Source organism: Butyrivibrio sp. XB500-5, assembly GCF_003625505.1.
Taxonomy (GTDB): domain Bacteria; phylum Bacillota; class Clostridia; order Lachnospirales; family Lachnospiraceae; genus Butyrivibrio.
The window spans coordinates 57672-115342 of sequence record NZ_RAIS01000008.1 but is presented as its reverse complement, the minus strand read 5'-3'; the positions used below and the strand labels follow the sequence as shown (position 1 = coordinate 115342).

The 57671-nt window shown below is 45.3% G+C and carries 46 protein-coding genes and 1 riboswitch (1 of these 47 only partly in view); of the genes, 35 read left to right on the top strand and 11 right to left on the bottom strand.

From position 1 onward, the window contains the following. Positions 1–198 precede the first annotated feature (198 nt). A complete protein-coding gene (locus D6856_RS13765) occupies positions 199–1908 on the top strand; it encodes a methyl-accepting chemotaxis protein (protein ID WP_158588960.1) in 1710 nt (569 codons plus the stop codon). Positions 1909–1954: 46 nt separating this feature from the next. On the opposite strand, the gene D6856_RS13760 is transcribed toward D6856_RS13765, so the two are convergent. Together D6856_RS13760 and D6856_RS13755 are read right to left on the bottom strand one after the other, a co-directional pair. Beyond that, positions 1955–2938, bottom strand: coding sequence for a helix-turn-helix domain-containing protein (locus tag D6856_RS13760; RefSeq protein WP_120687367.1), 984 nt, complete (start codon positions 2936–2938; stop codon positions 1955–1957). A 54-nt stretch (positions 2939–2992) separates the two neighbouring features. After that, entirely contained in the window at positions 2993–4372 is a 1380-nt protein-coding gene (locus tag D6856_RS13755; RefSeq protein ID WP_120687366.1) for an MATE family efflux transporter, read from the bottom strand. 336 nt (positions 4373–4708) lie between these two features. On the opposite strand from D6856_RS13755, the gene mgtE reads away from it, so the two are divergent. The 17 genes from mgtE to D6856_RS13670 all read left to right on the top strand — a co-directional run bounded on the left by mgtE (position 4709) and on the right by D6856_RS13670 (position 22161). Further along, the gene (gene mgtE / locus D6856_RS13750) at positions 4709–6073 is read left to right on the top strand and encodes a magnesium transporter (RefSeq protein ID WP_092246464.1); all 1365 of its coding nucleotides are present in this window, start codon (positions 4709–4711) and stop codon (positions 6071–6073) included. A gap of 35 nt (positions 6074–6108) precedes the next feature. Further along, a complete protein-coding gene (locus D6856_RS13745; RefSeq protein WP_243114095.1) occupies positions 6109–7962 on the top strand; it encodes a 5'-nucleotidase C-terminal domain-containing protein in 1854 nt (617 codons plus the stop codon). Positions 7963–8257: 295 nt separating this feature from the next. After that, a complete protein-coding gene (locus D6856_RS13740; protein ID WP_120687365.1) occupies positions 8258–9112 on the top strand; it encodes a MerR family transcriptional regulator in 855 nt (284 codons plus the stop codon). Positions 9113–9439: 327 nt separating this feature from the next. Further along, the gene (locus D6856_RS13735; protein WP_120687364.1) at positions 9440–9859 is read left to right on the top strand and encodes a hypothetical protein; all 420 of its coding nucleotides are present in this window, start codon (positions 9440–9442) and stop codon (positions 9857–9859) included. Positions 9860–9984: 125 nt separating this feature from the next. After that, a complete protein-coding gene (locus D6856_RS15410) occupies positions 9985–10650 on the top strand; it encodes a hypothetical protein (protein ID WP_120687363.1) in 666 nt (221 codons plus the stop codon). Between the two features lie 135 nt (positions 10651–10785). Further along, on the top strand, positions 10786–12600 hold the full coding sequence (gene aspS / locus D6856_RS13725) for an aspartate--tRNA ligase (RefSeq protein WP_092246449.1): 1815 nt from the start codon (positions 10786–10788) through the stop codon (positions 12598–12600). A gap of 262 nt (positions 12601–12862) precedes the next feature. After that, positions 12863–13138, top strand: coding sequence for an AtpZ/AtpI family protein (locus D6856_RS15525; protein ID WP_334292991.1), 276 nt, complete (start codon positions 12863–12865; stop codon positions 13136–13138). Between the two features lie 37 nt (positions 13139–13175). Beyond that, a complete protein-coding gene (locus tag D6856_RS13715) occupies positions 13176–13586 on the top strand; it encodes an ATP synthase subunit I (RefSeq protein WP_120687362.1) in 411 nt (136 codons plus the stop codon). 10 nt (positions 13587–13596) lie between these two features. Next, the gene (locus tag D6856_RS13710; RefSeq protein ID WP_092246443.1) at positions 13597–14367 is read left to right on the top strand and encodes a F0F1 ATP synthase subunit A; all 771 of its coding nucleotides are present in this window, start codon (positions 13597–13599) and stop codon (positions 14365–14367) included. A 61-nt stretch (positions 14368–14428) separates the two neighbouring features. After that, positions 14429–14710 (top strand): ATP synthase F0 subunit C, encoded by a 282-nt coding sequence (atpE, locus tag D6856_RS13705; RefSeq protein WP_120657973.1) that lies wholly within the window; start codon positions 14429–14431, stop codon positions 14708–14710. Positions 14711–14745: 35 nt separating this feature from the next. Beyond that, positions 14746–15282, top strand: a complete 537-nt coding sequence (gene atpF, locus D6856_RS13700) for a F0F1 ATP synthase subunit B (RefSeq protein ID WP_242948124.1) — start codon at positions 14746–14748, stop codon at positions 15280–15282. Between the two features lie 19 nt (positions 15283–15301). Beyond that, entirely contained in the window at positions 15302–15841 is a 540-nt protein-coding gene (atpH, locus tag D6856_RS13695) for an ATP synthase F1 subunit delta (RefSeq protein WP_120687361.1), read from the top strand. Positions 15842–15866: 25 nt separating this feature from the next. Beyond that, entirely contained in the window at positions 15867–17399 is a 1533-nt protein-coding gene (gene atpA / locus D6856_RS13690) for a F0F1 ATP synthase subunit alpha (RefSeq protein WP_120687360.1), read from the top strand. A 14-nt stretch (positions 17400–17413) separates the two neighbouring features. Then, on the top strand, positions 17414–18274 hold the full coding sequence (gene atpG / locus D6856_RS13685) for an ATP synthase F1 subunit gamma (RefSeq protein WP_120687359.1): 861 nt from the start codon (positions 17414–17416) through the stop codon (positions 18272–18274). Between the two features lie 30 nt (positions 18275–18304). Continuing rightward, complete coding sequence (gene atpD / locus D6856_RS13680) at positions 18305–19699, top strand: F0F1 ATP synthase subunit beta (RefSeq protein ID WP_092246429.1); 1395 nt, start codon at positions 18305–18307, stop codon at positions 19697–19699. Between the two features lie 11 nt (positions 19700–19710). Next, positions 19711–20127, top strand: coding sequence for an ATP synthase F1 subunit epsilon (gene atpC / locus D6856_RS13675; protein ID WP_092246426.1), 417 nt, complete (start codon positions 19711–19713; stop codon positions 20125–20127). Positions 20128–20268: 141 nt separating this feature from the next. Continuing rightward, complete coding sequence (locus D6856_RS13670) at positions 20269–22161, top strand: sialate O-acetylesterase (RefSeq protein ID WP_120687358.1); 1893 nt, start codon at positions 20269–20271, stop codon at positions 22159–22161. A gap of 3 nt (positions 22162–22164) precedes the next feature. Here the strand turns inward: D6856_RS13670 and D6856_RS13665 are convergent, their stop codons facing one another. Continuing rightward, positions 22165–23058 (bottom strand): helix-turn-helix transcriptional regulator, encoded by an 894-nt coding sequence (locus D6856_RS13665; protein WP_120687357.1) that lies wholly within the window; start codon positions 23056–23058, stop codon positions 22165–22167. A gap of 117 nt (positions 23059–23175) precedes the next feature. Here D6856_RS13665 and D6856_RS13660 point away from each other — a divergent pair, with 117 nt between their 5' ends. The 3 genes from D6856_RS13660 to D6856_RS13650 all read left to right on the top strand — a co-directional run bounded on the left by D6856_RS13660 (position 23176) and on the right by D6856_RS13650 (position 29099). Continuing rightward, on the top strand, positions 23176–25179 hold the full coding sequence (locus D6856_RS13660) for an alpha-glucuronidase family glycosyl hydrolase (RefSeq protein WP_120687356.1): 2004 nt from the start codon (positions 23176–23178) through the stop codon (positions 25177–25179). Between the two features lie 162 nt (positions 25180–25341). Continuing rightward, entirely contained in the window at positions 25342–27462 is a 2121-nt protein-coding gene (locus D6856_RS13655; protein WP_120687355.1) for a glycoside hydrolase family 3 C-terminal domain-containing protein, read from the top strand. A gap of 155 nt (positions 27463–27617) precedes the next feature. After that, the gene (locus D6856_RS13650) at positions 27618–29099 is read left to right on the top strand and encodes an L-fucose/L-arabinose isomerase family protein (RefSeq protein ID WP_120687354.1); all 1482 of its coding nucleotides are present in this window, start codon (positions 27618–27620) and stop codon (positions 29097–29099) included. A gap of 140 nt (positions 29100–29239) precedes the next feature. On the opposite strand, the gene xylA is transcribed toward D6856_RS13650, so the two are convergent. Next, positions 29240–30562, bottom strand: coding sequence for a xylose isomerase (gene xylA / locus D6856_RS13645; protein WP_120687353.1), 1323 nt, complete (start codon positions 30560–30562; stop codon positions 29240–29242). Positions 30563–30751: 189 nt separating this feature from the next. Here xylA and D6856_RS13640 point away from each other — a divergent pair, with 189 nt between their 5' ends. From D6856_RS13640 to clpX, 6 genes are all read left to right on the top strand, one after another. Further along, on the top strand, positions 30752–32479 hold the full coding sequence (locus D6856_RS13640; protein ID WP_158588959.1) for a GH25 family lysozyme: 1728 nt from the start codon (positions 30752–30754) through the stop codon (positions 32477–32479). A gap of 149 nt (positions 32480–32628) precedes the next feature. Beyond that, positions 32629–33858, top strand: coding sequence for a UTP--glucose-1-phosphate uridylyltransferase (locus tag D6856_RS13635; protein WP_120687351.1), 1230 nt, complete (start codon positions 32629–32631; stop codon positions 33856–33858). A 43-nt stretch (positions 33859–33901) separates the two neighbouring features. Further along, positions 33902–34918 carry a UDP-glucose 4-epimerase GalE gene (gene galE, locus D6856_RS13630; protein WP_120687350.1) on the top strand — a complete coding sequence of 339 codons (1017 nt, stop codon included), beginning with the start codon at positions 33902–33904 and terminating at the stop codon, positions 34916–34918. Between the two features lie 35 nt (positions 34919–34953). Then, on the top strand, positions 34954–35223 hold the full coding sequence (locus tag D6856_RS13625) for a hypothetical protein (protein ID WP_092250586.1): 270 nt from the start codon (positions 34954–34956) through the stop codon (positions 35221–35223). 106 nt (positions 35224–35329) lie between these two features. Next, positions 35330–36862, top strand: a complete 1533-nt coding sequence (locus D6856_RS13620; protein ID WP_120687349.1) for a S1C family serine protease — start codon at positions 35330–35332, stop codon at positions 36860–36862. A 49-nt stretch (positions 36863–36911) separates the two neighbouring features. Then, complete coding sequence (clpX, locus tag D6856_RS13615; protein WP_120687348.1) at positions 36912–38516, top strand: ATP-dependent Clp protease ATP-binding subunit ClpX; 1605 nt, start codon at positions 36912–36914, stop codon at positions 38514–38516. Positions 38517–38587: 71 nt separating this feature from the next. Here the strand turns inward: clpX and arcC are convergent, their stop codons facing one another. From arcC to D6856_RS13590, 5 genes are all read right to left on the bottom strand, one after another. Beyond that, on the bottom strand, positions 38588–39526 hold the full coding sequence (gene arcC / locus D6856_RS13610; protein ID WP_120687347.1) for a carbamate kinase: 939 nt from the start codon (positions 39524–39526) through the stop codon (positions 38588–38590). Between the two features lie 64 nt (positions 39527–39590). Continuing rightward, positions 39591–41516 carry a glycoside hydrolase family 2 protein gene (locus D6856_RS13605; protein WP_120687346.1) on the bottom strand — a complete coding sequence of 642 codons (1926 nt, stop codon included), beginning with the start codon at positions 41514–41516 and terminating at the stop codon, positions 39591–39593. After that, the gene (locus D6856_RS13600; protein WP_120687421.1) at positions 41503–42246 is read right to left on the bottom strand and encodes a DUF975 family protein; all 744 of its coding nucleotides are present in this window, start codon (positions 42244–42246) and stop codon (positions 41503–41505) included. Before D6856_RS13600 ends, D6856_RS13605 begins: the two co-directional genes overlap by 14 nt. Before the next feature lie 15 nt (positions 42247–42261). Then, positions 42262–42789 carry a hypothetical protein gene (locus D6856_RS13595; RefSeq protein ID WP_092250570.1) on the bottom strand — a complete coding sequence of 176 codons (528 nt, stop codon included), beginning with the start codon at positions 42787–42789 and terminating at the stop codon, positions 42262–42264. A gap of 12 nt (positions 42790–42801) precedes the next feature. Then, positions 42802–43212: a hypothetical protein gene (locus tag D6856_RS13590; RefSeq protein ID WP_092250567.1), complete on the bottom strand. Its 411-nt coding sequence runs from the start codon at positions 43210–43212 to the stop codon at positions 42802–42804. A 221-nt stretch (positions 43213–43433) separates the two neighbouring features. On the opposite strand from D6856_RS13590, the gene D6856_RS13585 reads away from it, so the two are divergent. Beyond that, positions 43434–46238, top strand: coding sequence for a Tex family protein (locus D6856_RS13585; RefSeq protein WP_120687420.1), 2805 nt, complete (start codon positions 43434–43436; stop codon positions 46236–46238). Positions 46239–46377: 139 nt separating this feature from the next. Continuing rightward, on the top strand, positions 46378–47847 hold the full coding sequence (xylB, locus tag D6856_RS13580; protein ID WP_120657999.1) for a xylulokinase: 1470 nt from the start codon (positions 46378–46380) through the stop codon (positions 47845–47847). A gap of 157 nt (positions 47848–48004) precedes the next feature. On the opposite strand, the gene D6856_RS15225 is transcribed toward xylB, so the two are convergent. After that, entirely contained in the window at positions 48005–48175 is a 171-nt protein-coding gene (locus D6856_RS15225) for a hypothetical protein (RefSeq protein WP_158588958.1), read from the bottom strand. Here D6856_RS15225 and D6856_RS13575 point away from each other — a divergent pair. Together D6856_RS13575 and metK are read left to right on the top strand one after the other, a co-directional pair. Continuing rightward, positions 48174–49214: a CapA family protein gene (locus D6856_RS13575; protein WP_158588957.1), complete on the top strand. Its 1041-nt coding sequence runs from the start codon at positions 48174–48176 to the stop codon at positions 49212–49214. The two genes, D6856_RS15225 and D6856_RS13575, sit on opposite strands and share 2 nt — an antisense overlap. A 145-nt stretch (positions 49215–49359) precedes the next feature. Then, positions 49360–49475, top strand: a riboswitch (SAM riboswitch). Between the two features lie 85 nt (positions 49476–49560). After that, the gene (gene metK / locus D6856_RS13570) at positions 49561–50751 is read left to right on the top strand and encodes a methionine adenosyltransferase (RefSeq protein ID WP_092247959.1); all 1191 of its coding nucleotides are present in this window, start codon (positions 49561–49563) and stop codon (positions 50749–50751) included. Between the two features lie 234 nt (positions 50752–50985). Here the strand turns inward: metK and D6856_RS13565 are convergent, their stop codons facing one another. Beyond that, positions 50986–54525, bottom strand: a complete 3540-nt coding sequence (locus D6856_RS13565; RefSeq protein ID WP_120687344.1) for a DNA polymerase III subunit alpha — start codon at positions 54523–54525, stop codon at positions 50986–50988. A gap of 225 nt (positions 54526–54750) precedes the next feature. Between D6856_RS13565 and pfkA the strand changes: the two genes are divergently transcribed. The 4 genes from pfkA to D6856_RS13545 all read left to right on the top strand — a co-directional run. Next, positions 54751–55719 (top strand): 6-phosphofructokinase, encoded by a 969-nt coding sequence (gene pfkA / locus D6856_RS13560; RefSeq protein ID WP_120687343.1) that lies wholly within the window; start codon positions 54751–54753, stop codon positions 55717–55719. A gap of 191 nt (positions 55720–55910) precedes the next feature. After that, on the top strand, positions 55911–56714 hold the full coding sequence (locus tag D6856_RS13555) for a TrmH family RNA methyltransferase (protein WP_120687342.1): 804 nt from the start codon (positions 55911–55913) through the stop codon (positions 56712–56714). 5 nt (positions 56715–56719) lie between these two features. Then, on the top strand, positions 56720–57514 hold the full coding sequence (proC, locus tag D6856_RS13550) for a pyrroline-5-carboxylate reductase (protein WP_092248140.1): 795 nt from the start codon (positions 56720–56722) through the stop codon (positions 57512–57514). 136 nt (positions 57515–57650) lie between these two features. Continuing rightward, positions 57651–57671, top strand: the start of a protein-coding gene (locus D6856_RS13545) for a cell wall hydrolase (protein WP_120687341.1). The gene runs 1098 nt beyond the window's last position; the window shows 21 of its 1119 coding nt (coding positions 1–21); it begins with the start codon at positions 57651–57653; the stop codon falls past the right edge of the window.

Sequence of the window (57671 nt, the reverse complement as noted above, 5' to 3'; positions counted from 1 at the left end):
TACCAGTACTAATACACTATAACACCATGGAATTATCTTTGCAATACTAAAATCAAAAATTCTTTCAAAAAAATTAACTTTTTTGACGAGTACGATTTTATAGATATTTAATTCACTTAATACCGATTGTAAGGTATTATTTTTATAGACGTTCTTGTTATGTTTTTTGCCTGTTTTCTACGCAGAGAGGAGTCTCGCATGAAAGTACGTAAGATCAGTATAATCAAGAAAGTAATTGTTGGAGTTATAGCCCTTTTTATTGTAGCGGACATCATATTGGGAATTGTTATCTATAACAAAGCAAGTAATATTTTGAATCAGGAGATCAGAAAGAACACTGAAGCCATATCATCATCTGCCGCTGCACTTATCGACGGAAGCATAGTAGCATCGGTACAACCGGGAGAGGAGGAAACGGAAGACTATCTAAAAGTCAGCAATTTCCTAACTAAGATGCTTAACGCTTCGGGTGTTGAATATCTTTATACGGTAAGATACGCTGCCGATAAGTCTTTGGAATATGCTATCGATGCGCAGATTGAGGATATGTCCTATATCGGAGATGAGTTTACCGATGACGAGGTCATAGAAGCTCTCTCGGGGCAGGTCGTTTCAAGTGATGAGCCTTATACTGATGAGTGGGGCACACATATAACGTCCTACAGCCCCATCTATGTAGATGGAAAGGTTGTCGGCGCAGTCGGCGCAGATGTCAGCATGGTCTGGGTACAAGAACAGACGGGAGCGCTTGTAAAAGATATTATTATCACCTGCCTGATCGTACTTATAGCGGGCTGCATAATCCTTATCATTTTGAGCAGAGCACTGAGCAAAAAATTTGTGCTTTTAAATGATAAGATTGTCGAGCTTACCAAAGGTGACGGGGATCTCACCCAAAATATAGAACTTGATTCCGGAGATGAATTTGAAGTTATCGGCGGAAATATCAATAAGCTCATTTCGTTTATCAGAGAAATGCTTCTTTCCATAAATACAGATTCCGATCAGCTTAGTAAGGCGTCGGGCCACATCGCGGAAAATATCAAAGATGCAAGAAATAATTCCGAGGCGATATCTGCGACGATCACGGATATGAGCTCTGTTATGCAGAATACGTCGAGTTCGCTCAATGAGATGACCGAGCATATGAATGAAATTACGGATTCGTTTAAGGACATTGTTTCAGAAATAGAAGGCGGCCGTGACTTCTCCAAGGAAGTTAAGAACTCAGCTTCTGAAACGGGCAAAAGAGCTGAAGCTGAGCGAAGCAGCGCCGAAGAAAAAGTTTCGGATATGGCTGAGTCTGTTTCCGATAAGATTGAACGTTCAAAGGCTGTAAGCAGGATTGAAGATCTTACGGGAAATATCATCGCGATATCAAACCAGACCAATCTTCTTGCACTGAATGCTTCAATAGAGGCGGCAAGAGCGGGAGATGCAGGAAGAGGCTTTGCTGTTGTTGCTGCGGAGATTGGTGAACTTGCAAGCAATTCACAGAAGGCGGCAAGTGAGATTCAGGCAGTTTCATCCGAAGTTGTAACCGCGGTTAACGAACTTGCGACGGAGGCAAAAGATCTTTTGGATTTTGTAAAAGAAACTACTATAGACGGCTTTGATAAGCTCGTTAATATAAGTGATGATTACCTGAATTCGGCAGAGCGAATCGATGAGATGATGGAACGCTTTGCAGAAGCTTCCGAGCAGATACAGAGTAATGTAAATCTCATCCGGGAATCTACGGGATCGATAAACAGCGCTGTGGAAGATGCGACCAAGCATGTACAGAGCACTGCGGAGAAATCCGTTGAGATGAGCGAGAACATGCTCAAGATCGATGAGGATGCATCCGCCAGCAGCGAACTTTCCGGAAAGCTTAGGACCGAAGTCGGAAAATTTAAACTTGAGTAAAGCATATAAAAAAGGAGGCAATCAAACAGGTTGCTTCCTTTTTGTTTCAATAAGCTTTTTCCATTGCCGCTTTTTTCCATTTTCCGGGGAGCATTCCGACAGTGTCTTTAAATGCCACGGAAAATTTGCTGGCGTTGGTATAGCCGCATAAACCGGAGACCTCGGTCACGGATAATTCATTTTGGAGCAGCAAGTTTTTTGCCTCCTGCATGCGAACATGCTTCCTGTAATCGTGGATCGTGACTCCGTAGATTTCTTTGAAAATTTTTTGGAGCGTTGTGCGATTAAGTCCGACTTTCGCCGAAAGATCTTTTATGGAAATGTCCTTATCCAGATTTTTGCTTAATATCCTTCTGGCTTTATGGACTTTCTCACAGCTGTCTCCGCTAAAGTATATGTCGTTGTATTTTCTTTTGTTCTTAAGGTCGTTAAGCATTACTATAGCCTGAAGCGCCAGGAGCTTTCTGTGAATGGAACCGTGTTCGGCAGGGAGAGCCATCATATCTTTAAAGATATTTTCAAGTCGCTCGTTTGCCTGAACACATATACAGCTCCCGGCTTCTCTGGCTTCTTTGTAGAAATTGCTATTTGTAAACTCACCTGTTTCCAAGGCCTCGTTTAGATAATTGACCGCAAGATCTACAAATACGATCAGGCTTATGCATATCATTCCTTCCGAGCCGATGGTGCATTTTTTAACGCCAACGTTGCTGCTAAATACCACAACGTCGCCTTTATCTGCCGATGCACATCGTCTGTTTTCCATCTCAAAATCAGCGTGACCGTCAACCATATACATGATCTCAATGTAGTTCACAAGCTTCTTTTGTTCCTGCAATAATGGGGTGTAGGCCTCAATCTCGGAATAAACGTAATCTATTCCTTGGGTAATGGGGTATCTGTGCATGATTCCTTCGCCCATGGGGGTTTTCATTCTGTAGAGAACATCGGATTCCTGCTTGCTTATTAGGTGCATGTAGTTTTTAAAAAGATTTTCTGACTTAGCCTTTTTTGAAATGATTTTATTCATGTATGTTTCCTACCTTTTTAGCCCGGAAGTGATATGCGCTTAGCCTGATCATGTTCAAGCTGCTTTTGACAATTCTTTTTCTTCTTTCCTGATTCCCGCAAACTCTTTTGCCATAAGGATAAGCGATGCAACAAGAACAATGCTGTCCGTTACGAGTTGTGCGTAGAATACTCCGTCAACGTTTCTTGCAAAGAACCTTGGAAGTATAACTACAAGAGGAACGAAGAGCACCAGCTGTCTAAGGAGTGTGATAGCAGCTGCTGCGCCACCTTTTCCGATAGCCTGGAAAAATGTAATCGCAAGGATCATAACGCCGTAAGAGATATAGCTTATGAAAAGAACTCTCAGCATACTTGCACCTTGTGTAGATATTGCAGTTTCTTTGATGAACATAGAAAGCATTGCACCGGGGGCAAACATGATCGGAAGATAAAATACAAGTGCAAGAACGGTCGCTGCGATCATGAATACTTTGGTGAACTTTCTTACTCTGTCAAACTGCTTTGCACCGTAGTTTGTTCCTACAGCGGGCTGGAAGCCCTGCGCGATTCCCCAAAGAGGAATGAATGAAAAAGCCTGAAGGCTTAATGATGCGCCGAGAATTGTCTGCCATTCTCCGCCACCCCATTTAGCAGCTGTGTTGTACATAACTGTCTGCTGTACCATCGACATTACCTGCATGAGCATGGCTGATACGCCAACGCTGAGTACAGGACCGAGTACTGTCTTATCGATGCCGATTCTTCCAAGCTTTACGTTGTCGCTCTTTTTCCTGAAGTACCAAAGAGTGTATGTAGCCTGGCAGAACTGAGCGATAACAGTAGCAAGTGCTGCTCCGAGGACACCGTTTTCTTTTCCCATAACAGTGATGAGAATGGGATCCAATACGATGTTGAGGATCGCACCTGCGCCCATGATCGTCATCGCAACCTTGAGCTTACCTTCACCTCTCATTACCATATTGGCTGACTGAGAGAAATTAACGAATAACGATCCGCAGTAAACAAGTCTCAAATATCTTGTGGCTTCGGAGAGGATTTCGTCTGTAGCGCCTGAAAGGGTAAGTAGCTGAGGGGCGAAAGCGATTCCGAGAACCATCACAATGATAGAGAGCAAAAGAACTACTCCCATTAGGTTTCCCATGATCTTGTTTATGGTGTTTTGATCTTTTTTACCGATTGCTCTTGAGAGCACCGATGCCGAGCCTGTTCCGATGAGCGTTGCAATTCCGCTGTTGATGAGCGTAAAGGGGTACGACACCTTGACGGCGGTCATTGCCTGCGAAGTAACCATCTGCCCGACGAAAACGGCGTCCATGAAATTATAGAGACCGATAACGACCATTCCCAAGATGGCGGGAATACTTAGTGACAGCATGGTCTTAAATACATTTCCCGTAAGAAGCGTATTTGCTGTGTCATTTGAGTTTTTCATTTCCATGTTCCTTTCTATAATTTTACACCAAGTTAGTTATTGCTAACACGAGATAGTATAATTTTCTCTCTTTTTTGCGTCTACTCCATTTTGCAATTTTTATCCCAATCGGCAATCGGATTTTTTGCCTGTGTTTTCTTTTCGTAATCCCTACACAATTGGGGCATTTTGTGGTACAGTAAATGTGCTTGTTAATCTAAAGCAATTCGCATCCCTATTGGGAAATCTCCGAAGGAAAGGTGGTGGTTTTTATGAAGAAGGATTCACATAAATGTGGCAGCGATCCTGCTCCCGGTCGAAGTACCATAAAAACCGCACATAGAAAAGGAGATTACCATGGAATTACAAGAAGAGAAGACAATCGTTGAAATCTTAAAAGAGCTTCTTGAATCTAGGCAATACACCAAGCTTCGCCAGACAATCTCAGAGATGAATACAGTAGATATCGCTGCTGCAATGGGAGAGATGGAGGATGAGGACTCACTTAAAATGTTCAGAATCCTTCCCAAGGACATGGCTGCCGATGTATTTGCCGACCTGGAGCTGGATGATCAGCAATATATCATTCGTTCACTGTCAGATCGAGAGGCTTCCACAATCGTTGACAATCTAATGGCCGATGACGCTACCGACCTTTTGGAGGAGATGCCGGCCAATGTAGTTAAGCGCATACTTGCCAACGCAAGTCCCGAGACACGCGCTGATATCAATCACCTTCTGCAGTATCCTGAGGACTCTGCCGGAAGTATCATGACCGTGGAGTATGTTGATCTGCGAGAAGATATGTCCGTCACAGATGCGATCAACAGAATACGGCAAAAGGGCGTTGATTCCGAGACAATCAATATCTGCTACGTTGTTACCAAGCAAAAGATACTTGTCGGAACCGTAGCGCTCAGATATTTGCTCATCATGAAACCCGATGACGTGATCGGTGACATCATGAACACCAATGTCATCAGCATCAATACGATGACCGACCAGGAAGAAGCTGCGAGAATGTTCCAGAAATACGGCTTCACCGCCATGCCCGTTGTAGACAACGAATCACGTATGGTCGGAATCATCACTATCGATGACGTTGTGGACATCTTGGAAGAAGAGGCTACCGAGGATATCGAGAAGATGGCCGCTATCGTGCCGTCTGACAAGCCTTATCCCAAGGTTGGTATTTTTGAGACTTACAAGAGCAGAATGCCGTGGCTTCTGTTCCTCATGGTCAGCGCCACATTTACCGGCGCGATCATCACTAAGTTTGAAGATGCACTTTCCGCATACGTAATACTTACCGCATATATTCCCATGCTTATGGATACAGGAGGTAATGCGGGTTCGCAGGCAAGCGTTTCTATCATTCGTAGTCTTTCGTTAAAAGAGATTGAGTTTGCGAATCTTTTTAAGATCATATGGAAAGAAATAAGAGTTGCCGTACTTTGCGGACTTACGCTGGCAGCAGCTAATTTCCTGAAATTGATATTCCTTGACAGACTCACCGTTTCGGTTGCGGCAGTCATTTGTCTGACACTGCTTATGGTTGTTGTCATTGCTAAGCTCATAGGCTGTTGCTTGCCGATGATCACATCCAAGCTCGGCTTTGACCCTGCTGTTATGGCGAGTCCCATGATCACAACAATCGTTGATGCGCTTTCGCTCCTTGCGTATTTCAATATCGCAACGAGGTTGCTGCATCTGAATATATAAAACGCTTATTTTATAAAGGGAAGGAGAATATGAAAATGAAGAAATTTGCAACTGGTATAGTGGCGTTATGTACTGCGTTTGTTATGACTGTAGGTTGTGCGGCCGGCGGTAGTGCTCCGAAGGATGAGGATAACGGAGCGGCTAAACCTACCGAAAGCGCTTCTGTAGAAGCAAGCTTAGATCAGACGGGATTGGGCGCGGAGACCAAGACCCTCAGAATAATCGGAACAAGTGACCTTCACGGAAAGTTCCTGCCTTGGGATTATGCCCTTAACGCCGAAGATACTTCAGGTAGTGTAGCTCAGCTTTCTACAGCATTAAAAGAGTATCGTACGGATGACACCTTGCTTTTTGACGCAGGTGACACTATTCAGGACAATTATTCCGATATCTTTGTCGGAGAAGATGACGTACACCCTATGATACAGGCGATAAATGCCCTTAAATATGATGTCTGGACGGTCGGAAACCATGAGTTCAACTACGGCATGGACGTTGTAAAAAAGACCATCGGAGATCTGGAATGCGCTACGCTTGGCGGCAATGTTTATGATGAAAACGGAGAGCCGATTGCGGACGGATACACCATCATTGAGAAGAACGGAATAAGAGTAGCCGTAATCGGAATGGTTACTCCCAACATTACACGTTGGGACAGCGTCAACCTTGCTGATTGCATGGTTACCGATCCGCTTGAGGAGACACGCAAGATAATCGACAGTATTAAAGGACAGTATGATGTTCTTGTCGGCGTATATCATATGGGAATCGATGACGAGTACGATGTTCCCAATTCCGGAGTTGAGGATATTTTAAAGGAGTGTCCCGAATTTGATGTTATGCTTGCATCTCATGCACACGCATTGGTTGAAGGCGAGACGATAAACGGTACGCTCGTTGTTATGAACACAGAGATGGCCAAGACCTTTTCTGTAATCGATCTTACACTTGAGAAGGATGGCGACGGTTACAAGGTTGCCGATAAGACATCAAAGAGTGTTGAGACCAAAGATTATGAAGCAGATCCCGAGCTCGTTGAGCTCCTCGGTAAATATGATGAGCAGGCCAAGGATGATGCAAACAGTGTTATAGGAAAGCTTGTCGGAGATCAGCTTTCTCCTGCAAATGAGATAGAAGAGATTCCTACTGCTCAGATAAAAGACACTGCTCTTATCGATCTTATAAATGATGTTCAGCTTCATTATACGGGAGCCAAAGTTTCAGCCGCAGCGCTGTTTACAGCAGGCGCCAACATGTATCCCGGAGATATCAAGAAGTGTGATACGGCACTTATTTACAAATATACCAATACACTTTACAAGCTGCACATGACAGGTGCGCAGCTCAAGAAATACATGGAGTGGTCGGCGAAGTATTTTAACACCTTTAAACCCGGCGACCTCACAATTTCTTTTAACCCCGATGTACGTGCTTATAATTTCGATATGTTTGCGGGTGTAAACTACGAGATCAACATTTCGAAAGAACCCGGCAGCAGGATCGAGAATCTTACATGGCCTGACGGTACACCCGTCCGCGACGACGATGAGTTTGATATCGCAGTAAACAACTACAGAGCTTCATCTCACTTGCTCACACCCGGAGAGGTTTATGAGGAAGGCGAGGAACTTCCTAAGCTTGTAGAGATCGATGTCAAAGGCGATATCGGCGGAGTTCGAGAGCTGATCGGTGACTACATAACCAATGTAAAGAAAGGCCAGATCAAACCCGAGTGCGATGATAACTGGAAGATCACAGGTTATGAATGGGATAAGGATTTAAGAGATAAAGCTGTCACGCAGCTTAAGAATAAGGAGATCGAAATCCCTTGCTCCGAGGACGGCAGAACACCTAACGTAAAGGCGATCACGGAAAAAGATCTTAAATAAAAATCATAAACAAAATTTATGCCCCTTGCCTGATTGCAATTCAGGCAAGGGGCAATGTTTTTATTGAGGCTGATTTTTTACAAAGATATCAAATCTTGGAAGAGTGTATTTGATGATACCGTGAGTCGATACATCTATAAGACCCTTATACTTTTTATATTCTTATATACTTTTATATACTTCTATATACTTTCGTCAAATATGGTTTTCGCCATGAATTATATGGCTGTGTTATAATTTTCTTGACCCTGACGTAGCGTCAACCTTTAAACTGAATATAAAAGGAGGCTTGACCATGAAGACAGTAAACGAAGTTGCTAAAATAGCAGGGCTATCGGAGAGAGCCCTAAGACACTATGACAATATAGGGCTCCTCGTTCCTAAGAAAAGAAGCGAAGCCGGATATAGATTATATGACGACGAAGATTTAAAGAGGCTGCGCGCCATAGTTTTTCTGAAAGAAATGGAGATCCCGCTTTCTCAGATAAAAGAAATCCTGGACGCCGGAAAACGTGATTATAACAGCGTGTTGAAGGCTCAAAAAGAAGAGCTGGTTCGTAAAGTCAATAAGCTGAACGGATTGATAAGAGTGATAGATGGGCTTGATTCGGAAGGGAAGAATATAAGCTTTGAACCTTTTACAGAAGATGAAGCCAAGACTGTGTCAGATATCTTGATAAAAGAGGCTAAAGAAAAAGAAGCTGAGATCAAGAAGGTTACAAGTAAGCCTGTAAAAAAAGAAGATATTGCAGAGATGAAAAAGACTGTGGAGACCAATCTCACGCAAGGAGAGATCGGGGAAGATATTCTTCGAATGTACGGAAGTAAAGAAAACTACTTGAAAGCCCTTAAAGAAATAGATTCCATGACGCCCGAGGAACATAAGGCATTGGAAGAAGAGCTTAAGGATATCTATCACTCTTTTGCCAAACTTCCGAAGGATCAGACAAAGCGCCATAAACTTGTGCAGAGACTTGAGGATAACACAAACAAAATGTATCACATGAGTAATGCACGCTCCATGCTGATTGTGGGCGCAAGATCATATATAAGTGATGCTAAAGTCGCGGGAGTTATAGATTCACTCTATGGAGAAGGCGTTGCACAAAATGTAGGAAAAGCTGTGTTAGAATATTACGGGGAAAGTTAAACGCGAACATGAGGACAGGAGGATAAAAAATATGAAGATTATACGTATAATTGGGATTGTGGACGCAGTGTTACTGATAGTTACAGGCGTTTTATATTTTTTAAATATCCGTTTTTCGCTTTATGTTTTTCCTTTGCTATTATTGATCTTGATAATATGTGCAGGCTTACTTAAACACCTCGAACACCGCGAAAAATAAGCTGTCCTTTTTATGACCCACCTAAAATTATAAGCTTGTGTTGTAAGGTAGATAACTACCTCGCGACACAAGCTTTTTTCATTGGGGAGAAAGAGCCCGTGTAGAGGGAAGTATTTTGGAGGTGTGATATGACAAGGGCACTTATGACTGCGGCTAGCTTATATAACGATCAGAGATTTTTATCAAAGAGTGAGCTTAGGATTTATAAGAACAAATTAAGAAGACAGAAGATAGTAAGAAGACAGCGTCTGGTACTGGGGCTTATCGCGGCGCTCGTGGTTTTTGCGATAATCTTTTTTGCAATGACGATAACACTTAATGCCAAGGTGGATAATAGCGATATTCTCTACAAATACTATAAACAAATTCCTGTTAGTGCAGGTGATTCGCTCTGGAGTATAGCGTCTGCCAACATCTCATATGAGAATTATGACAGTATAGATGACTATATCGCCGAAGTCTGCAGTATCAATCATATCGAGGAAGGCGGCATGGTTACTGCGGGAGAAGACATAATAATCCCCTACTACTCCAAAGAATTCAGATAAATTCGGGTAAAAATAATAAAAAATCTTGCAATTCACTCATGAATGTCTATCTTTTTGACGATAATAAGTATATAATTATGTTGTGGGAATTTCCCTATTTATGAGAGTATTGTGGAGGTGGGCTTATGAGAACAAAGTATATGATAGCTTTTCTGGCTGCTTGTCTTATGCTATGCTGCGTAGGATTTGCTTTTTGCGCCAGAAAGAAATGTCCGGATACGAAGTATGAAGAGCCGGGACTTGACCTTAAGCCTGTAATTTACTTATATCCCGAAGAAGACGGAACAGAGGTAGAGGTAAGTCTTAACTACGACGGTAATCTCAATGAACTTATTCCTGAGTTTAGTTCTGAGAATAAGTGGGAAGTGGTTGCCGACAAGGACGGTACGATCACTTATGACGGACAGACTTACGATTATCTTTTCTGGGAAGGAGATCCCAATTACGAGTATGATTTCTTCTCGGGCTTCTGCGTTAAGGGCTGTGATACCGAGAGCTTCCTTAATGACAAGCTTCACGAGATGGGACTTAATGATGCTGAGACCGCTGAGTTCATAGAGTTCTGGCTTCCCAGAATGGAAGGCAATGAATATAACGTTATCAGTTTCCAGGGCGATACATACAAGAAGGGAGCAAAGCTTAGCATTTCTCCTCAGCCCGATAATCTTATCCGTGTATTCATGGCGTGGTATCCTTCCGATAAATATGTAAAGATCAATCCTCAGTCCATACAAGAGGGCAGCAGAGACGGATTCACCGTTGTGGAATGGGGCGGCAACAAGGTTAAATAATAATAAGGTAAATACACTTGCAACTAATGCAATGATGTTCTAAAATGTTGTGCGTGGTATTGGATTTTTTCCGATACCGCGCATTTTAAATTGCGAAAACATCAATATTTTTTAATCAGAAATGGAGTAATACACATGATGCAATCACGTACACATAACTGTGGTGAGCTTCGTATCGGCGATGCCGGCAAGAGCGTTACGCTTGTCGGATGGCTTGAGAATATGAGAGAAGTAGGAAGCGGACTCGGATTCGTCGTACTTCGTGACTTCTACGGCACAACACAGATCGTTCTTGAGACTGAGGAGATGGTTAAGACAGCCAAGGCTATCAACAAAGAGTCTACAATTTCCGTTAAGGGTGTAGTAAGAGAGCGTAGCTCTAAGAACCCCAAGCAGGAAACCGGAGACATCGAGGTTGTTCCCGAGTCTATCGAGATTCTCGGTCGTTGCAGATACAATGAGCTTCCTTTTGAGATCAATCACTCAAGAGAGGCTGATGAGACTGCTCGTCTTAAGTACAGATACCTTGACCTTCGTAATCCCGAGGTTAAAAAGAACATCATCCTTAGATGTAACGTAATTGCAGCTCTTCGTCAGTCAATGACGGAGCATGGTTTCTTGGAGATCACAACTCCCATACTTACAGCATCTTCACCAGAGGGTGCAAGAGACTACCTTGTTCCTGCGAGAAAGCATCCCGGAAAGTTCTATGCTCTTCCTCAGGCACCTCAGCAGTTCAAGCAGCTTCTCATGACAGCAGGCTTTGACCGCTACTTCCAGATTGCACCTTGTTTCCGTGATGAGGACGCAAGAGGCGACAGAAGCCCCGGAGAGTTCTATCAGCTTGACATGGAGATGGCATTTGCTTCTCAGGAAGATGTATTTGCCGTTATCGAGGATGTGCTTCCTCCCATTTTTGCTAAGTACGGTAACTATGACCGCGCTTCAGGTGCACCTTTCATGCGTATTCCTTACCTTGAGGCAATGGAGAAGTACGGAACGGATAAGCCCGATCTCAGAATCGACCTCACAGTACAGGATGTTACAGAGCAGCTTGCAGACTGTGGCTTCGGACCTTTTGCCAAGACCGCAGAGGACGGAAGCGCTACAGATGTAAGGATCAAGGCTGTAGTTATATCTGATTTCAAAGAGAGCAGAAAGTTTATCGATAAGACAATAAGCGATGTTGAGGTTCAGTCAGGAAACAAGGCTTATTGGTTCAGAATAGATGAGAACAACGAGCTTGTAGGTGGTATTTCCAAGTTTGTTGCTCCTATCAAGGACGCAGTTGTTTCAGCACTTAATCTTAAGGCAGGCGACCTTGTTGTTCTTTCAAGCGGCAAGCTCGGTGCTGCACAGAAGACTGCAGGTGTTATCGTTAAGACCTTTGGCGCTGCTGTTCCCGGACACATGGATAAAGAGCAGTACACATTCTGCTGGATCGTTGATTTCCCTATGTACGAGATCGGCGAGGAGTCAGGAGAGCTTGAGTTCTGCCACAATCCTTTCTCAATGCCAAGCGGCGGTCTTGAGACACTTCTTAAGGCTGAGAGAGGCGAGATCGATCCTCTTTCAATTACAGCGGATCAGTACGACCTTGTATGTAACGGTGTAGAGCTTTCATCAGGCGCCGTTCGTAACCACGATCCCGAGATCATGATCAAGGCGTTTGAGATGGTAAGACTTGGCGAAGATGACGTTAAGGCCAAGTTCCCCGCTATGTACAATGCGTTCTGCTACGGAGCACCTCCGCACGCAGGAATCGCTCCCGGTGTAGACCGTATGGTTATGCTCCTTGCAGGAGAGGACTCTATCAGAGAGATCATTCCTTTCCCTATGAACAAGAACGCTCAGGACGTTATGATGGGTGCTCCCGGATTCGTTACAGACAAGCAGCTTGAGGAGCTTCATATTAAGACTACTGCCGTAGAAGAGCCTCAGGAAGACTGAGAACAAGTCGTACTACATGGCTTTAGCCCGCTAGGTATGGCGATTTATACGAAATATAACGGTAAAATTTTGTAAAATATATATAAACACAGAAGTCGGATATCGCGAAACCCAGTATTTACGCGGTATCCGGCTTTTTTGTATCAAGTGAGTAAAAATTGCGATAACGATTCGTTTTATTGAGAAATGCGCGTAAATAAGTTAAGATATAAGGTAGGATTGTATCGAATTTTACTAAAAAAGGAGCGTAGACAGAATTTAGATGCAAATGAAGCGAATGTCTGAAATATTTGGTCAATTAGCTATGATCGGGCAATTGGGATTATCCCTGATAATGCCGCTTCTTATGTGTCTGTTTGCGTGCTATCTATTATGCTCCAAGCTATCAGTGGGAGCGTGGGTTTATATACCGGGATTTATATTGGGGCTTGGAGGTTCTATGACGACTGCCTATAAGGTCTATCTGGCAGTTCTTAACAAAGAATCTAAAAAGAAATCAAGAAACAAAAACGAAATATCGTTTAATAAACATATTTGAGTTTTGGACTAAGACTAAAGACAGGGGAGAATCAGGCATGAAGTTACAGTCTGCAGTTAAAAAAGAGACGGGGATAGTTGCGGCATGGACGGCTGTAGGTATTCTCATCATGATCGTTGTGTTTTTCGTTTTGCACATGGTTATACCCGATTGGGCACCATTTGATATAAAAGTTATCCTTGGAGCAATCGGCGGTTTTGCCGTTGCTGTCGGAAATTTCTTTTGGATGGCGGTAACCGTGCAAAAGGTGGCATCAATTACTGACGATGCGAAGGCTAGGAGCACAATGGGAGTGAGCTACAGATATAGGACACTGCTTCAGTTTCTGTGGATCATTCTTGCAATTGTGATACCGGTCATCAATCCGGTATCGGGGATACTTCCCCTTTTCATTCCTAGCTTGATGATAAAACTACGCGGTATATTATCTGCGGGGAAAGGAGGTTGAAGACGAAGATATGAGTAATGATTTCTCGGTTGTCGGCCCCAAAATATATGCGACGATCCATACGGGAATTCCCATTCTCGGAGACATCAACATCACTGAGACACTGGTTGTAAGCTGGATCGTAATGGCAATAATCACAGGCCTGTGCATATTCCTTACAAGGGATCTGAGGACTGAGAACATATCAAAGAGACAGGCATTCGCCGAAATGCTTGTCGAGATGGCTAACAACTTCGTTCGTAACAACACCGGCGGAAACAAGTTTGATAAGCTGATCCCGTTTGTGGCGGCACTGTTTGTCACAAGTGTGGTATCAAATCTTATCAGCCTTACGGGACTAAGAAGTCCAACGGCGGATCTTTCGACAGAAGCGGCATGGGCAGTGGTCGTATTTATCATGATCACAGCCACCAAGATAAAAACGAACGGCGTCGGCGGATATTTAAAGGGATTCACAACACCTATTGCGGTAATGACACCTTTTAATATTCTTTCCGAACTTGCGACACCGGTCAGCATGGCTTGCCGTCACTTCGGAAATATCCTTTCCGGCGTAGTTATCGATGGCCTTATCTATTGGGCTTTGGGACTTGCATCGGCAGCGCTCTTCGGACTAATTCCCGGAGCTGTAGGCAAATTCCTTTCCAATATCCCTATCTTGGGAGTAGGTGTCCCGGCCATCACGGGCGTGTACTTTGATTGGTTCTCAGGATGCATGCAGGCATTCATCTTCTGTATGTTGACGGTAATGTATATCGCCAATGCAGCGGAAGAAGGCTAAAAACAAATAAAAAATATTAAGAACAAAAAAACAAATTGTTTTTCTAGGAGGACAAATAATTATGGGTGATTTTCAGTTATTAGCTAGAGGTATAGCACTTGCAGGATGCGGAATCGGTGCAGGATGTGCACTTATCGCAGGTATCGGCCCCGGTATCGGTGAAGGAAATGCCGTTTCTAAGGCGCTCGAAGCAATCGGACGTCAGCCTGAGTGCAAAGGTGATGTAACAAGTACAATGCTTCTTGGTTGTGCTATCGCAGAGACAACAGGTATCTACGGATTCGTTACAGGACTTCTGCTTATCTTCGTAGCACCCGGAATGTTCATGAACTATCTGCAGTAATAAAGGATTCGTATTCGATATAGAGGAGAACATATATGCAATTACAGGCGCTTATGATGTTCACTGCGGAAGCTAAGAATACGCAGGAACTGGTAACACTGGTTCCCTGGACCTTTATAGCACAGATAATAAATCTTTTCATTCAGATGTATCTGATCAAGAGATTTCTTTTCAAACCTATCAATAACATACTTGAGAAGAGAAAAGAGCTTGCGGATAAAGAGATCAGGGAAGCAAGAGAGGCCAAAGAAGAAGCCGATTCTCTGAAAGACCAATACGAGAGCAGCTTGACCAACGCACATGCCGAGGCAGCTCAGATAGTTTCCGAAGCACAGAAGGAAGCACAGAGCAAGGCAGATGCCATGGTAAAAGAGGCTCAGCAGGAAGCTTCGGATATTAAAGCCAGAGCTGCTGCGGATATTGAGCAGGAGAAGAAGAAGGCTATCAACGAGGCCAAAGATGAAATCGGCGGACTTGCAATGGATATTGCAGGTAAGGTTGTAGAAAAAGAGATCAATGAGGCAGACCACAAGAAGCTTATCGATGACTTCATAAGCAAGGTGGGAGCTTAATCAAAGAAAAGAGGTAATCATGAGTAAAGCTGGAGATCTTTATGGGCAGAGCCTGTATGATCTGGCAGCCGAAGAGAACCTTACGGATGAAATACTGGGAGAAATGGAGATCATAAGGGATCTTTTCAAAGAAAATCCCGATTATATCACTCTCCTCTCGGAACCTTCCGTTCCCAAGAAAGAAAGACTTAAGCTTGTTGATGAAGCTTTTAAAGACGGATGTCAGGAATACCTTCTTAACTTCATCAAGATCCTTATAGAAAAAGATCTTTTGCGTGAGTTTTCTGCTTGTCAGAAGAGATTCAGAAGGAGCTACAATGAGGAACACGGTATCGCAGATGCCCTTGTTACCACAGCAGTAGCGCTGGGAGACGCGCAGCTTGAGCAGCTTAAAGCAAAGCTCGAGAATATAAGCGGCAAGAAAGTACTTCTTTCACAGAAGGTTGACCCCGGAGTTCTTGGAGGAGTCCGCGTCGATCTTGAAGGACAGCTCTTTGACGGAACGGTCAAAGGCAGGTTATCCGAGATACAGAGACGTGTCGACGAGACAGTTATATAAAGAAAAATAAACGTCGGAGGATAATATGGAACTGAAACCAGAAAAAATATCCGAGGTCATTCGAAGCCAGATAAAGAATTATCAGAACGCAATAATCCAGAACGAGACCGGAACGGTTCTCACAGTCGGTGACGGTATTGCCAGAGTCAGCGGCCTTTTGAACTGTATGTCCGGAGAGCTTTTGGAGTTTGAAAACGGTACATTCGGAATGGCCCAGAACCTCGAAGAAACAGTAGTATCTGCGGTTTTGTTCGGAGAAGATGTAGGAATCAGCGAAGGACAGACCGTTAAGCGTACAGGAAGAGTCGTATCTGTTCCTGTAGGTGAGAAGATGATCGGACGTGTCGTTAATGCTATCGGACAGCCTATCGACGGCGCAGGCCCGATCGAATCATCGGAATACAGACCTGTGGAGTCACCCGCTCCCGGTATCATTGCAAGACAGCCCGTTAAAGAGCCTCTTCAGACAGGTATCAAGGCTATCGATTCAATGATCCCCATCGGAAGAGGTCAGCGTGAGCTTATCATCGGTGACAGACAGACAGGTAAAACAACAATAGCTATAGATACTATCCTTAACCAGAAGGGCAAGGATGTTATCTGTATTTACGTTGCCATCGGACAGAAGCGTTCGACAGTAACGGCGCTGGTTGAGGACCTTAAGAAGGGCGGCGCAATGGACTACACGATCGTAGTTGCCGCTACAGCTTCTGAGCCCAGCCCGCTGCAGTACATTTCACCTTACACAGGTTGTGCAATGGGTGAGTACTTTATGAATAAAGGTAAGCACGTGCTTTGCATCTACGACGATCTTTCCAAGCACGCCGTAGCATACCGTGCACTTTCACTTTTGATCAGAAGACCCCCCGGACGTGAAGCTTATCCCGGAGACGTTTTCTACCTCCACTCAAGACTTCTTGAGAGAGCTGCCAAGCTTTCCGATGAGAACGGAGGAGGATCACTTACCGCACTTCCCATCATCGAGACACAGGCGGGCGACGTTTCGGCGTACATCCCGACCAACGTTATCTCTATCACAGATGGACAGATATTCCTTGAGACAGAGCTCTTCCACTCAGGAATCATGCCGGCCGTTAACCCCGGTATCTCGGTATCCCGAGTTGGTGGTAACGCTCAGATCAAGGCAATGAAGAAGGTTGCGGGTACACTTAAACTCGTATATTCACAGTATCGAGAACTTCAGAGCTTTGCTCAGTTCGGTTCCGACCTTGACGAAGACACCAAGGCGCGTCTTGCACAAGGTGAGCGTATCGTTGAAGTACTCAAGCAGGACAAGAACAAACCCGTTCCCGTTGAGAAGCAGGTTGCTATCCTCTACGCCGTTGTAAACAACATCCTTATTAAGGTTGAGGCAACGGACGTTGCAGAGTACGAGGAAGGCCTTTACGAATTCCTTGACAACGATCCTTCCGGAATCGCAGCTATGCGCGACATCCGCGAGACAGGTAAGCTCGAGGAAGAAACAGAGAAAAAGTTAAAAGACGCATTGAACGCATACACAGACAACTTCTTAAAGAAAAAAGCAAGTTCGAATTAATAGGAGGATAAAAAATGGCCGGAAGTATGAAAGCTGTTAAACTCCGAATCAAGAGCGTTCAAAGCACTATGCAGATAACCAAGGCGATGCAGCTCGTTGCTGCATCCAAGCTCCGCAAGGCAAAAGAAAAGGCGGATTTATCCAAACCTTATCTTGAGACCACACTTGCAACACTTACAGATATCGCAAACGGCAATACTGATTTTAGATCGCCGTATACCCAGAGCGGTAAGAACGATAAATGGCTGTACGTTGTAATTGCGGGTGACAGAGGACTTGCGGGCGGCTACAACTCCAACTTATTTAAGTTTATGGAGTCGGAGACCAAGGACAGAGGTGAATACACCGTCCTTCCCATCGGTAAGAAATCCGTTGAATATTTCAAGCACAGAAAAGTGTCTCTATTCACGGAAGAATACGCCGAGGTAGCCAAGATAACAATCTCCGATTGTTTCCAGATAGCCAAGCTTATCTGCGACGCATACAGAAACGGCGAGTTCGGACATATTTATCTGTGCTACACCGATTTTGTATCGATGCTTTCTCAGGTTCCTACCGCATCATCGCTTCTTCCTCTTTCCGATCTTAAATCGGAAGAAAAGACAGACGATGGCAAGGCTAAAGATCTGATACTGTATGAACCGGACAGTGAGACTGTGTTCAACGCTATTGTTCCGGAATATCTGGCGGGAATCATGTATTCCAGTATCAGCATTTCTTATGCGAGTGAGCTTGCAGCAAGAAGAACAGCGATGGAAGCCGCTACAGATAACGCAGAAGAAATGATAGATACCTTGAGTCTGTACTATAACAGAGCACGTCAGGCAAGCATCACGCAAGAGATCACGGAGATCGTTGCGGGAGCTGAAAGCTGACCGCTTCAATAAAATTTAAGGAGTTTAACAATGAGTGAAAATCATGTTGGAAAGGTAATACAGGTTACAGGACCTGTACTCGACATCCGATTCAAAGAGGGTGAACTTCCCGATCTTCACAATGCTATAGAGATCATGATTGATGATCACAAGCTGGTTGCGGAGGTTGCTCAGCAGATCGGAGATGACGTAGTACGTTGCGTAGCCATGAGCTCAACAGACGGACTTGTTCGTGGTGTTGATGCTGTTGATACCGGAAGCTCTATCACCGTTCCCGTTGGTGAAGAGTGTCTCGGTAGAATCTTCAACCTTCTCGGAGACCCCGTTGATAACGGTCCTGCTCCTCAGACAGCAGAGAGATGGCCTATTCATAGACCCGCTCCCGCTTACGAAGATCAGGTTCCCGCTACAGAGATCTTTGAGACAGGTATCAAGGTTGTTGACCTTATCTGCCCTTACGCTAAGGGCGGTAAGATCGGTCTTTTCGGCGGTGCCGGAGTAGGTAAGACCGTTCTTATCATGGAGCTTATCAATAACGTTGCTACAGCACACGGTGGACTTTCCGTATTCACAGGTGTTGGAGAGCGTACCCGTGAAGGAAACGACCTTTACGGAGAAATGAAAGAATCCGGAGTTATCAATAAGACAGCTCTGGTTTACGGACAGATGAACGAGCCACCCGGAGCCAGAATGAGAGTTGGTCTTTCCGGACTTACGATGGCTGAGTATTTCCGTGATGTTAAAAATCAGGACGTGCTTCTTTTCATTGATAATATTTTCCGTTTCACACAGGCGGGTTCAGAGGTTTCAGCGCTTCTCGGACGTATGCCTTCAGCCGTAGGTTATCAGCCCACACTTGCTACCGAGATGGGTGCGCTCCAGGAGCGTATCACATCAACCAAGAAGGGCTCCATCACATCGGTTCAGGCCGTATACGTTCCTGCCGATGACCTTACCGACCCGGCTCCCGCTACAACATTCACACACCTTGATGCCACAACGGTTCTTTCCCGTGACATCGCATCCAAGGGTATTTATCCCGCTGTTGATCCTCTTGATTCAACAAGCCGTATCCTCTCTCCCGATATCGTCGGAAAAGAGCATTACGAAGTTGCCAAGGGAGTACAGCAGGTGCTTCAGAGATATCGTGAACTTCAGGATATCATTGCCATCATGGGTATGGACGAGCTTTCAGAAGAAGATAAGCTCACCGTATACAGAGCACGTAAGGTTCAGAACTTCCTGTCACAGAGCTTCTCCGTTGCGGAGCAGTTCACAGGACTTCCCGGAAAGTACGTTCCTCTTAAGGAGACTATCCGCGGATTCAAGATGATCCTTGACGGCGAGTGCGATGATCTTCCCGAGAGTGCATTCCTTCTCGTTGGAACTATCGACGAAGTATTTGAGAAAGCTAAGAAGCAGTAAGGGGGATCTGTATGTCCACTTCTTATCATTTACAGGTTGTATCCCTGGACGGCCTTGAATATGAAGGTGAAGTTCAAAAGATATTGCTACGTACGATAGACGGTGACGTCGAGATACTTGCTCGTCACACCAACTACTGTACGGCTATCGGAATGGGCACAGCCAAAGTCGTCACAGCAGATGGCGAAGAGAGAAAAGCCGCCTGTATCGGCGGAATGCTTTCTGTTATGAACGGAGAAGTCAGAGTTCTTCCCACAACTTGGGAGTGGAGCGAAGACATCGATATCGAGCGTGCCAAAGCTGCCAAAGCCAAAGCAGAGGAGATGCTTGAGAACGAGATCCTTGATAAGGAAGCCAGAGTAAGAGCGGAAGCCAAGCTCTACAGAGCGCTTGTCAGGATCGGTTCCTCCGGACATAATCAGGAATAAATCAAAATATCGCTTTGAATGCTAAAATGATATACTATCTTGCGTAATAGCAAAATATAGCATGATTTTAGCAATATGTACGCGGTAAAATAAGAATAGCAATGGTTATAATCAAATCATTAAGAGGATAGGAGATTAGCCATGGCTAGACTTATTTTACCGCGTTTGTTGTCTGACGGATGCGTATTACAAAGAAGAAAAAGCATACATATCTGGGGCTGGGACACTCCCGGCGTCAGGGTAACGGCAAAGCTTGACGGAGTGGTCGGAAATGTTGAAGCCTCCGATAACGGACGATTTGACATTTACCTTCCCGCAAGAGAAGGCGGCGGACCCTATGATCTTACGGTTTCCGACAGTGAGGGGGACAGCATCACTGTTAAGGACGTGATGATAGGTATAGTCTGGTTTTGCTCGGGACAGTCCAACATGGAATTTCCCGGTGCCAGAGTTGCGGATAAATATCCGTTTCTTCGAACTATAGAAGACGAAGACATGATCCGTACCTTTAAGATTATAGAAGAGACAAGTTTTTCCGGGCCTTACGAAGAGCACAACACGGGAAGCTGGGTGTCCGTAAACAAAGACACCATCATGAGCTTTTCGATAGTAGCATACTTTTTTGCAGAGAAATTAAGAGCCATGACTCATCAGGCTGTCGGTCTTATCAATGCTTCACTCGGCGGATCGAGGATCCAGTCGTGGATGAGCAGGCAGATGCTTGAAGGCTACGATGAGCTTATCGCCGAGACCGACAAATATAACGACGCTGCTTTCAGAAATGAGAGAGCCAAGTGGAACGAAGACAAGACCAATAAATGGATAAACGATCTATATAACAAGGATCTCGGAATACAGAATTCTTGGGAAAAAGAGAACACGGATGACTCTGACTGGGATGAACTTTCGGTTCCCACCATGTTTACCGGAACTCCTTTGGAAGGACACGTTGGAAGTGTCTGGTTTAGAAAGAAATTCGATCTTCCAAAAGAGCTTGCGGGTAAGAGTGCGCGTCTTTTCCTCGGAACAATGGTTGATTCCGATGAGACATACATTAACGGTGAAAAAGTCGGAGTAACCGAATATCAGTATCCTCCGAGAAAATATGATATCAGAGAAGGACTTACAAGACAGAAGGACAACACGCTTGTCGTGCGTCTTAAGATCGAGCTTGGACTTGGAAGGATAACTCCCGGTGCGATCAAGGAGTATAAGATCTTTAACGAAGATGCGTCCGCAGAGCTTGACGGAATCTGGAAGTACAAGATCGGTGCAACCTGCGACAAGATGCCGCCTACTGATTTTATCAACTGGAATTCTTCGGGACTGTACAATGCAATGACAGCGCCTTGCCATAATTTCCCTGTAGACGGAATCATCTGGTATCAGGGTGAAAGTAATGTTGGTCAGCCTTGGGACTACGCAGATCTGACAGAGAAAATGATACGCGGTTACAGGAAATTATGGAAAGAAGATAACCTTCCGTTCATCGCGGTTCAGCTTCCGAATTTTGTTATAGATCTTACAGAAGAAGAGAATTGGGGCGAGTTTAGACTTGTGCAGAACAAGATTCTGGATATACCTTCAACCGGACTTGTCGTTACTATGGGACTTGGAGAAGACAACGACCTTCATCCCGTGACCAAGAAGCCTGTGGGAGAGAGACTTGCTCTTTGGGCAGGACATCTTAAATACGGCTACATCGGAGAATATTGCGGACCTATGGCTGCTGCAATTAAAAAGGTACAGGATGAAAAGGCAGCTGTACTGGTAGAACTTGAGCATGCACAGGAACTAAAAGTTTCGGATGAAGGAAAAGGAACCGAGATACGAGATTTCTTTTTCGTAGATAAAGACGGTGAGCTTCACGAAGCGGATGCTGAAATAAAAGAGGGCAGCATCGTTGTACGCAGCAAGGATGATGTTAAGAATGCAGTCGCTCTTCGCTGGTGCTGTGAAAACACCTATAGAGGCGGACTCATTGTTAACGCCATCGGCATACCGATGTGCCCGTTTGAACTTCCTATTGAATAAAGATCAGGTGGCGGGAGTAAAGTCTGCTCCCGTCCTGTAAAGCTTTCTAAACTCAGTGGGTGAACATTTGTTGATCTCTTTAAACACCCTGTTGAAGGTTGAAAGACTAAAGAAACCGGATTGAAGCGCGATATCCATGACCGAGAGATCCGTATCGCCGAGGAGTTCCTGAGCCATCATGACTCTTCGCTTGGTGATGTATTGATAACAGGAAATACCCATGTAGTTCTTAAAGAGTCTTTCAAAGTGGAACTTGGAAAAGCCTGCAAGCTCAGCCAGCTGCTCAACCGTAAGATCGTCGGATCTGTGTGAGTCGATGTAGTTGGTAACCGCAACAAGCTTATCTATATTCTTGCGCTGAGGATCGGCGGTGTTTTTCGCAAGATTTGTGTCGCCTAAGTGCATGCTTCCTATCTGCGCAAGTATTAAAGTAACAAGTGAGTAAACTGAGATCTGAAGGAATTCATCTCGCTGGCCGTAGAGTCTGTCGATCTCCCAGAAGTAATTCTGGAGACGAGCCGTCTCAACGGGATATTCTTCCTGCTTGATATGAACATAAGCAGGCATTGCTTTAAGAAGCGGAACAAGAGATGAAACCTGAGAGTATCCGCCGATGTCGAAAAGGAGAATAAGCTTTTCTCCGCCATCTGACTCGGAAAGATATTCATGAAGTGTTCCGGGAGCGACCATTACGATGTCTCCGGGCACACAATTTATCACTGTTGATTTATCGTTGTGAAATTTGACGCGAAGCGTTCCCGACAATAGCAGGATGAGCTCGATCTCATTGTGCCAATGGGTCGGATACTCGCTCAGAGTGTTGTGATATAACAGCACACCTTTTTGCGTATCGTAATAGATATCTTCGCGGGATTGTTCGTTGATATCATGTATCATACGAGGATACTCCTTGCGTGTAAACTACTGTAAATTACAGAAGTATTTTACCATATAACACTCAAAATAGTAGCTAGATATTTTCGTAAATTTTCGTAAACTGAAAGGATTTTTTTGATGGAAAAAAAGAAGTGGTCAGATCTTTGGCTTTCATATGACAGGATTACCGAGCTTGGTGGCACGCGGACTCTGATAATTGAAGGATTTGACGCCGAAAACAGGATCATAAAAAGTGCGGCAAAAGAGCTGGGAAGGGGCCTTAAGGGGCTTGTCGGAACAGAGCTTGTGGCAGCAGGTGCTTCTGCGAATGCAGATTCGGCAAAAGAGATCTCTTTTGTCAGAGAATCATCTGTCGTAAAAGAAGGTTATGAGATTGCCTGCACGGATAGCGAGATTACTGTAAAGGCAGGCGATGAAAACGGAATCCTTTACGGAGTATTTGCGCTTCTTAGAAAAATAGCTATGGGTGTTTCTGTTGAAAGTGTTAATGAGAAATCTTCTCCGTCAAACCCGCTTCGAATGATGAATCACTGGGACAACATGGACGGAAGCATAGAGAGAGGCTATTCCGGAGAATCATTCTTTTTTGAAAACGACGAAATAATCATTAATGACAGAACTGTCGATTACGCAAGGTTTATGGCGAGTATCGGGATCAACGCGATCGCAATAAACAACGTCAATGTAAAAGGCGCGGCGACGTATCTTATAACCGACAGATTTTTTGACAAGGTAAAAGAGCTGCAGGATATATTTGCGGATTACGGAATAAAGCTGTATCTAACGATCAACTTCGCTTCTCCCATCGAGATTGGAGGGCTTGATACCTGCGATCCTCTTGATGAGACAGTCATTTCCTGGTGGAAAGACAAGGCAAAAGAAGTATTTGAAAAGCTCCCCGGTATCGGAGGCTTCCTTGTAAAAGCAGATTCCGAAGGAAGACCCGGACCTTTTACCTACGGAAGAACGCAGGCTGACGGAGCAAACATGCTTGCGGATGCCGTAGAGCCTTTTGGCGGAATCATCATCTGGAGATGCTTCGTCTACAACTGCACTCAGGACTGGAGAGATTATAAGACTGACAGAGCGAGAGCGGGCTATGACTATTTCAAGGAGTTTGACGGAGCGTATCGCGACAACGTTATCCTTCAGATAAAGAACGGACCCATGGACTTCCAGGTAAGAGAGCCTGTATCGCCGCTTCTTGGTGGACTTACAAAGACCAATCAGATGCTTGAGGTTCAGCTCGCGCAGGAATACACCGGACATCAGATAGATCTCTTTTACCTAATTCCGTGGTTTAAGGAAGTATTGGGCTTCCATACTTATTGCAAAGAAGGTTGCGATACGGTTGCCGACATTATAAGCGGTAAGACGATGGGCAATAAGAACGCCGGATTTGCAGCTGTTATTAATACGGGTAATGACTATAACTGGACAGGCAACGATCTTGCCGCAGCCAATCTATACGGCTTTGGAAGACTTGCTTATGACATGAGTCTTACGGCTGAAGATATAGCAAGAGAGTGGGTTCGCCTTACTTACGCATCTTCAATGGATAAAAAATCCGAGGACGTGCTTGTGGGTATGCTCCTTGATTCGGGAGATATTTACGAGAAGTATACGGCGCCTCTCGGAATCGGATGGATGGTGACACCCAATACGCACTACGGACCAAGCGTTGACGGATATGAATATTCAAGGTGGGGAACCTATCATAGAGCCGATCATCATGCGATAGGCGTTGACAGAAGCGATAAGGGAACGGGATATGCGCAGCAGTATTATAAGAAGAATGCGGATATGTATAACGATCCCGATACCTGCCCCGAGGAGCTGCTTCTTTTCTTCCATAGAATACCTTATACCTACAAGCTAAAGAGCGGACAGACTCTTATTCAGTACATCTACGATTCGCATTTTGAAGGGGCATGTCAGGCAAAAGAGCTGATGGAAAAGTGGGAATCGTTAAAAGGAGCGGTGCCCGAAGACGTATATGAGAGAGTAACGGAAAGGTTCAGACTTCAGGTCGAGAATGCCAATGAGTGGAGAGATCAGATCAACTCATATTTCTATAGGAAGAGCGACATTCCCGATGAGAAGGGAAGAAAGATATATTAAATCATCGGTTTGGAGCGGGCATTTTGTTCGCTCCTTTCTTTCGCATAATTCAAGATGTAAAAAGCATTAAATGATAGGAATAGTGATCTGATCATCAGTACAATGTTTATACATGTAATCTGAATCGTATTAGGAATATCAACATAATTAAGAGGTGGATTAATGAACAGAACAGAGGCAAGAAAAAGAGCAAAAGAGCTCGTGGCGAAGATGACCGTTGAGGAGAAGGCGTCTCAGCTTCGTTATGATGCCCCCGCGATCGAAAGATTGGGTATTCCGGCTTATAATTGGTGGAATGAGGCGCTTCACGGCGTTGCAAGAGCCGGCACGGCAACAATGTTCCCGCAGGCTATCGGTATTGCTGCGGCTTTTGATGAGGATATGATGAAGGAGATCGGTGATATCATCGCCCTCGAAGGAAGAGCTAAGTACAACGAGCAGTCCAAGCGCGGAGACAGAGACATTTACAAGGGACTTACATTCTGGGCTCCCAACGTTAATATTTTCAGAGATCCCAGATGGGGAAGAGGACACGAGACATACGGTGAGGATCCTTACCTTACAAGCACTCTCGCGGTTCCTTTTATCAAAGGTATTCAGGGCGACGGAGAGTATATGAAGGCAGCAGCTTGTGCTAAGCACTTCGCTGTACATTCAGGTCCCGAGGCCGAGAGACATTATTTCAATGCCAAGGCTTCAGCCAAGGATCTTGAAGAGACATACCTTCCCGCATTCGAAGCATGCGTTAAGGAAGCAGATGTTGAGGCTGTTATGGGTGCATACAACAGAACCAATGACGAGCCTTGCTGCGCAAACAAACCTCTTATGGTAGATCTTCTCAGAGGCAAGTGGGGATTCGAAGGACACTTCGTTTCAGACTGCTGGGCTGTAAGAGATTTCCATGAGAATCACAAGGTTACCGGAACTCCCGAGGAGTCGGTTGCACTTGCGCTTGAGATGGGATGCGATCTTAACTGCGGATGTACATACCAGAAGCTTATGAACGCATACAGAGCAGGACTTGTTGAAGAAAGCGTTATCACAGAGTCTTGCGAGAGATTGTTTACAACAAGATTCCTTCTCGGAATGTTTGATAAGACAGAGATGGATGAGATCCCGTTCACTGTAGTTGAGAGTAAGGATCACCTTGAGGTAGCTCACAAGGCTGCCAAGGAAGGTATCGTACTTCTCAAGAACGACGGATTGCTTCCTCTTGATAAGAACAAGTTAAAGACGATCGGTGTGGTTGGACCCAATGCGGATTCCAGAAGCGCACTTATCGGTAACTATCACGGAACATCTTCAAGATATATCACTGTACTTGAAGGTATCCAGGATAAGGTCGGCGATGATGTAAGAGTACTTTATTCAGAGGGTAGTCACCTCTGGCAGACCAATGCAAGTGCACTTTCAGATCCCAACGGTTCTGACAGAATCGCAGAGGCTCAGGCTGTTGCCGAGTATTCGGATGTAGTTATAGTGGTTGTAGGTCTCGATGAGACACTCGAAGGAGAAGAGGGCGATACAGGTAACCAGTTCGCATCGGGAGATAAGCTTAATCTCAACCTTCCCATGCCTCAGAGACAGCTCATCAACTCAGTACTTGAGATGAACAAGCCCACTATCGTTATCAATATGTCAGGTAGTGCCATCAACCTTTCCAAGGCTGAGGACGAGGCAAGCGCTGTAATCCAGGCGTGGTATCCCGGTGCTCTTGGCGGCAAGGATGTTGCGGATATCCTCTTCGGTGATGTATCACCTTCAGGAAAGCTTCCCGTTACATTCTACTATTCTTCAGAAGAGCTTCCCGATTTCAAGGATTACTCAATGAAGAACAGAACCTACAGATATTTTGAGGGTAAACCTCTTTATCCTTTTGGGTACGGTCTTACATACGGCGATGTAGTATGCAAGGACATCGATGTAGCCGTTAAGAAGTCTTCCGATGGAACTGTAGAGGGTGCGGAAGTTACCGTTACCGTTGCCAACGAAGGCAAAGTTGCAACTGACGATGTAGTTCAGCTCTACATCAAGGACAAGGAATTCGAGCTTGCTATTCCCAATCCTTGCCTTTGTGGCTTCAAGAGAGTTCATCTTGAGGCGGGCGCTTCGGAGAAGATAACTGTCTTTGTAAAAGACAAGGCATTTACATCGGTAGACAACGACGGAAACAGAAAGATCTTTTCCAAGAAATTCGATATTTTTGCCGGAACAATGCAGCCTGATGAGAGATCAAAAGAGCTCACGGGAAAAACTTGCGTAAAGGCAGAAGTTCAGATTTAACGCTTCGGCCGGAAGTGGTATAATGTCATTTATACAGTGTATGGCATGAAAAAATAACTGTATTTAATTAGTTCTTTAGAGAGTTTGGCAACTCTTGATATAAAGAAGGACAAGAAAGGTATAGCGCAAAACGCGCAAAAGAAAGGGGATTTTTTATGATCAACATACCTGAAGTAAAAATCGGTCTTGTTGCTGTCAGCCGTGACTGTTTCCCTGCATCTCTTGCAGTAAACAGAAGAAAAGCTTTGGTTGAAGCATACAAGAAAAACTACAATGATAAGGACGTATATGAGTGTCCTATCTGTATCATCGAGAGTGAGATTGACATGGTCAATGCTCTTGAGGACATTAAGAAGGCAGGATGTAACGCACTCTGCGTATATCTTGGAAACTTCGGACCTGAAATTTCAGAGACACTTCTTGCTAAGCACTTTGACGGACCTATCATGTTCTGTGCAGCAGCCGAGGAGTCACAGAATGACCTTATCGACGGAAGAGGAGATGCTTACTGCGGAATGCTTAACGCAAGCTACAACCTCCACCTTCGTAACGTAAAGGCATATATTCCTGAGTATCCCGTTGGAACAGCAGAGGGATGCGCTAAGATGATCAACGAGTTCGTGCCTATCGCAAGAGCTATCGCTGGTCTTCGTGATCTCAAGATCATCAGCTTTGGTCCCAGACCTATGAACTTCCTTGCTTGTAACGCACCTATTCAGCAGATCTACAACCTTGGTGCAGAGATCGAAGAGAACTCAGAGCTTGATCTTTTCGAGAGCTTCAACAAGCACGCGGGCGACAAGAGAATTCCCGATGTTGTTAAGGACATGGAGAAGGATCTCGGCGCAGGCAACAAGAAGCCTGAAATCCTTGAGAAGCTTGCTCAGTATGAGCTTACACTTCTTGACTGGGTTGAGGAGCACAGAGGCTACAAGAAGTATGTAGCAATCGCAGGAAAGTGCTGGCCTGCATTCCAGACACAGTTCGGATTCGTTCCTTGCTACGTTAACTCAAGACTTACAGGACGCGGAATCCCTGTATCTTGTGAGGTAGATATCTACGGTGCTATCAGTGAGTTCATCGGAACATGCGTAAGTAACGATTCAGTTACTCTCCTTGATATCAACAACTCAGTTCCTGAGGATATGTACAACGAGAGCATCAAGGGCAAGTTCGATTACAAGCACACAGATACATTCATGGGCTTCCACTGCGGAAATACATGCACAGGCAAGCTTTCAAGCTGCGAGATGAAGTTCCAGAGAATTATGGCCAGAAACCTTCCTGAGGAAGTTACACAGGGAACTCTTGAGGGAGATATCGTACCCGGAAATATCACATTCTTCAGACTTCAGAGCACATCAGACAATCACCTTCGCACATACGTTGCAGAGGGAGAGGTTCTTCCTGTTGCTACTAAGTCATTCGGTGGTATCGGTGTATTCGCTATTCCTGAGATGGGAAGATTCTACAGACACGTACTTATCGAGGGAAACTTCCCTCACCACGGCGCTGTAGCATTCGGCCACTTCGGAAAGGCTCTTTACGAAGTATTCAAGTATGTAGGAGCAGAGACAATCGGCTACAATCAGCCTGCATCTCTTCCTTATCCTACAGAGAATCCTTTCAACAAGTAATTTAGTTATTTATCCAAGACATATTCTAATTAACCAATTAACCTATAGAAAAGAGCGAGGCCTTTCGGTCCCGCTCTTTTCATAATGGAAAAAAGTATGTAGGAAGCGCGCCGATATAAGATCTACGCGTCTGTCACATCTTAGTTGGCAAAGAGAACGTTGTTGACAATGCTCTCAAGAAGTTCCTGTCTTCCTGAGATAGGAAGCGCGGGAGCTTTCATGTTGCAAGCATAATCGGAAAGCTCTGCAAGGCTGGTGTTGCCCTGGCGGATCTTCTTACCGATCTCGCTCTCAAATGTTGAATAACGCTCTTTGATAAATTCTTCGATACGTCCGTCTTCAATGAGCTCTGCAGCTTTGATAAGTCCGAGTGCAAAAGTGTCCATACCGAGGATGAATGCATAGAACATATCTTCATAAGTGTAACTGGGACGTCTGTTCTTAGAGTCGAAGTTGAATCCGCCTGTAAGTCCGCCGGACTTAAGTACTTCATACATTGCCATTGTTGCGTCATATACGTTGCAAGGGAATTCATCGGTATCCCATCCGAGAAGCGGATCGCCCTGGTTGGCATCGATTGAACCGAGCATTCCGTTGATGGCGCTGATCCTGAGCTCATGCTCGAAGGTATGCTGAGCAAGTGTGGCGTGGTTAGCTTCGATATTCATCTTGAAGTCCTTATCAAGACCGTACTGGCGAAGGAAACCGATAGCTGTAGCGGCGTCAAAGTCGTACTGGTGCTTCATGGGCTCCTTCGGCTTTGGCTCGATGTAGAAGTCGCCTGTAAAGCCGATGCTTCTGCCGTAATCAACAGCAAGGTGCATGAGCTTTGCGATATTCTCCTGCTCGAACTTTACATCTGTATTAAGGAGAGTCTCATATCCTTCACGTCCGCCCCAGAATACGTATCCGCGGCCGCCGAGCTTAACGGTGATGTCGAGAGCTTTTTTAACCTGAGCAGCTGCGAAGCAGAATACGTCGGCTGAACAAGTGCTTCCGGCACCTGCCATGAAACGGGGATTGCTGAACATATTTGCTGTTCCCCAGAGACACTTGATATCTGTGCCTTTCATTTTCTCGAGGATGTAATCAGAAATCTCATCAAGGCGTCTGTTGGTCTCGTTGATGTCATCGGCTTCGGGAACAAGGTCAACATCGTGGAAGCAGAAGTACTTGATACCGAGCTTCTTCATGAATTCAAAACCGGCATCAACCTTGGCTTTAGCGTGTTCCATTGTTCCTTCTTCGCTTGCTCCGAAGGATTTATCCGCTGTGCCTCTTCCGAACATGTCTACACCGTTGGCGCCGAGATTGTGCCACCAAGCCATAGCGAAAGGAAGGTGCTCCTCCATTGTTTTACCCATAATAACTCTCTTGGGATCGTAGTATTTGAAAGCTAATGGATTTTTGCTGTCTTTTCCCTCAAATTTAATCTCGGGAATACCTTTAAAAATTTCACTCATTTGAAAATACCTCCTGTGTTTTCTGCGTTATCATAATGTTAGCATATGCTAACCGAATAAGATAGTCTAGTTTAGAAAATGCTTTTTTTTAATCAAATATTGTTTTAATAAAAAAATGGACACATTTTCATGTTATAATTTTTTCTGGTTAATGTGAAAATACAAAATATGAGGAGAGGAGAAGTATTAATGAAGAGAGTGACCAGAGCAATTCTTTCAAAGGGCGTAGTGCCGATCTTGGCAGGAACCCTGTTTCTGTCTCCTGTTGCAGGTGTAAGTTCCTATGCGGCAGGCGCGGAAGTGGCCACAGGTATCGACGTATCCAAGTACCAGGGTGGTATCAACTGGCAACAGGTTAAGGCAGCCGGTGTAAGGTTCGCAATGATCAGAGTCGGAACTACCAAGAAGGGACTTGATGAGCAGTTTGTAAACAATATTAATGGAGCAAATGCGGCAGGCATTAGAACAGGTATCTATATCTATTCATATGCAACAACACCTGAGCAGGCTGCAGCGGAGGCCAATCAGGTTCTCCAGTGGGTAGCACCTTATTCGGTATCATTCCCCATTGCTATAGATATAGAAGATTCATGTCAGAAGGGACTTAATGCTCAGCAGCTTCAGGCTATCGCAGATACATTCTGCGGAATTATCAACGGTGCCGGCTATGAGTCAATGGTATATGCCAGCAGAAACTGGTACAGAGACAGAATGCCGGTTGTATCAGCGCCCAAGTGGATCGCACAGTACAGTGATAAGCTTGAGTATGCGGGTGACTACGTAATGTGGCAGTCATCAAGCAGCGGATCATATCCCGGTATTGCGGGACGTGTAGATGTTAACCATCTTTATTCCGACTATTTCTCACGTATTATCCCCGTGGGATTCAATAACGTAGGCGGACAGACATTCTATTACAACAATTATCGTAAGCAGTTCGGATGGCTCAACCTTGAAGGACAGAGATATCACACAGATCCAAGCGGTGTTGTACAGACAGGTTGGTTCCAGGATGAGAGCGGAGTATTCTTCCTTAATCCTGAAGCAGGCGGACTTGCACAGACCGGTTTTGCAGATATCGAAGGCGGCCATTATTACTTTGATGAGAACGGTGTTAAGCGCACAGGTCTTCTTAACCTTGGCGGAACAGTATATTACACAGATCCCAACGGTGTTTGCCAGAGAGGATTTGTTGACCTTGAGGACGGAAGACATTATTTCGATGAGCAGTACATAATGCGCACAGGACTTACTCAGGTAGGCGATAAGCTTTATCTCTTTGCTCCAAACGGTGTAATGCAGACAGGTATGCAGGCAATTGAGACAGGTAAGTACATGTTCGGCGCAGACGGAGCAGCTGTCGCAGGATGGTTCTCCAACGAGCAGGGACAGCGTTTCTACTTCGCACCTGATACACATACAGCTGTTGTAGGACTTCAGACTATTGAGAATGCCAACTATCTCTTCGGAGAGGACGGCGTTATGCAGGTAGGCTGGACCGGAGATCTTGCAAACAGATTCTACTTCGGACCTGACGGAAAGATGGTAACAGGCTGGAATGCGATCGAGGGACGTAACTTCTACTTCGGCGCAGACGGCAAGATGGTTGTTGGTCTTGCAGGACTTCAGGATGGTGTATATTATCTTGATCCTACAGACGGACATCAGGTTGTAGGTTGGGTAGAGCTTCCCGACGGATGGCATTACTTCGATGCCAACAACGGCAAGATGCTTGCAAACGTAAGCGCACCTCTTGATAACGTGCCTTGCACATTTGATAAGAACGGTGTCCTTGTAGATCCCGCAGGTTGGGTTCCCGGAACACCCGCACCCGTAGCAGAGCCTGCACCCGAGGCAGCACCTGAGGCTGCTCCCGCAGATGCCAATGCAGCTCCTGCAGCACCTGCACAGGGTTGATAGAACAGTTTAGAATATAGTGATTTTCAGCGCCCTTCGCTTTTGCGAGGGGCGTATTTTTATGGCACAAGCTGACATTCTTTTTTATTGAAATTGTAGTATAATATAGTCTACGGCTGAGAAAAATTATATAGCCATTGGAGGGTAACATGAATTTTGAAGAAGCAAAAAAGAAACTTGAACAGTACGGACAGACACACGTGCTGAAATATTACGACGAGCTTTCCGAGAGTGAGAAAGCAGAACTCTTACAGCAGATAGAAGATACTGATTTTGCGGTACTTGAGAATTGTAAGAACTTAGGTCACAGTGCAGGAAGAGGTAAGTTCGAACCTCTCGCCGCAATGCAGGTTTCAGAGATAAAAAAAAGAAAAGACGAGTTTAAGAAGATCGGTGTTGAGACAATAAAAGCAGGCAAGGTTGCTGCAGTTCTTTTGGCAGGCGGAATGGGAACAAGACTTGGTTCCGACAACCCCAAGGGAATGTATGACATCGGACTTACAAAGCCCGTTTATATTTTCCAGAGAATTATTGAGAACTTGTTAGACACTGTTAAACAGGCTGACGGAAGCTACATCCACCTCTTTATCATGACAAGTGAAAAGAACAACGACGCTACCGTTAACTTCCTTAAGGAGCACAAGTTCTTCGGATATCCCGAGGATAAGGTTACATTCTTTAAACAGGATATGGCACCTGCTTCCGACTATGAAGGAAAGGTTTATATGGAGAGTAAGAACAGAATCTCTACTTCTCCAAACGGTAACGCAGGCTGGTATTCATCAATGCTTAAGGCAGGTCTTCGCGACGTGATCCTCAAAGAGGGCATTGAATGGATCGATATATTTGCGGTTGATAACGTACTTCAGAGAATCGCAGATCCTTGCTTTGTAGGAGCGACGGTTAATGCAGGTGTTGCTTGCGGAGCAAAGGTTGTAAGAAAGAATGCTCCCGATGAGAAGGTCGGAGTTATGTGTCTTGAGGACGGCATGCCTTCAATCGTAGAGTATTACGAGCTTTCACAGGAGATGATGGACGCCAAGGACGAGAACGGCGATCCCGCATACAACTATGGAGTTATTCTCAACTATCTGTTTAATGAGAAAGCTCTTTATGACATAGCTCAGAAGACTCTTCCTCTTCACGTTGTAGAGAAGAAGATTCCTTATATAGATGAGAATGCTAATCTCATTAAGCCCGAGAAACCCAACGGATGTAAGTTTGAGCAGCTTGTTCTTGATATGATCCACATGCTCGACAGCTGCCTTCCTTATGAGGTTGTGAGAGAGCATGAATTTGCGCCCATCAAGAATAAAGAGGGCATTGATTCCGTAGAGTCTGCAAGAGAGCTCTGCAAGAAGAACGGAATCGAGTTATAAGAAATTATTTTGCGACAAGCAAAGCGATCAAGGAGAAAATAAAATGGCAATACTAGTTACAGGCGGAGCAGGATTTATCGGTTCACACACAGTTGTTGAGCTTCAGAATGCAGGTTATGACGTGGTTGTAATGGACAACCTCGTAAATGCTAACCCCAAGTGTCTTAAGAGAGTAGAGGCGATCACAGGTAAAAAAGTACCTTTCTATGAGACAGACATCAGAGACAGAGAGGGACTTGAGGAGATCTTTACAAAAGAAAAGATTGACGGAGTTATCCACTTTGCGGGGCTTAAGGCTGTAGGCGAATCGGTTGAGAAGCCTTGGGAATACTATGACAACAACATCACGGGAACACTCACACTTGTGGATGTTATGAGAAAGCACGGATGCAAGAACATTATCTTTTCATCATCCGCTACTGTATACGGCGATCCCGCATTTGTACCGATCACAGAGGAATGCCCCAAGGGAACATGTACAAACCCTTACGGCTGGACCAAGTCTATGCTTGAGCAGGTTCTTTCAGATATTCAGAAGGCAGATCCCGAGTGGAATGTAGTACTTCTTCGTTACTTCAATCCCATCGGAGCACATAAGAGCGGAACGATCGGTGAGAATCCCAACGGAATCCCCAACAACCTTATGCCTTACATCACACAGGTTGCGGTTGGTAAGCTTCAACAGCTCAGCGTATTCGGTGATGATTATGACACACCTGACGGAACGGGTGTCAGAGATTATATTCATGTTGTGGATCTTGCGCTCGGACACGTTAAGGCACTTAAGAAGCTTGAAAAGGGAAGCGGTCTTAATATCTACAATCTCGGAACAGGTAACGGCTACAGCGTTCTTGATATCGTTAAGAATTTCGAGGCTGCTACAGGTAAGAAGATTCCATATGTTATAAAAGGAAGAAGAGCCGGCGACATCGCCACTTGCTATGCAAGCGCAGCCAAGGCTGAAAAAGAGCTTGGATGGAAGGCTCAGTACGGAATCAAAGAGATGTGCGAAGATTCATGGAGATGGCAGAGTCAGAACCCCAACGGATATGACGACTGATTCAGAGACTAAAATAAATCCGCACGGAGAGCAATATGTTTAGATTATGGGTTCGACTTATCGATGACAATCATTTGATAAATGACATGGTTGTTTGCGATGACAGCGCTGATACGCGCACTCACAAGGTTATGAATGCCATAGAGAAGGCTTGTTATGAGATGGATCTTTCCAAGCCTATCTGGCTTGATACCACAGTGAGGGATTTTCAACTTCACAATAAGTGCAGATTTACGAAGGATGCGTTTATAGAAGAAGTGTCTTTCGACTACATGGAGATTCAGGTTTTAGAAGAGGATTTTTAATTTTTTAATTATTATTTTATTATAATTAAAACACAATTGCGTCACACAATGAAACTATACTAAAGCCATAAAATCAAGGTATGCAAAGGAAAGAAGGTATCTAACTATGTACGAGGATGAGAAAAAATCTTACAACAATAGTGGTTATGGACAGAATAGTAACTACAGCGGATACTCTTATGAGAACAATTCAAGTTCTTACAATAGCAATCCTTACAGCCAGGGACAGAGCTCCTATGGATACGGAAGCAACAGCCAGGGCTACGGAACTTATCAATATAGCACCAATCAGAATGCTAATAATCAGCCACCGCAGCCGCCTAAGAAGAAAAAGAAAGTCGGAGCTATTGTGGCTATAGTACTTATCGTAATGCTTCTTTTGGGAGGTGCGGGCTTTGCCGCATTCCGTATTTTTAATGGTTTAGGACTCCCCGGTGGATCACAGCAGTCTGTTGCTCAGATAGAAGAAAAAGAAGACCAGTCTGCGACGGAAAACAGCGCAGCAGGTACTCAGGAAGAGAAGACGGATGACCAGAAGGTTCAGACAACCACGACCACTGCAGGTGAGACAAGAGTTGTCGTAACAGATGTGACCGGCGTTGTTGAGGAAGTAATGCCTGCAATGGTAATGATCCACAATAATTTCACTCAGTCAGCCAACTTCTTCGGATATGTTCAGCAGGAAGAAGCTCAGGCTTCGGGAAGCGGAATTATCGTAGGACATAATGACACAGAACTTTTGATAGCGACCAACTATCATGTTATCGACGGAGCAGATTCTCTTGAGGTAATCTTTAATGATGATACATCTGTGGGCGCAGCCGTTAAAGGAACCAATTCAGACATGGACCTTGCGGTTATCGCGATCATGCTTGATGAGATTCCCGAGAATACACTTAATGCAATAAAAGAGGCTAAGCTTGGCGACAGTAATACACTTAAGCTTGGTGAGCCTGCTATAGCTATCGGTAATGCACTTGGTTACGGTCAGTCCGTTACTACCGGTGTTATCTCCGCTCTTAATCGTGAAGTTGAGACGCAGCAGGGCGGCGACAAGCATACATTCATTCAGACAGATGCAGCTATCAACCCCGGTAACTCAGGTGGAGCACTTCTTAACCTCAACGGTGAAGTTATCGGAATCAATTCCAACAAGCTTGGCGGAAATGTTATAGAAGGTATGGGCTATGCTATTCCGATTTCAGATGCTAAGCCCATCATAGATCAGCTTATGAATGAGGAGACCAAGATCAAGGTTGCCGAGGAAGAGAGAGGATACATCGGAATTCAGGGATACAGTGTTCCTTCAGATGTAACCGAGTCTTTCGGAATTCCTCAGGGAGCTTATGTTGATAAGATCACTCCCGGCGGCGGAGCAGAGGCAGCAGGCCTTGTGAAGGGTGATGTTATCGTTAAGTTTGAGGGTCATGACATTACATCAATGGATGATCTTCAGACAAGACTTCAGTATTATAAAGCAGGTACAACGGTTAAGCTCGGTATCATGAGAACCGACGGATCGGAGTACAAAGAGACCGAGGTTGAGCTTACACTCGGAAAAGCACCTTCATCTGATGATTCAAAGGCAGCTTCCAATGAAAAAGATGATGCTTCAAGTGAAGGATCATCAGATAATTAAAAGATCATTTCTATATAAGGAAAGAGAAAAAATAAAAGCGGGGTAATTAATGCAGGATAACAGAGACGATCTTCTTGATTTCAGAGAAGTTGATGAAGAAATCGATATTGAAACAAAAAATGATGAAAAAGAAGCTACAGACAGTGTGGTAGATGGAAATAACAGCGCAGACACTTCTGTAGATAAAGGCAGCACCTCAGGGAATGAAGGCAACAGCGCGGATTCCGAGAGCGCATTTGAGGACGTGTGTTTTGTGTGCAGAAGGCCGGAGAGCAAGGCCGGAAAGATGTTTCATCTTCCGAATAACATCAGCGTTTGCCCTGACTGTATGCACAAGATGATGGATACGGTCAGCCAGTTCGATTATCAGAACATGCTGAACAATCCAAACCTCATGAATGAGCTCAACAAGAACATGGGCGGATTCCCGGGCATGGGAATGTTTGATATGGGAAATATCCCCGGTGGTAACTTCAATATGAACGGCGGAATTCCCAATTCTCAGAAGATCAAAAAGAAGAGCGAATCTACAATTAAGCCTGCATTTGATATTAAGAATATCCCTGCACCGCATAAGATAAAAGCTAAGCTTGACGAATATGTTATAGGTCAGGATCAGGCGAAAAAGGTAATGTCCGTTGCCGTGTACAATCACTACAAGAGAGTTGCTACAGGCACAATGGATGACATAGAGATAGAAAAGTCCAATATTTTACTATTGGGACCTACGGGTAGCGGTAAGACATATCTTGTAAAGACGCTTGCAAAGCTTCTTGATGTGCCGCTTGCCATCGCAGATGCAACATCGCTTACAGAAGCCGGATATATCGGAGATGATATTGAGAGCGTTGTAAGTAAGCTCCTTGCGGCAGCAGGTAACGATGTAGAGAAGACAGAACACGGAATCATCTTTATCGATGAGATAGACAAGATTGCCAAGAAGAAAAATACAACATCAAGAGATGTAAGCGGTGAATCCGTTCAGCAGGGAATGTTAAAACTCCTTGAGGGTTCCGAAGTTGAAGTCCCTGTAGGTGCGGGCAGCAAGAACGCCATGGTTCCTTTGGCAACAGTCAATACAAGAAATATACTCTTTATCTGCGGTGGTGCATTCCCCGATATTGAGGATATCATCACTCAGAGACTTAATAAGAAAACTTCAATCGGATTTGATGCAGATCTTAAAGATAAATACGAAGACGACCCCAACATTTTATCCAATGTGGTTGTTGAGGATCTTAAGAAATTCGGAATGATACCTGAGTTTCTCGGTCGTCTTCCCATCATATGTACACTTCAGGCTCTTACAAAAGATATGTATGTGAAGATATTAAAGGAGCCTAAGAATGCGATACTTAAGCAGTATCAGAAACTCCTTGCGCTCGACGAGGTAGATCTTAGATTTGACGACAGCGCGCTTGAAGCCATCGCTGAAAAGGCAATGGAGAAAGAGACCGGAGCCAGAGCACTCCGTGCCATCATCGAAGATTTCATGCTGGATATAATGTATGAGATTCCCAAGGATGAGAATATCGGTCGTGTAACGATCACAAGGGATTATATCGAAGGAAAAGCTTCTCCCATGATAGAGATAAGAGGAGAAGAAGTGCATAAGAGAATCCCGCAGCTTAATACAGAACAGGCTAGGAATTAATATAATAACAAAAGTAAAAGTCTCAGGTGATCTCACCCGAGACTTTTTATATTTTGCGCATCGTGCGTTTATTATTCAAATGTAATAAATGTTCCTGCCTTGCCCTTTAATGCATCCTGAGCGGCTGCGAGGGAAGTGATGAGAACAGAACCGTTGTGGTTGGACTCAAGGAATGAGATAGCGGCCTCAATCTTGGGAAGCATATTGCCTTCTCCGAACTCGCCTGACTCGATGTATTCTTTGGCCTGTGCAATGTTCATCTTCATGATCGGTTCCTGATCCTCTTTGCCAAAGTTCTTGTAAACGGAAGGAACGGAAGTAAACATGATCAGTCTGTCAAAATTGAGATCGGTAGCAAGTTTGCCTGCGATCACATCCTTCTCAATAACGGCTGATGCACCCTTGAGTACGTGACCTTGTTCGATAACGGGAATGCCGCCGCCACCGCATGCTACAACTTCCTGGCCTGCATCTATAAGAGCCTTAATCGCATCAAGCTCGATTATCTTAAGAGGCTGAGGAGCTGCAATAATTCTTCTGAAGCCCTTTCCGGGAACCTCTTTAACGAAATTGCCCTTCTTGACCTCGCTGTCAGCGTCCTCTTTGGACATATAACGGCCGATCTCCTTGGTGGGAGCGTAGAAGGCCTCGTCGTAGGGATCGACAGAAACCTGTGTAAGGATCGTGCTGATGGGCTTGGTAATTCCACGACGTAAGAGCTCAGTCTTAACTGAGTTCTGAATATCGTATCCGATATATCCCTGGCTCATTGCGCTGCATACGCACATGGGAGCTGAGGTGTAATCTATAAACATTCTGTGAAGCTCGGTCATGGCCTTGTGGATCATGCTGACCTGAGGGCCGTTACTGTGAGTGATGACCAGCTGATAGCCGGATTCTATAATGTCTGCAAGAACCTTACCGGTTAACTGTATGGCCTCTCTCTGTTCCTGAGTATTGACACCCAGCGCTTCGTGACCGAGAGAAACGACTGCTTTTAAGTTTTCCATTTTGTCCTCATTCCTGCACAGGATAAATATCTGTGCGATAAAAGTAAGATAGAACTATTTTACTCTATTTGCCGCTGTTTTGGAAGACATCATCCTCCAGGAAATACGACATATCACCGTCTATATTTGGATTGATCTTAGTGATCCTGCGGTCGTAAGTCATAAGACCGTTTACCTCTTCTTCAACATCGCTAAGCTGCGTGTAAACAGCACCGGCAAGCCCCTGCTTTATAAGAGGTTTGATACTTCCGTTTATCAGGTTGTAGTAGGCAACACCCAAAGCGTCAAGCGTGTCATATTTTTTGTATCCGTAAATTCTGTCTACGCTTGAGTGACCCGCGATATGGCAGGTGTAGCCACCGTATTCCGAGATGACGAAAGCTCTTTTGTTCTTATCTTTTTCAACGGCAAGTGGTCTGAAGTAGTTGTGTACGCTTCTGTAGTTTCCGGTTCCTTCGTCGAACCAGCCGCTCGCCTGATCAATAGGGCGTGTGTCGTCACATTCTCTTGCCATTATCGTTGCGCCTGCGGCGTTGAACTGTCCCCAGCCTTCATTAAAAAGAACCCACGTCGCAATAGACGGTACATTATAAAGATACTTGATCGTGTTCTTCATCTCTTCTATCCATTCTTTGCGGCCTTCTGCGGAATGCCTTGAGAATGTTTTGTAATACGCGGGACCGTCGGATAATCTTCCGAATACCTTAGGGAAAAGAGTCGGCAAATAAGTAACGACCGGCTTGGCATAAGATGAACCGCCGCATACCATGTCCTGCCACACTATCATTCCAATCTTGTCGCAGTGATAGTACCAGCGCGCAGCCTCTATCTTGATGTGCTTACGCATCATGTTAAACTTAAGTCTTTTCATTTCTTTGATGTCATAGATAAGCGCATCGTCAGAAGGTGCGGTGTATAAACCGTCCGGCCAATAGCCCTGATCGAGGACACCCATAAGGAAATAAGGCTTATTATTTAAAAAGAATCTTCTTACTCCCGCGGAGTCTGTATCTATAGAATATGAGCGGATCGCAAAATATGAGCGAACGCGGTCGGATCCCGCAACGATCTGAAGAGGATAAAGATAAGGATCCTCGGGAGACCAAAGATGCGGAGAGTCAAGCTCGAAGCGGAATTTATAACAGTGAGAATCATTATTTTCCGAAAGGTTCAGCGGACATATATCCGATGAGAAATTTTCAAGGGAATCGTTTTGTCTTTCGGGGGCATCTGAAGATGCGGGAGCCTTTACAAGCTCTTGTCCCGGGATCTTTACAGACACAGAGGTGCTCTGTGTTGTGGTGATGGTTATGCTTACTGTTTTGAGATCTTCTTCCGGTGTTATCTTAAGCTCTTTTACATAAATATCGGGAACTTCCTCAAGCCAGACAGTCTGCCAGATTCCGCTCTGTGCGGTGTAGTACATTCCGCCTCTTTTCAGAGTCTGCTTACCTCTTGAATGATAAGAAGTATCGCTCGTGTCGCGAACCTTGACGATAAGCGTATTCTCTTTTGCCTCATCAATATAACCTGTTATGTCAAAGGTAAAAGGAAGATATCCGCCGCTGTGGGAGCCTACGAGCTTGCCGTTTACATAGACGTCGGCAAATTGATCGACTGCTCCGAAGTGAAGGAGATATCTTGAATTATCATAAGTTTTGGGGAGTTTTGGAAGTGAGCGTTTGTACCAAAGAATCTCATCGGGCTTTAATTGTTTTTCAACGCCTGAGAGAATGGCTTCCGGTGAAAAGGGGACAAGTATCTTGCCGTCGGAGATTTCGGGTATGTCGTCCGACGAAGACTCTTTTACCATGCTATAGTCCCAATAACCGTTGAGATTAACATAGCTGTCGCGAACAAATTGAGGTCTTGGGTACTCTGTAAGAACATGCTCGGGGTCGAGATTCTCGCCCCATGTAGTGTAGAGACGATTTAACACGTCGTCCTCGTGTGGCTTGTCGATTGCCTTTATTGCATCAATTAAGTCCATAATCCACCTTTCCGGCATTGCCGTACTTTACTATCAGATCTTGATAAAACGCTGTGAGCGTAGCATATCTGTAGACGCTGATCCAAAGAAGCGGAATAAAAAGAGTGATAACTCCGAAGATCATCAAAGGGATAAAGCTTATGTGAAGGTACAGAAGACGGAATCTGTGACCTTTCATCATTTCTTTACTGTAAGCCAAAAGCTCTTTTGCCGATTTGTCAGGATAGTCGTGCAAAAGAAAGAACGCCTGCGAATAGGTCAGTGAAACATAGACGTTTATGATAAGTCCGAGAACGATGAAGATAAAGAGTACGCCGAGTAATCCGGAAGAAGGATTGGTGCGGCTTAAGTAAAAGATCACCGTTCCGGGTATGCTTACAAGGAAATCAACCACAACAAAAAGAGCCTGAATAGTCACGGCTTTGTTGGGGTGCTGTTTAAATCCGAAGAAAATGTCACTTGTCGAAACTGCCTGTGAATACAGAAGATTCATATATAGGTAAGCCTTGCCGGATACGAGTATGCCGACAAGGATACTGATCACGAGTGTGATGAGCTCATTGATACAAAAAAGAAGGATGTTTCGGGGGCCGCTGACCGTGACCAATGCCGATACTATGAACTGTATGGCAAAGATTAAAATGTTTGCAAAAATAAGTGTGCCGTATTTGTCCAGTGATTTTTCTTTTGCAATAGCCTTAAGCTCTGATGAACTTTTTAATTCGGTCATGAATAACTCCCCACCTTATCCTGCGATATCGACATGAGCCCCCACAAGTCCCTGTCTGTCGATGGACTTTCGGGCTTTCTGATAAGGATTCTCCTCATTGGAATATTTAATCTTGGTGGCTGTCTCGCCGCCGCTGACGTAGGTTCTGCCGCACTCGGGGCATACCGCCGTCTTAAGTGATACCGAAGCCTGAAGAACTTTGCCGCCTTTCATGGCTGCGTTCTTGTAGGCATTACTTACGTGTTCAGCCTCGTGACCGCGAACTCTTGCTGCCGCAGCCTGAGGATCAATATGCTGTGCCGATTTAAAAGAGACCATCTCATTGGAACCGTCTTGATACTTACGATTCTTGCAAGTCTCGCACTCCGCGGGTGAAGAAACCTTGCCCGGAGCTCTCTGTGTGGACTCGTTCGGATTGAGAATGGGTTTGCTTCCTTCCGCAGCCGCAGCTGCACTCGCGCCGCTTGTTGCAGCACCCGAATTAAAAGAATTTTGATAATTGTAAGCGTTATATCCGCTTCCTACAGCACCGATCAAACTCATAGGCACCTCTTTTCACTCTGTTGACACGTCAAATCCGACGTCTTTTAACATGTCATCAAAGCTTTCGCCGTTCATACGCTCCGACATGATGTTCACCTGTTTTCTGGCCTCAGGATCGGTAAGAACCATGTGAAAGCTCTTAACCAGAACAAAATATCCGAGGAAAATGGCGAAAATACCGAATAATATACCTCTTTTTGCCTGCGGAAGCAGCTTAGCTGCGGTTCCCTTGGACAAAAGAGCCAGAACAACCGCCACGCCTCCCATGATAATGCCGGTGTACGCGAATAAACAAAACGGAATCGCGAGCAGTCCGGTAAACATGGCGAAAGTGGCAAGACTCACATGTTTATCAAGCTGGTTGTGGGTCTTGTTGTAGTTGAAGTTGTTTATATAGTAATTGTCTTCCCCGTTATCTCCCATAATACGTCCTTAAAAACAATAGTTTGTTAACATAAATTCTATAATAAAACGCACTTTTTTACAATGTTTCGGAAGGCTCGGAGTCTTGAAAACAGCACGCTACGATTGGTATAATAAGGGAGTGTGTGGCTGTTTATAAAAAATTCAGCGAAAATTTCGGCGCATTTAATCGCGGATTTGGGGAAAGCCACGAGTACTTTATAGTTTTTTGTGAGGTAGGTATGGATATTGTTTTAAAAATTAAGGAAGAGCTTAATGTAGAAAAATGGCAGGTAGAAGCTGCAATAAAGCTTATTGATGAGGGAAATACGATTCCCTTCATTTCACGATACAGAAAGGAGGTTACGGGCTCCCTTAACGACGAGCAGCTTCGTAATCTTGATGAGAGACTTAAGTATTTAAGAGGACTTGAGGAGAGAAGAGAGCAGGTTCTTGCATCCATCGAGGAGCAGGGCAAGATGACCGACGAGCTCAGAGCCAAGATTGTTGCGGCTGAGACCATGGTTGCGATCGAGGATCTCTATCTTCCTTACAGACCAAAGAGAAAGACAAGAGCAAGCGTTGCAAGAGAGAAGGGACTTGAAGGACTGTCCGACATCATCCTTGCACAGGAAACGAATAGGACTCTTGAAGAAGAGGCTGAAAGCTTCGTTGATGCAGAGAAAGGTGTCGAAACGGTTGGCGACGCCATTCAAGGCGCGATGGACATTATCGCCGAGGATGTTTCCGACAACGCGGACTATCGTACATATATAAGAGAAGCTACTATGGAGCACGGACTCCTTACAAGTAAGGCCAAGGATGAGAAGGCTGAGAGCGTTTACGAGATGTACTACGGCTACGAAGAGCCCATCAGCAAGGTGCTCGGACACAGAATCCTTGCGCTCAACAGAGGCGAGGCGGAGAAGTTCCTTGTTGTTAAGATTGAGGCTCCCGAGGAGCAGATTCTCAGATTTCTTGAGACCAAGCTTATCAAGAACGAGAACCCTGCAACTACAGATGTGTTAAAAGAGATCGCGCAGGATGCGTACGAAAGACTTATTGCGCCTGCGATTGAGCGTGATATCAGAAACGAGCTTACGGAAAAAGCCGAGGACGGCGCCATAACCGTATTTGGTAAGAACTTAACTCAGCTTCTCATGGCACCTCCTATCGTAGGAAAGACCGTACTTGGATGGGACCCTGCGTTCAGAACGGGATGTAAGCTTGCTATCGTTGATGCTACGGGTAAGGTCCTTGATACCAAGGTTATATATCCCACAGCACCTCAGAACAAGGTTGAAGAAGCCAAAGCTGAGCTTAAAAAGCTCATTGATAAATATGATGTTGATCTTATTTCTGTCGGAAACGGAACTGCTTCAAGAGAGTCAGAGCAGGTAATCGTAGAGCTGATAAAAGAGCTCTCTAAGCCCGTTCAGTACGTTATCGTTAATGAGGCCGGTGCATCCGTTTATTCCGCAAGTAAGCTCGCAACCGAGGAATTCCCTCAGTTTGACGTCGGACAAAGAAGTGCGGCTTCTATAGCAAGAAGACTTCAGGATCCTCTTGCTGAGCTTGTTAAGATCGATCCCAAGTCAATCGGTGTCGGTCAGTACCAGCATGACATGAACCAGAAGAAGCTCGGCGAGACCCTTGAAGGTGTCGTTGAGGACTGCGTTAACAAGGTCGGAGTAGACCTTAATACTGCGTCCGCTCCCCTTCTTCAGTATATTTCCGGAATTTCCAAAGTGATTGCCAAGAACATCGTTGATTACAGAGAAGAAAACGGTAAGTTCAAGAACAGAGGAGAACTGTTAAACGTTCCCAAGCTCGGGCCCAAGGCGTATGAGCAGTGCGCGGGATTCCTTAGGATCGCTGACGGTGACAATCCGCTTGATGCCACCAGCGTTCATCCCGAGTCATATGATGCTACTTTGAAGCTCATGGACAAGCTCGGAATAACATTTGACGATGTGCGCGCAGCGCAGAAGAACGCAGCCAAGGCAGTTCTTGAAAAGCCCGCAGCCCGCGCTGAGAAGCCTGCACCCAAGAAAAAGCCTAAGCAGGTAGTTATCAGAAATACCAATACCGCTATGGGAGCGGCTCTCGCAGCTGCTCTTGCAGGAAGTGATCTGGCGGTTGTTGATGATGCGGCTTCAAGCAGTGGAAATCATGGTGGCAAGGGATCCAATGGCGGAAATGCCGGCGCTAAGGGAAACGGCGCGGAACTCGGAAGCGCGCAGAGCGCCGGTGGAAGCATAGCCGGAGCCTCGGCGGTATCTCTTTCACACAAGATTACAGAGAACGAGAAAAAGAAATTATCAGAGGAGCTTGGAATCGGTGAGATCACTCTTACAGATATCCTTAGCGAGCTTGAGAAACCGTCAAGAGATCCTCGTGAGAATATGCCCGCACCTATTCTTAGAAGTGATGTCCTTGACATGAAGGACTTAAAGCCCGGAATGGTGCTTAAAGGAACAGTTCGTAACGTTATCGACTTTGGTTGCTTCGTTGATATCGGAGTTCACCAGGACGGACTTGTTCATATTTCTCATATAACAGACAGATATATCAAGCATCCGCTTGAAGCAGTGAGTGTTGGCGACATCGTAGACGTTCAGGTTCTTGATGTTGAAGTGGATAAAAAGAGAATCTCTCTTACCATGAAGATCGGCGATCCCGCCCGCGTTGCGGCAGAAGCCGAAGCCAAGAGAGCGGCACGCGGCGCAGCCGAGGCTGCAAGATCTGCAGAGAGAAAGGCAAGAGAGGAAGAAGCCAAGGCTGCCAAGAAAGCAGCAAGAGCCGCTTCTCCCGTAAAGAGAACCATGACAAAGAGTGCAAGCAGCGCAGCTAAGACGGCGACCGGCGCGGCCAAGACTGCGGCTTCAAGTTCCGCAAGCGCGACAAAGAGCACAGCCGTAACGACGACAGCAAGCGCATCGAAGCCCGCTTCAAGCACGGCTACCGCGACAGCTGGCGGAGCAGCGCCTGCAAAGAAGTTCAAGAAGAAGGGCATCGTTATATTTAAAGGCAACGCGAACGATTGATGCTTAACAATAATTAGTAAGTACACAGCAAGAACTGGCGTGAATGCCTAGGGGTATTTTTGTATAATAGACATATATTTTAAGTCATAATGTCAGCGCCCGGTGGGGGTGCTTGTATATTTAATTTAGGAGGGTACACATGCTTTATATTGGAGTAGATTTGGGAACATCATCCGTTAAGCTCGTGCTTATGGATGAGACAGGTAAGATTCACGGAACAACATCAAGGGAGTACAAGCTTTACTTCCCTCAGCCCGGTTGGTCAGAGCAGGAGCCTGCTGACTGGTACAACGAGGCAATCGCAGGACTTAAGGATCTCCTTAAGGATGTTGATAAATCACAGGTCAAGGGTATCAGCTTCGGTGGACAGATGCACGGCCTTGTAATTCTTGATGAGAATGACAACGTTATCCGTCCCGCAATTCTTTGGAACGACGGAAGAACACAGAAGCAGGTTGATTATCTCAACAACGAGATCGGAAAAGAGACTCTTTCCAAATACACTGCAAACATCGCGTTCGCAGGCTTCACAGCACCCAAGATCCTTTGGGTAAAAGAGAACGAACCCGAGAACTTCAAGAAGATCAAGAAGATAATGCTTCCTAAGGATTATCTTGCTTATAAGTTATCAGGAACATTCTGCACAGATTATTCTGATGCTTCCGGAATGCTTCTTTTGGACGTACAGAACAGAAAGTGGTCCAAAGAGATGTGTGATATCTGCGGAATCACAGAGGATATGCTTCCTCAGCTCTTTGACAGCTTTGAAAAGGTTGGTCAGCTTAAGGCTGAGCTTGCTTCAGAGCTTGGACTTAGCACAGACGTTGTTATCGCAGCAGGCGCCGGCGACAATGCGGCAGCAGCTGTAGGTACCGGAACAGTTGGAAACAACAAGTGCAATATTTCACTTGGAACCAGCGGAACAATCTTCATGTCATCCGACAGCTTTGCGGTAGACAGCAACAACGCTCTTCATTCATTCGATCATGCTGACGGACATTTCCATCTCATGGGATGCATGCTCAGCGCAGCAAGCTGCAACAAGTGGTGGATGGATGAGATCCTCAAGACCAAGGATTATGCAGATGAGCAGAAGGGAATCGAGAAGCTTGGTGAGAACCACGTATTCTTCCTTCCTTACCTCATGGGTGAGAGATCTCCTTGGAACAATCCTAACGCACGTGCGACCTTCACAGGTATCACGATGGATACAACAAGAGAGGATATGACACAGGCGGTTCTTGAAGGTGTTGCATTCGCTACAAGAGATATGTACGAAGTAGCTAAGAGCATCGGCGTAGCTCCCAAGAGAACAATGATCTGCGGCGGCGGTGCAAAGAGCCCTCTTTGGAGAAAGATGATCGCCAACATCCTCAACGTAGAAGTTGATGTTCCTTCATGTGAGGAAGGCCCCGGAATGGGCGGCGCAATGCTTGCTATGGTAGCTTGCGGAGCATACAAGACAGTAGAGGAAGCGGCAGCAGCAATCGTTAAGGTGGACAAGACAGAGAAGCCCGATCCCGAGCTTGTAGCTAAGTACGAGGCAAGATATCAGCAGTTCAAGAATATCTACCCTGCACTTGCAGATACTTTTGATAAGATTATTTGATGAGTGATATAATCAAACCACCACACGTGATGTATGGTGGTTTTTTTATTGTACGAGCTCTTAGAATAATAAAAGATTATTAGAAAGAATATATGAATAGACGGAACATTTTTTTGACAATACTAATATGCATATCATGCCTTGCAGGTTGTAGTTTTCAAGCATCTGACGCTGGCGGCCAAACGGCAGATATATCAGGTGACTCCGCCGCATCCGCGCGAGCTGCATCGGTGGAGGTCGCTTCGGCCGAAGCATCACTGGCATCGTCGCCAAAAGAAGATTCTACGACTTTGCAGAAAGAGCAATCTTCTGATGTGACCCTACTCATGGTTGGAGACATTCTTCTTCATGAGCCTGTTCAGCGCGTGGCTAAGGATGCCGAGGGCAATTACAACTATGACTTTATTTTCGAGCACGTTAAGCCTGAGATGCAAGCGGCTGATGTAGCCATTGTAAATCAGGAAGTTATCATTGGCGGTAAGGAGCTTGGTGTGTCCGGATATCCGATGTTTAATGCGCCGTATGAAGCCGGCGATGCGCTTGTGGCAGCGGGAGTTGATGTGGTTTGTCATGCGACGAATCACTCGCTTGATATGGGCAAAAAAGGCATCATCAACTGCTACGAATTCTGGAAGCAGCGCTATCCGCAGATAAAAGTTGTCGGGCTTAACGGCTTTGAGTATGAATATGAAAATATAGATATCATCGAGAAAAACGGCATTAAGATCGCGATCCTTAATTATTCCTACGGAACCAACGGAATAGCTTTTCCCAAGGATATGCCTCATGCTGTAGATATGCTTGAAAAAGATAAGGTGGAAAAAGACCTTAAGTATGCGGAAGAAAATGCTGATTTCACGCTTGTGATACCGCACTGGGGAACAGAGTACAATCTTGGAACCGATGCGTATCAGGACTACTGGACAGGTATTTTCAGAGAAGGCGGAGCGGATCTCGTTATAGGCGCGCATCCTCATGTTATTGAACCTGTAGAGATGATTGAGGATGAGAACACTGGGATAACCAATAATCACGGCGGCGGAGACATGCTTGTTTATTACTCGCTCGGAAACTTCGTGAGCTGGACATCGTCGACGGGTAAAGGCGTTTCAAACAGAAGCGTCGGAGGAATGGCCAAGGTTACGATTACCAAGAATGCATCCGGCGAAGCGGTCATCAAAGATCACGAGGTTGAAGCGGTTGTGTGTCACGAGAGCAGCAAGGAACACGGAGTTACCGTTTATCCGCTTTCGGAATATTCCGAGGACCTGGCAAAAGAGAATGAGATAAAACTTCAAGACAGCTCTTTTACCATGCAATATTGCGTAGATCTCTGCGATAAAGTGTGGGGGCATGACTGGAAATAATACAGACGCCCGAAGTGATAATTTTTTCTTATTAGGTACTTTAGAAAAAGATTATCAAAAGAACTATTGCTTTTATTAATCTTATAATGTATTATCATAAACGAATCTAATCCAAACGATAGATTCCATAATTATATACGAAGTTCTCTTATTCAGAGTGGTGGAGGTACATAGGACCTATGAAGCCACGGCAACCCCTCGATATGAGGAAGGTGCCAACCTGAGCGTGCAATTCCGATTACGGACTACGAGCAATAAGAGGATCTGAAAATCAATCAGTTCCGCTTGTTTGTGCACGCAACAAGCGGTTTTTTCATGCGTTAGAGTGCGCGAGAAAGGAAACATAATGGATAAGTTTATTTTTACATCCGAATCAGTAACAGAGGGACATCCCGATAAGATCTGCGATAACATTTCAGACGCGATCCTTGATGCTTGCATGGCAGAGGATCCTATGAGCCGTGTAGCTTGCGAGACAGCAACTTGTACAGGTTTCGTTCTCATCACAGGTGAGATCACAACCAAGGCTCACGTTGATTACGCTAAGATCGCAAGAGAGACAATCAAAGAGATCGGATACGACGATTCAGCTAAGGGCTTCGACGGCAACACATGTGCTGTTCTTGTAGCTCTTGACCAGCAATCAGCTGATATCGCTATGGGTGTTGATAAGGCGCTCGAGGCAAGAGAGAATCAGATGACAGATGAGCAGCTTGAGGCAATCGGTGCCGGCGACCAGGGTATGATGTTCGGTTATGCTACAAACGAGACAGAAGAGTACATGCCTTACGCTATCAGCCTTGCTCATAAGCTTACAAAGAAGCTCACAGAGGTTAGAAAGAACGGAACTCTTGCTTACCTCAGAGCAGACGGTAAGAGCCAGGTTTCTGTTGAGTATGATGAGAACGGAAAGCCTTTCCGTCTTGAAGCTATCGTAATCTCAACTCAGCATGATGAGAAGGTTACACAGGAGCAGATCCACGAAGATATCAGAAAGTACGTTATCGACGCTATCGTTGATCCTAAGATGGTTGATGCAAACACAAAGATCTTCATCAATCCTACAGGACGTTTCGTAATCGGCGGACCTCAGGGTGACGCAGGACTTACAGGACGTAAGATCATCGTTGACACATACGGCGGAGCAGCTCGTCACGGCGGCGGAGCATTCTCAGGTAAGGATTGCACCAAGGTTGACCGTTCAGCAGCTTACGCAGCAAGATACGTTGCTAAGAACATCGTTGCAGCAGGTCTTGCAGACAAGGCTGAGATCCAGCTTTCATACGCTATCGGTGTAGCACAGCCTACATCAATTCTTGTAGATACATTCGGAACAGGTAAGGTTTCTGATGAGAAGCTTACAGAGGCAGTTCGTAAGGTATTTGACCTTCGTCCCGCTGGTATCATCAAGATGCTCGACCTTCGTCGTCCTATCTACAAGGGAACAGCAGCTTACGGCCACTTCGGACGTAACGACCTTAACCTTCCTTGGGAGCAGACCAACAAGGTTGACGAGCTCAAGGCCGCTGTACAGTAATGCGGAATGCATCAGCTAAAGCTCATCACTAATTGATTTACGGTAAGTAAAAATAACGGCATTGAGAGAAAGAATAAATCTCTCAATGCCGTTTTTGGTTGCACAAGACCAGCAAGCGAATGGATGTGCGTGCTTTTTCGGTGGTTGTGTGGCATTTGCCAGACATGTATTTTTGCAAGAAAAGCAGGTTTACGTGTCGATTAACGGTATTGCGCATATTTTGGTGATCAGAGATCAGACTACTTGCACATTTTCTTTTCCAAAAGCATCTGAAAGCTTGGGCAGCAGGACATCGTCAGCCTTTACGTTGTAGCCTCTTCCAAGCTTTTTGATCTGCTTGGTGTCTTTGAGATATATAGCAATCTCGTCGCGTCCTTCATTGCCCTTGATTAGTTCATTAAGCACCGGCATGCCTTGTTCATAGGCTGCCATGTTATCGAATCTGATCCAAAGCGTTCTTGGAACTTCATCAAAAAGAGTAATCTTTGATGCGATAAGCTTGGCGTCGCGGTCGTCTTCAACTGATATGCGGCCCTCGATAAATACCTTTGCATCGGCGTTAAGCCTTGCTGCGTTGGCTTCGTAAGTCTTTGGGAAGACGATTACTTCAACTGTTCCGACAAGATCTTCAAGAGTGATGAATGCCATAACCTGATCGTTCTTGGTGTACTTGATCTTTTTATCACTGATGATTCCACCTATTGTGGCGGTCTCGTTATCTCTTACCTTAGGCTCTCCCGTTTCGTCATCAAGATAGAAGTCGGTGGTCTGATTGGTTGTTTTCTTTTTCCAAAGTCCGACATATTCCTCAAGAGGATGTCCCGAGATGTAGATTCCGAGCACCTCTTTCTCAAATTCAAGAAGGAGTTCGCGAGGGAATTCTCCGACGTTTGGAAGAGGAATCTCGTACTGTTTTTTATCGGATTCTCCGACTATATCAAAAAGAGATATCTGGCCGGCCATAGAGGCTTTGCCGCTTGAATGGATGTTGTCCATGATCTGCGAGTAGACGGTGATGAGCTGCTTTCTGGTTCCTTCGAAGCAGTCGAAAGCACCGGCTTTGATAAAGCTTTCGATGGCTCTTTTATTAACTTCACTGTCCTTACCCTGCATTCTTGTAAGGAAGTCGTTGATGTTCTTAAACGTTCCGCGCTGCTCTCTTTCTCTTACGATAGAAGCGATAACGGGACGACCGATGCCTTTGATTGCGGTAAGTGCGTAGCGGATAGCCTTCTTCTTGCCGGGAGCGGTTGTGGCAACTGCGCCGGAAGCTGAAGAATCATCGCCTTCCGCATTAATCTCCGCAACTGAGAATCCGTCGAATCCTTCGTTGATATCAGGCGGAAGCAGAGTGATGTTCATGTTCCTGCAACTTAAAATATAACCCGAAACTTTGCCCGGATTGTCTATTACGGAAGTCATGAGCGCTGCCATGAACTCAACGGGATAGTAGCACTTAAGCCAAGCGGTCTGAAGCGCGACAACGGCGTAGCAAGCGGCATGTGATTTGTTAAACGCATACTTAGCAAAGTCCATCATGGAATCGTAGATCGCGTTTGCAACATCTGCGGAGATGCCTTTTGATGCGCATCCCGGAACATTCTCTTCGGAGTTTCCGTTTACGAAGTTAGCTCTTTCTACTTCCATGACGTGCTGTTTCTTTTTACTCATCGCACGGCGAACAAGGTCGGCACGACCAAGCGTGTAGCCGCCGAGCTGCTGAACTATCTGCATAACCTGCTCCTGATAGACGATACAGCCGTAGGTAGGATTAAGTATCGGTTCAAGTTCGGGAGTTAAGTATGTGATGGAGCCAGCGTCATTTTTACCCTTGATATACTTCGGGATGAAATCCATCGGACCCGGACGATAAAGAGAAATTCCCGCGATGATGTCTTCAAGAGACTGCGGCTTAAGCTCTTTCATGAAGGCCTGCATACCGCCCGACTCAAGCTGGAATATACCGTCGCACTTGCCGCTTCCTATAAGGGCAAGAGTCTTGGGGTCGTTGTAATCGATTTTGTCTATGTCGATGAAATTGGGATCGCCCGGCTTAGCGCCGAGAGATTCGTTTGCAAATCTCGTTGCGTCTTTTATAACAGTAAGGGTACGAAGACCCAGGAAATCCATCTTAAGAAGTCCCAGTTCCTCGATGGTGGTCATCGTGAACTGAGTTGTGATATTACCTTCTGCGGAGCGTGAGAGGGGAACAAGATCCTCTGCAGGTGCGCTGCAGATAACAACTCCGGCCGCGTGAATCGAAGTGTGGCGCGGAAGTCCTTCAAGCTTTTTGCACATATCGATGAGCTTGTGAACAGTCGGATCACTTTCGTACTGACCGCGAAGTTCGGGATTGAGCTCCAGAGCTCGCTCAAGCGTGATGTTTAGCTCGTTCGGGACCATCTTGGAAATCTGGTCGCCGTAGCTGTAAGGAAGATCCATAACCCTTGCAACGTCGCGGATAACACCTTTTGCGGCAAGCGTACCGAAAGTTATGATCTGAACGACCTTATCGGCGCCGTATTTTTCAGTAACGTAATCAATAACGTCCTGTCTTCTCTCGTACTCAAAATCCACGTCTATATCGGGCATGGACACACGCTCGGGATTAAGGAAACGCTCAAAGAGAAGATCGTATTTAATAGGATCGATATTGGTGATATGCATACAATATGAGACGATACTGCCCGCAGCCGAGCCTCTTCCGGGGCCGACAGCGATGCCGTTTTCGCGGCAGTAATTTATATAGTCCCATACTATAAGGAAGTAATCTACGTAGCCCATACGCTTGATAACGCCAAGCTCGTAGTCGAGTTTCTTTTTCAAAGTTCCGTCGTCGTCGGGATATCTCTTATTAAGACCGTCTTCGCAGAGCTTGCACAGATATGTCCATGAATCATAGCCCTCGGGCACATCGAAGAGAGGGAGTTTGGTTACGCCAAACTCAATCTCAACATTGCATCTGTCCGCGATCTTTTGTGTATTATCAATAGCTTCCTGAGCATAAGGAAAAAGAGCTCTCATCTCGTCTTCGCTCTTGACGTAGTACTGACCGCCTTCGTAGCGCATACGGTCTTCATCATCCACTTTTTTACCTGTTTGAATGCAAAGAAGGAGATCGTGAGCCTCCGCGTCGTCTTCGTAGGTGTAGTGGCAGTCGTTGGTCGCAACAAGCGGAATATCAAGCTCCTGAGAAAGAGCCATGAGCGAACTGTTTACGGTACGCTGCGCAGGGATTCCGTGATCCTGAAGCTCCAAAAAGAAATTGCCGTGACCGAAGATAGAGTCAAGGCGCATAGCAGCTTCTTTTGCCGCGCCGCCGTCTCCTCTTAAGATATTCCTTGGAATCTCGCCCGCAAGACAAGCGCTGAGTGCGATGATGCCCTCGTGGTACTCTTCCAAAAGCTCCATATCGACACGGGGCTTATAGTAATAACCCTCAGTAAATCCGCGGCTTACGATGTGGGAGAGATTGGCGTATCCAACGTTATTTTCTGCCAAAAGAACGAGATGATAGTATCTGTCGTCAGTTCCCTTGGCCTCTTTATCAAATCTTGAGCCCGGAGCAACATAAACCTCACATCCAAGGATCGGATTGATACCTGCTTCCTTGCATGCTTTGTAGAAGTCAATGACACCGTACATAACGCCGTGATCCGTGATGGCTCCGGCGGTCATGCCAAGGTCTTTTAACCTTTTCACATATTCTTTTATCTTGTTGGAACCGTCTAAAAGGCTGTATTCCGTGTGGACATGAAGGTGTGTAAATGACATAAAATGCTCCGTTTAAAGGATGATCATTCCTTGCAGAAAGTTCTTTTGCCAAGGAATTGTGTTGCCAAGAAAAATTATAACATAAAACTTTTTATGAAATCGTTTTCTAATTGATTGCAATTTAATAAAATTTGCTCTAATATAGGAAAGGAGTATGTCTGAAAATTATCAATCAAGAGGTTTGATGATTTTAGGTTAAGTTAATTAGAATCGAGGAAATCAGTTATGGCAAAGGAAATCAAAACAATCGGTGTATTGACCAGCGGTGGCGATGCTCCCGGAATGAACGCTGCGATCAGAGCAGTTGTTCGTAAATGTCTCGCAAACGGACTTAAGGTAAAGGGTATCAAGAAGGGATATCAGGGTCTTCTTAACGAGGAGATCGAGGATATGGACAGAAGAAGCGTTGCTGATATTATTCAGCGAGGCGGAACAATCCTTGGAACAGCTCGTTGTATGGAATTCACAACTCCCGAAGGCCAGGCCAAGGGTGCAGAGATTTGCCGTAAGCATGGAATTGACGGTGTTATCGTTATAGGTGGTGACGGATCATACCGCGGAGCTCAGAAGCTTTCACAGCAGGGCATCAATACTGTAGGTATTCCCGGAACGATCGATCTTGATATTTCATGTACAGATTATACTATCGGTTTTGACACAGCCATCAACACAGCGATGAGCGCAATAGATAAGATTCGTGATACATCATCATCTCACGAGAGAGTTAGTATCGTAGAGGTTATGGGTCGTCACGCAGGATACATCGCACTTTGGTGTTCAATCGCCAACGGTGCTGACGACATCCTTCTTCCTGAGAAGTATGACTACAACGAGCAGCGTATTATCGACAACATCATCGATAACCGTAAGAAAGGTAAGACTCACCACATCATCGTTAATGCCGAGGGTATCGGACATTCAACATCAATGGCACGTCGTATCGAGGCTGCTACAGGTCTTGAGACAAGAGCTTCTATCCTCGGATACATGCAGCGTGGTGGTAGCCCGACATGTAAGGACCGTGTGTATGCTTCAATGATGGGATGCTACGCAGCTGACATCATCACAGCAGGCAAGACCAACAGAGTAGTTGGTTACCGCAACGGCCAGTTCGTTGATTACGATATCGACGAAGCTCTTGCAATGAAGAAGAACATCAACGAGTACATGTACGAGATCGCTCGTATTCTTTGATATAAGTGCCGCGCACATGCGTGCATGAACAAAATAACAATACAGACTTACAGCCCCTTATCGGATGATTCCGGTGAGGGGTTTTTAAGTGATCACGCGAATAGTATTTGTGCTATACTATTAATACTCGCCACGTTTGATCATGGCACTGCGCAGTAATGCGCTGATTTTGTTTTAAAGAGAGATTTCATATGATAACAAGCCTAAACAACGACCGTGTTCGCAAGGTCGTAAGTTATATAGAAAAAAATAAGGCAAGGCGCGAAGACGACGTATTCGTCATCGAAGGCATGAAGATGCTGAGGGAAGCGCCGGTACTTCAGGTGCGCGAAGTTTACGTTACCGAGAAGTTTGCGGATGAAGCTTCCGAGGACGACAAAGAGATTCTTTGGAGATACGGCGCCGAAACAGTCACAGCCGAAGTTATGAAGAAGATGGCTGCAACGCAGACACCGCAAGGCGTTCTCGCGGTTGTAAGTCAGTATCACTATACGCTTGAGGAAGTTCTTGAGGGTTATAATAAGGACATGGGCAGCGCACAGCCTCTTTTGCTCGTGCTTGAGAACATTCAGGATCCGGGGAACCTCGGTACTATGCTCAGAAGCTCAGAGGGCGCGGGAGTTACGGGCGTCATCTTGAGTAAGGGCTGCGCCGATATGTACAATCCCAAGGTTGTTCGCTCTACGATGGGGTCTATTTTCAGGATGCCTTTTATCTATGTGGAAGATCTTCCGAACATGGTAAAAGAGCTGGCACAGGCCGGAATTACTACCTACGCCGCTCACCTTAAAGGTAAAAAGAACTACGACGAATTTGATTATACTAAGCCTACCGCATTCCTTATCGGAAACGAAGGAAACGGTCTGACCAAAGAGACTGCCGATGCTGCAAGCGAATACGTACTCATCCCCATGAAGGGCGAAGTAGAGTCGATGAACGCAGCGACATCTTCAGCTATACTTACATTTGAAGCATCAAGACAGAGGAGGAGATGAAGACCATGACAATTGGATTTATCGGACTTGGAAACATGGCGAAAGCCATAATCGGAGGAATACTTGCAAAAGGACTTATGGGTCCCAACGAGATTATCGGAACCGCAGCAACTGAGGAGACATGCCTTAAGGTTGCCAACAAATACGGTATCCAGACACGCAGCTCCAACGAGGCTGTTGCTAAGGAAGCGGACATCATAATTCTTGCCGTTAAACCTCAGTATCTCAAGGTGGTTATCGCGGACATTATGGACAGCGTAGATGACAGCAAAGTTGTTGTCAGCATCGCAGCGGGCAAGACTATCCAGTGGCTTCAGAACGAATTCGAGAAGCCCGTTAAGCTCATCAGAGTTATGCCCAACACACCTGCGCTCGTACTTGAAGGCTGCTCTGCGGTTTGCAGAAACGACCTTGTGGGCGACGATGATTATCATTTTGTAAAAGAGCTTTTGGAGAGCTTTGGTAAGGCTTATACAGTTCCCGAATCACTTATGGATGTTGTTGTCGGCGTCAGCGGATCTTCACCCGCATATGTATTTCTTTTTATCGAAGCAATGGCAGATGCGGCTGTCGAAGGCGGAATGCCCAGAAAGCAGGCTTATGAATTTGCCGCGCAGTCGGTTCTTGGAAGTGCCAAGATGGTGCTTGAAACAGGCAAGCATCCCGGCGAGCTCAAAGACATGGTATGTTCACCTGCAGGTACAACAATAGAAGCTGTTCATGTTCTTGAAAATGAGGGCTTCAGAGGCGCAGTAATGGACGCTGTTCAGGCTTGTATAGAGAAGAGCAGAAGCTTGTAAAATAATACAAAATTTGACAAAAAATTGTATGTTTGCTAATATCACTTACGAAAAAGTTTCGCTGTAAGCCTTTACATATTATGAGGGTGTAAAATCGACTTACGGCAATTTTGGTATCTAAATAGGAAGCAAATATATGAAAAAAGTTAGAAGGTTA

Excerpts from the sequence above, each read along its gene's own strand:
- D6856_RS13765 (WP_158588960.1), top strand. The coding sequence starts at position 199 with ATGAAAGTACGTAAGATCAGTATAATCAAGAAAGTAATTGTTGGAGTT.
- D6856_RS13760 (WP_120687367.1), bottom strand. The coding sequence starts at position 2,938 with ATGAATAAAATCATTTCAAAAAAGGCTAAGTCAGAAAATCTTTTTAAA.
- D6856_RS13755 (WP_120687366.1), bottom strand. The coding sequence starts at position 4,372 with ATGAAAAACTCAAATGACACAGCAAATACGCTTCTTACGGGAAATGTA.
- mgtE (WP_092246464.1), top strand. The coding sequence starts at position 4,709 with ATGGAATTACAAGAAGAGAAGACAATCGTTGAAATCTTAAAAGAGCTT.
- D6856_RS13745 (WP_243114095.1), top strand. The coding sequence starts at position 6,109 with ATGAAGAAATTTGCAACTGGTATAGTGGCGTTATGTACTGCGTTTGTT.
- D6856_RS13740 (WP_120687365.1), top strand. The coding sequence starts at position 8,258 with ATGAAGACAGTAAACGAAGTTGCTAAAATAGCAGGGCTATCGGAGAGA.
- D6856_RS13735 (WP_120687364.1), top strand. The coding sequence starts at position 9,440 with ATGACAAGGGCACTTATGACTGCGGCTAGCTTATATAACGATCAGAGA.
- D6856_RS15410 (WP_120687363.1), top strand. The coding sequence starts at position 9,985 with ATGAGAACAAAGTATATGATAGCTTTTCTGGCTGCTTGTCTTATGCTA.
- aspS (WP_092246449.1), top strand. The coding sequence starts at position 10,786 with ATGATGCAATCACGTACACATAACTGTGGTGAGCTTCGTATCGGCGAT.
- D6856_RS15525 (WP_334292991.1), top strand. The coding sequence starts at position 12,863 with ATGCAAATGAAGCGAATGTCTGAAATATTTGGTCAATTAGCTATGATC.
- D6856_RS13715 (WP_120687362.1), top strand. The coding sequence starts at position 13,176 with ATGAAGTTACAGTCTGCAGTTAAAAAAGAGACGGGGATAGTTGCGGCA.
- D6856_RS13710 (WP_092246443.1), top strand. The coding sequence starts at position 13,597 with ATGAGTAATGATTTCTCGGTTGTCGGCCCCAAAATATATGCGACGATC.
- atpE (WP_120657973.1), top strand. The coding sequence starts at position 14,429 with ATGGGTGATTTTCAGTTATTAGCTAGAGGTATAGCACTTGCAGGATGC.
- atpF (WP_242948124.1), top strand. The coding sequence starts at position 14,746 with ATGCAATTACAGGCGCTTATGATGTTCACTGCGGAAGCTAAGAATACG.
- atpH (WP_120687361.1), top strand. The coding sequence starts at position 15,302 with ATGAGTAAAGCTGGAGATCTTTATGGGCAGAGCCTGTATGATCTGGCA.
- atpA (WP_120687360.1), top strand. The coding sequence starts at position 15,867 with ATGGAACTGAAACCAGAAAAAATATCCGAGGTCATTCGAAGCCAGATA.
- atpG (WP_120687359.1), top strand. The coding sequence starts at position 17,414 with ATGGCCGGAAGTATGAAAGCTGTTAAACTCCGAATCAAGAGCGTTCAA.
- atpD (WP_092246429.1), top strand. The coding sequence starts at position 18,305 with ATGAGTGAAAATCATGTTGGAAAGGTAATACAGGTTACAGGACCTGTA.
- atpC (WP_092246426.1), top strand. The coding sequence starts at position 19,711 with ATGTCCACTTCTTATCATTTACAGGTTGTATCCCTGGACGGCCTTGAA.
- D6856_RS13670 (WP_120687358.1), top strand. The coding sequence starts at position 20,269 with ATGGCTAGACTTATTTTACCGCGTTTGTTGTCTGACGGATGCGTATTA.
- D6856_RS13665 (WP_120687357.1), bottom strand. The coding sequence starts at position 23,058 with ATGATACATGATATCAACGAACAATCCCGCGAAGATATCTATTACGAT.
- D6856_RS13660 (WP_120687356.1), top strand. The coding sequence starts at position 23,176 with ATGGAAAAAAAGAAGTGGTCAGATCTTTGGCTTTCATATGACAGGATT.
- D6856_RS13655 (WP_120687355.1), top strand. The coding sequence starts at position 25,342 with ATGAACAGAACAGAGGCAAGAAAAAGAGCAAAAGAGCTCGTGGCGAAG.
- D6856_RS13650 (WP_120687354.1), top strand. The coding sequence starts at position 27,618 with ATGATCAACATACCTGAAGTAAAAATCGGTCTTGTTGCTGTCAGCCGT.
- xylA (WP_120687353.1), bottom strand. The coding sequence starts at position 30,562 with ATGAGTGAAATTTTTAAAGGTATTCCCGAGATTAAATTTGAGGGAAAA.
- D6856_RS13640 (WP_158588959.1), top strand. The coding sequence starts at position 30,752 with ATGAAGAGAGTGACCAGAGCAATTCTTTCAAAGGGCGTAGTGCCGATC.
- D6856_RS13635 (WP_120687351.1), top strand. The coding sequence starts at position 32,629 with ATGAATTTTGAAGAAGCAAAAAAGAAACTTGAACAGTACGGACAGACA.
- galE (WP_120687350.1), top strand. The coding sequence starts at position 33,902 with ATGGCAATACTAGTTACAGGCGGAGCAGGATTTATCGGTTCACACACA.
- D6856_RS13625 (WP_092250586.1), top strand. The coding sequence starts at position 34,954 with ATGTTTAGATTATGGGTTCGACTTATCGATGACAATCATTTGATAAAT.
- D6856_RS13620 (WP_120687349.1), top strand. The coding sequence starts at position 35,330 with ATGTACGAGGATGAGAAAAAATCTTACAACAATAGTGGTTATGGACAG.
- clpX (WP_120687348.1), top strand. The coding sequence starts at position 36,912 with ATGCAGGATAACAGAGACGATCTTCTTGATTTCAGAGAAGTTGATGAA.
- arcC (WP_120687347.1), bottom strand. The coding sequence starts at position 39,526 with ATGGAAAACTTAAAAGCAGTCGTTTCTCTCGGTCACGAAGCGCTGGGT.
- D6856_RS13605 (WP_120687346.1), bottom strand. The coding sequence starts at position 41,516 with ATGGACTTAATTGATGCAATAAAGGCAATCGACAAGCCACACGAGGAC.
- D6856_RS13600 (WP_120687421.1), bottom strand. The coding sequence starts at position 42,246 with ATGACCGAATTAAAAAGTTCATCAGAGCTTAAGGCTATTGCAAAAGAA.
- D6856_RS13595 (WP_092250570.1), bottom strand. The coding sequence starts at position 42,789 with ATGAGTTTGATCGGTGCTGTAGGAAGCGGATATAACGCTTACAATTAT.
- D6856_RS13590 (WP_092250567.1), bottom strand. The coding sequence starts at position 43,212 with ATGGGAGATAACGGGGAAGACAATTACTATATAAACAACTTCAACTAC.
- D6856_RS13585 (WP_120687420.1), top strand. The coding sequence starts at position 43,434 with ATGGATATTGTTTTAAAAATTAAGGAAGAGCTTAATGTAGAAAAATGG.
- xylB (WP_120657999.1), top strand. The coding sequence starts at position 46,378 with ATGCTTTATATTGGAGTAGATTTGGGAACATCATCCGTTAAGCTCGTG.
- D6856_RS13575 (WP_158588957.1), top strand. The coding sequence starts at position 48,174 with ATGGTTGGAGACATTCTTCTTCATGAGCCTGTTCAGCGCGTGGCTAAG.
- D6856_RS15225 (WP_158588958.1), bottom strand. The coding sequence starts at position 48,175 with ATGAGTAGGGTCACATCAGAAGATTGCTCTTTCTGCAAAGTCGTAGAA.
- metK (WP_092247959.1), top strand. The coding sequence starts at position 49,561 with ATGGATAAGTTTATTTTTACATCCGAATCAGTAACAGAGGGACATCCC.
- D6856_RS13565 (WP_120687344.1), bottom strand. The coding sequence starts at position 54,525 with ATGTCATTTACACACCTTCATGTCCACACGGAATACAGCCTTTTAGAC.
- pfkA (WP_120687343.1), top strand. The coding sequence starts at position 54,751 with ATGGCAAAGGAAATCAAAACAATCGGTGTATTGACCAGCGGTGGCGAT.
- D6856_RS13555 (WP_120687342.1), top strand. The coding sequence starts at position 55,911 with ATGATAACAAGCCTAAACAACGACCGTGTTCGCAAGGTCGTAAGTTAT.
- proC (WP_092248140.1), top strand. The coding sequence starts at position 56,720 with ATGACAATTGGATTTATCGGACTTGGAAACATGGCGAAAGCCATAATC.